Source organism: Modicisalibacter ilicicola DSM 19980 (assembly GCF_900128925.1).
In the GTDB taxonomy this organism is placed as follows: domain Bacteria; phylum Pseudomonadota; class Gammaproteobacteria; order Pseudomonadales; family Halomonadaceae; genus Modicisalibacter; species Modicisalibacter ilicicola.
Map to the genome: position 1 here is coordinate 1 of NZ_FQUJ01000011.1, position 44024 is coordinate 44024.

Below are 44024 nucleotides of genomic sequence, written 5' to 3' on the forward strand. Positions count from 1 at the left end.
CGTGAATGAAGATCTTTCTCTCAATCGTTGCTTGTCTTTACCCATGCCATACCTGCCCAGGGCCCGGCATAGAGCGTTCCAAATGCCATCTCGAAAACGCTATCGCGAGTCGTGCCGGCCAGTTCCAGCGTCGAGGCGATTGAATCGCTCATCAACGTCTCCCATTGCCGATAGGGGCTGCTGCTATCGACCGGCGTCGGCATGGTCTCCGCCATCTCGGCCAGCCACTTCACGCCGTTCATCCAGGGAGCGAAGCGTTCCGAGAACATCAGCCGACTGGTCCGCGCAGGATGCAATTGACGCAGCATCTCGGCCGTCCAAGGGGTCGTGTACAGCCGCACCCAGGGGCCGACGAAGGTCTCGTAGAGGGCCACATTGTGCTCGGAAAGTGCGCGCACCTGCTCGAACGCCGGTGCCTGAGAGGGGTAATCTAGGTCCTCCACCCGGCGTTCCTCGAACCGCACCTGGAACTGGGGCTTGTGGCAATCGGGATCGCCGGTGGGGTTGTCGATCTTCATCTCGTAGAGCCCGGGGGCAAGATCGTTGAGATCGCCTACACTCTCGAGGATTGCTCGGTGCTCCAAGCGCGCGATCTTGGCGGAGACGAAGATCCCCAGGTGCCCGACGTGCGGGTTGAGCAGGTAGATAATGCGCTGGTCGGCGGCCTTGAGCGCCTCGGTGGTCGGATACACTGCCGGAATCCAGTTGAGCGCCTGATGGGGCGGGGTGATGTTGTCGCCACCTGAGGCGAAGATCACCAGCGGATTGCGGATTCGCTTGAGGTCGACGGTACAGCCGGGGCAGACCTGGAGCTCGCCGCGTTCCAGCTTGTTGCCGACGAACAGGTTCTCGACGATGGCGGTGATCTCTTCCTTGCTCAGGCTATAGAAGCCCGTCCACCAGCGCTCGAATTCCAGGAACCGCTCGCGCTGACCGTCGATGTCGGCGAACAGCTGGTAGTCCTTCTGCCAGAGGGTGTTCGCCGGCTTGAGGGATTCGAAGTTGGCGGCGAGGTTTGCGCCGTCGAAGCGCCCGTCACCCAGGTCGGCCATCAGGTGTGTCAACCAGGCGCCGCCCAGCAGTCCGCCGGCAAGGCGCATGGGGTTGACCCCGGACTCGCCGGACCAGTAGGAGAGCGGCGAGCCGTTGAGCACCGCCGGTCCGACCAGGCCCTCACAATCGGCGGAAAGCAGCGCGATGGCCCAGCCCGCCTGGCAGTTGCCGTAGAGCACTGGTGGCTGGCCGGGATGGCGCTCGGCCAGCGTCTCGACGAAGTGCCGCAGAACGTGCAGCACGTCCTCGAGTGTCTGCCCAGGCATGGGTTCAGGGAAGAAGATCACGAAGTAGACCGGGTGCCCTTCGTGGAGCGCCATGCCGACCTCGGAGTCGCGCTTGAAGCCGCCGATGCCCGGGCCATGACCGGCACGCGGGTCGACGACCATCACCGGAGGCTTGGTCTCGTCGAGGCAGTCCTCCAGACACTCCTCGCCGACCCGGGTGATGCGCAGCAGGGCGTAGTTGGCGGGACGCGCCAGCCGCCGGCCATCCAGGATCGTCTCGTAGTCGAAGTCGAGCAGCGGCGGCTTACCCATCCGTTCATGCTCGAGCATGTTATCGGCACGCCGGCACAGGGTATCCAGGTAGCGCAGGCCGCGCCGCCAAAGCTCGGTTTGGTAGGCAAGCAGTTCCGTGGCCGGATGGTTCGGGATGGTGACGTGTTCAGGTTCGGGGGCGGACCATTGATCGGTCACCTCTTGTGAGGCGGCCGGTTGACGCTTGCGCGGGGCTTTGCGAACCGTGGGTGCCTTGGCCGTCATGAATGATTACCTCTCGGTGTCAGGATGCAGTTTGGTTAAGTCAGCTCTGTGGGATAGCGTCGCCGCCAGTACCGCAGCCCCGACCAGCGCTGCGATGGCCGAGGCGAGCAACACGCCTTGACGAGCTGCGGTCAAGGCCGCCGGATCGTCGAAGGCGAGCCCGGCGATGAACAGGCTCATGGTGAAACCGATGCCGGCCAGCACGGCCACGGCGTAGAGGTGCCACCAGCGAACCCCGATGGGCAGCGGCGCGAGGCGCAGCCGGATCGCCAGCCAGGCGAAAGAGAACACTCCCAACTGCTTGCCCAGCAAGAGACCGAGGGCGACGCCAAGGAAGACGTTGCCGAAGCCCTCGCCTCCTGCTCCCACCGCGATCCCCGCGTTGAAGAAGGCGAACACGGGCACGACACCGAAGGTGACCCAGCGCCGTAGGTCATGGTAGGTGCGATCGAGTGGAGAGCCTTCCTGGTGACCGTCCCGTGTCTTCGCGGGAATGGCCAGGGCGATCACGACCCCGGCCAGGGTGGCGTGAACTCCGGACTTGAGTACCGCGACCCATAGCACTAGCCCCAACAGCACGTAAGGCATGGCACGCGTGACCCGAAAACGGTTGAGGAGCACGAGCCCCATGAGCGCGGTACCTGCGAGTACGAGCGCCTCGCCGGCGAGGCGCTCAGTATAGAACAGCGCGATGATCACGATGGCGCCAAGATCGTCGAATACCGCCAGGGCCATCAGGAACACCCGCAAGGCCGGGGGCACGCGCTTGCCGAACAGCGACACTACCGCAAGGGCCAGCACGATATCGGTAGCGGTGGGCACGGCCCAACCATGGGCGGCGATACCTTCGGTGCCATTGACCAGCAGGTAGATCAGTGTCGGCAACAGCATGCCGCCGATCGCGGCGATACCGGGTAGTGCCACCTGTTGGACCGAGCTCAACAAGCCGCCGAGCATCTCGCGCTTGAGCTCGACCCCCATCAGCAGGAAGAAGAACACCATCAACCCGTCGTTGATCCACAGGATCAGCGGCTTGTCGATGCCTAGGGCGCCCACCTGCACCGACACGGGGGTATGATGCACCAGCCGGTACAGCTCACGGGCGGGGGTATTGGCAAATATGAGTGCCACTACCATGGCGCCCACCGTCACGACAGCCGCCGCTCGCTCCTCGCTGCCCTGCTGCGCCGCCGTCGTCATGCCCGCCTCCGTCGTGGATCAAGGCGGCGGCCAAGCAACAACACTGTGGAGCACGCGGTAGTCATCGGGCGCCCCATCCTGAACGTTGCCCCTCACCGAGATCGGGCAGGAACCGGGGCGTGGTGGCCTGCCAGGCATCACCGAACCGGGCCGCCACCTCCGTTTCCTCGCGCTGGACCGGCCGCGCGACGTCGGTCTCCCGTGATGCCCCGCCCTGTTTGTTCGCTACCTCTGCATATATCATGGTTGACCTCCCGGAGGGCTACCTGGAACACGTCGCCCGGTGCCTAGGTGGCGAGGTGCTCCGTCGTCCGGCTGTGCACCACCCTGACTCTCCATATCCGCGTGCCATCGGAAGTCGCACCTCGACGCACCCGAGGCAATGGTCCCGGTGCGCTCTAGATGCCCACCCCACTTCTCGGCCAGCGGAAAATCTAGATTGCACCAGGTGTTGACGCACAGCTCCGGCTCGTTGTTTTGGATGAAGAAGCGCGCCACCGGGCACTCAAGGCAGTCGAAAGCGACTACCCCGGGCGCGGCTGTGACGTCCTGCCAGCGGTAACCGGGCTCGCCGAATGGAAAGAGCCGGAACAGTTCTGTTGCGATCTTCAACCGCTTGTACGGATCCCGGGTATACGCGCTTGCCAGGAGCAGCGGCGACTCGCCCATCTGCCGATAGAGCCGCCAGCCGGTGTCATAAATGAGTCCGTATGCTCGCCGCTTGTCTACGTCGCGCTCACGCAAAGCCCGATAGAGCCCCAGCGTCGCCCCGGCGAGGTGTGTGGTCAGGATGGCACCGAAGGTGGGAGCGACCGGAATATCGGGCTCAATTCGATAGTAGTGTTCCCACGTGGCGTCGAGTATTTCGTCGCTCGCATCGCGAAGGCCGGCTTCGGCCAATACCTGGCGCACATGCCGCTCCAGGAGTTCCTTCCAGAGTCCGCCATGCTCGAGCTGGTCGCGCAGGCTTTCGGTGACAGACTTCGCCATTTCGGTGAGGAGCTCATCGGTCGCGGACTGATCCCAGGTCTCGTCCACGGCTTCCACCGGCATCACCTCTCCGAGAAGGAGCAGCTCGGGCAGGAACTGCGAGAGCCGGTTCCGGATGGACTCGAGCGCCCCGGCGCGCCGGGTGAGCTCTCGGGCTATCACTGGCCGGGATATCGCCTCGAAGCGAGCATCCGGATCCAGCGTAAAGATCAGCGCCTCGGCGGTGGTCAGGGCTTTGGCATGGAGTATGAGCTCAGGTGGAAACACGAACCCGTAGCGATACCCGGCGCGCATCATTTCCAGATAAACCTGGGTGAAGCTGAGCTCGCTGAGCCGCGAGGCGTACCAGCGCCGGGCGAGCTCGGAGAAGCGCGCAAAGAAGGCCGCCTCGTCCGCTCCGGGGAGGCGACGCGTCTGGGCGGTGAAGTGATGGAATGCCCGTTGCGGCTGCTCCTGCACGACCGCAACCCAATAAAGGATGAACCGGTCGCGTTGCACCGGCGTGAGCTCACCGTACATTCCGAAGTCCAGCAGCGTGAACGAGCCGTCGTCGTGAAACCGGATATTCCCGGGATGCAGATCGGCGTGGAACAGGCCATCGCTGACGAACATCGCGAGTAGTGTCTCAATGAGCCGGTGGACCAGGCCGCGTCGGGCGTTCTGGTCGAACGTGGCACAGACTTCGCGGAGGCTGAGGCCGTCAATCCAGTCCATGGTCAGCACCGTCGGTGCCGAGTGCTCCCAGTGAACCCGCGGCAGGTGAACGAATGCACTGTCACGAAGATTGCCGCGGAAGCGCTCCATGGTCCGCGCCTCATTGCTGAAATCCAGCTCCTGCAGCGTGTAGCGCCGGAACTCGGCGAAAAATGCCGGAATGTTGCTGCGGCGCATCCTGCGGGGCATGAGCCGTCGCGCCCACCACAGCCCCAGGTCCACGGCATCGAGATCGCGGAGCACGCGGCGGCGGATATCCGGCCGCTGGATCTTCACGGCCACCACGGCGCCCGTATCGCCCACCCGGGCCCGATGGACTTGGGCGAGTGAGGCCGCGGCCACCGGTTCCGCGTCGAACGCCTGAAACCTCTGCCGCCAGTCCACGCCCAGCGCATCCGCCAACATCGGCTCCAGCGCCGCGAATTCGACCGGCGGCTGATCCGCCTGGAGCCTCACCAGAGCGTCAATGTAGGGTTCGGGCAACAGGTCCGGGCGTGTGCTCAGGATTTGCCCCAGCTTTACGAAGGCGGGGCCGAGCGCCAGCAAGCAGTGGACGAGCCGTTTCGGTGCCATGTCGTCCCGGCCCTTCCGGAAATGCGCGTACGCCCGCAGTTGCACGAGTAATCGCCACACGATGACCGAAAGCCGCCGCAGCGAGCTCAAATTCCGGCGACGCGGCACGGCGGCCCGCGCCTCCGCCGTGGGAGACGCCGCCCCGCCGGCGCCTCGCCCACCGGGGTTCACGTGGCCCCCATCCCGGGACGGTTTCTCGACAGTAGCCTGGGCAGAAAGCGTGGCGTCTTTGACGCATACCTACGCCACTCCTCGCCGAACCTGGCTGCCACTTCGGTTTCCTCGCGTAGCGCCAGACGGCGGTACATCCAGACCAGTACGGGGAACATAACCAACGTGAGCAGGGTCGGCCACTGCAGTAGAAATCCGACCATCACGAGGACGAAGCCCACGTACTGCGGATGCCGCACATGGGCATACGGCCCGTCCGTGGCAAGACGTCCCTCGCGCTGGGTGGCATACAACGCGCGCCAGGCGACCGCAATGATGACGAAGCCGGCACCGATGAACACCATGCTCAGCAGATGAAACGGGCCAAAATGCGGGTTTGCCTGCCAGCCGAATACCATCTCCAGCAAATGGCCCGCGTCATGGGAGAACCAGTCCACCTCGGGAAACCGTGACTGAAGCCAGCCGGAGAGAAAGTAGATCGTCAACGGGAATCCGTACATCTCCGTGAACAGCGCCACCAGGAATGCGCTGAAGGCCCCGAAGGAGCGCCAGTCCCGCTTGCTCTGAGGCCTGAAGAAGCTGAACGCGAAGAAAATGAAGATCGCCGAGTTCAGGATCACCAGGCCCCACAAGCCATAGGATGGTACCTCGCTACTCATCGCGATCCTCCTTGTGCGTTGCCTTGTGATCGTCATCCGATCCGTGGCTGCCATGACCGCCATGCATGAAGACATGCATCAGCAGGCAACCAGCGAGCAGAACCACCCAAGGCAGGGCACCGAGCAGATGCACCCGATGCTCCTCCCAGAGCAGGAAGACCACGGCCGCCAGGGCGATCCCCACGATAAGCCAGAAGCGCCCTTTGCTCGGCCGCTGGTCTAGCCAGCGTTTGTCGTTGGTCATGGTCAGATCCTCACTCGGCGCAGACGCAACGCATTCAAGACCACCGATAGCGAGGAGGCACTCATCGCGAAGGCGGCGAAGATCGGCCCGATCAAGATGCCAAGGAACGGATAGAGGATACCGGCAGCGATGGGCACACCCGTGGCGTTATAAACCAGCGCGAAGAAAAGGTTCTGCTTGATGTTGCGCATCGTGGCCTGGGACAGCTTGCGGGCGCGCACGATGCCGTCGAGGTTACCCTTGACTAGCGTGAAGCCCGCGCTCTCGATCGCCACGTCAGCGCCGGTGCCCATGGCGATGCCGACATCGGCCTGGGCCAGCGCGGGGGCATCGTTCACCCCATCGCCCGCCATGGCGACCTTGCGGCCTTCGGCCTGCAGCTCCTGGATGATGCGGGCCTTGTCCTCCGGCAGAACATCGGCGCGGATCTCGTCGATGCCCAGTCGGCTAGCAACCGCCTTGGCGGTGCGCTCGTTGTCGCCGGTCGCCATGATGATGCGAAAGCCCAACTGGTGCAGCGCCTTGAGTGCCTCGGGCGTGGTCTCCTTCACCGGGTCGGCGACGCTGACCAGGCCCGCGATGGCACCGTCGAGCACGACGAACATCACCGTCTCGCCCTCGTCCCGGCGGGCATTGGCGGTGTCCGCCAGCTTGCCGCCGTCGAGGCCCAGTTCGGCCATCAGCTTGGCATTGCCCAGCGCCACCGGCTTGCCGTCGACCACGCCCTTGACGCCCATGCCGGTCACGGCTTCGAAGTCGTCAGCCTTGCCCAGCTTGACCCCACGCTCCTCCGCGCCCGCCACGATGGCCTCGGCCAGCGGGTGTTCGGAGCCTTTTTCGAGCGTCGCGGCCAGGCGCAGCACCTCGGCTTCGTCATGGCCCTCTTCGGGGAGCACGGCGACGAGCTTGGGCTTGCCTTCGGTCAAGGTGCCGGTCTTGTCGACCATCAACGTGTCGACCTTGGCGAAACGTTCCAGCGCCTCGGCGTTCTTGATCAGCACGCCAGCCTGCGCGCCGCGCCCGGTGGCCGTCATGATCGACATCGGCGTGGCCAGTCCCAGCGCGCAGGGACAGGCGATGATCAGCACCGCCACCGCCGAGACCAGCGCGTAGGACAGCGCCGGTGCCGGCCCCCAGATCGCCCAGGCGATGAAGGAAATGATCGCGATGAGGATCACCGCGGGAACGAACTTGCCCGCCACCCGATCGGCGAATTTCTGGATCGGCGCGCGGCTGCGCTGGGCATTCGCCACCATCTCGACGATCTGGCTGAGCATGGTATCGGCGCCGACGCGCGTGGCTTCCATGACCAGGCTGCCGGTGCCGTTGATCGTGGCCCCGGTGACCGTGTCACCCTCGACCTTCTCCACTGGCACCGGCTCGCCCGAGATCATCGACTCATCGATCGAGGAGCGGCCTTCGACCACCACGCCGTCCACCGGGACCTTGTCACCCGGCCGCACCCGCAGGTGATCGCCCACCTGTACGTCTTCCAGCGCGACCTCCTCCTCGCTGCCGTCGGGTCGGATCACCCGGGCGGTCTTGGCGGCCATGTCCAGCAGCGCGCGGATCGCCTTGCCGGTGCCTTCCCGGGCACGCAACTCCATGACCTGACCCAGCAGGACCAAGGTCACGATCACCGCCGCCGCCTCGAAATAGACGCCGACGCTACCGTCTTCCCGGCGAAATCCCTCGGGGAAGATACCCGGGGTCAGCACCGCGACGATGCTGAACAGATAGGCCGCGCCGACCCCCATGCCGATCAGGCTGAACATGTTGAGGTTCAGGGTGCGGAACGAATTCCAGCCACGCACGAAGAACGGCCAGCCCGACCAGAGGATCACCGGCGTGCTGAGCGCCAGTTCGAGCCACATCGAAGTTCGTTCACCGAAGACGTCGCGGATCGCCGTGAGGCCCAGATAGGGCGACATTGCCAGCACCAGCACCGGGATCGTGAGGACGGCCGCGACCCAGAAACGGCGGGTGAAATCCACCAGTTCGGGATTCGGCCCCTCGTCGCCGACCGCCGCCGATTCCAGCTCCAGCCCCATGCCGCACAGCGGGCAGGCACCAGGCTTGGTCTGGCGCACCTCGGGGTGCATCGGGCAGGTGTAGACGGCACCGGCATGCCCGGCCGGCACCTTGTCGTACTTGCCGCCGCGGACCGGCGTAGCGGTCCCATGCTCATGACCATGCCCGCCATGACAGGAATGCGCCTGTGAGTCGGCGTGGGATGAGGTAGTGGTGTGCTCATGCGAATGCTGGGCCATGGAATGGGCTCCTCGGTGTTTTAGTTTTTGATTGCATCAAGCAATCAATGCATAAGCTCGCGCTCGAGTTTCTCGAACTGCTGTTTGTCGAGCTCTCCCCGGGCATAGCGCTCGCGCAGGATTTCAAGCTGAGAGGAACGTTGAAGAACGTCGGCATCCTCGGCGATGTCGCGGCTCCGTCTCAGCACCAACAGGATGACCAAGGCGATGAACCCCGCCAAGAAGAGAAACATCATGAGCCCACCGAAGAGCATATGACCCCAGTCGTACACTCTCATATACGACCTCATGCTTTCCCACATGGCGTGAACTCCTTGGTATTGAGCTTGATTGATGGCGATAACGTGGTATATCGACATCACCTCAAGGCTAAAACCTATGGGTAACCCAAGGGGCAAGGCCAAAAAGAGACAATGTCCGCTTTTCTTGATCCTTGTCGGCTTCAGGGTATGCAAGAAAGCTGAATCAATGCTGAATACCGTTCACGAAGAGCGAACCGCGGGGGCTTGCCCTCTTTGCAAGGGCTGATGCGATACCGGGCTATCGATCAACTTTATCCTCGATCCCGGCAGTGGTATTTTCACTTCCGCTGTACCAAGATGCCTGTCGATTGATAAGCGAGAGGGACGCAATACGATGCGAACCAAAAGGGTGTTAGCCTTTTCCCTTCTACTTCTTGTGGTGAGTGGTTGTGGCGAGGAAACCGTCGAGGGAAGGTGGTATACCCAGTCTCAGGTCGACCGGGGCAAGACGGTTTTCTTGGAAAACTGTGCTGAATGCCATGGTAGGAGTGCGCAAGGAAGAACCTCGAATTGGCGAGAGCCCCAGGCCGATGGTGCCTACCCGCCCCCGCCCCTCAACGGTTCCGCTCATGCCTGGCATCATTCCTTCGACATGCTGATGCGTACCATCAATCAGGGCGGTGCTGCCATTGGTGGGCAAATGCCGGGGTTCGAAGATCAACTCTCCGAGGACGATAAAGAGGCCTCTATCGCTTACTTCCAGAGCCAGTGGGACCAGCGAATCTACGAAGCCTGGCTAGACCGGGGCGGGCTTTAGCCTTTCTAGGCAATTTACTCTCGATCCCAATGATGTTAGATAACGATATCGACATGAGCTTGATCAAAATCAATGTTCAGCGAACTCTTTTCAGCTTCTATTCAGAATAGTGGAATAAATTAAGATCGTTTAGCTATAAAGGCATTCGTGTCCGATAGTGTTTGCACCGTATTCAAGCAAGTGCGCGGCACGGAAGCCTTGGAAGTTCGGCGCTTCTCGTTACTGCCGAACGCTACCGGGGCGTGCCGGAAATATGTTCGTCACGCTCCAATCCAATGCAAAGGAGAGTGTCATGAAAAAGCTCGTATTCACTGGTGTTATGGCAACCCTGCTTGCTCTTCCACTGGCTCATGCCGAACAAGGCAATCACTCTGGCCAGAACGTCTCAGGCTCAGGAATGGGTCAAGGCATGGGAATGATGAACCAGGGTGACATGCAGCAGCGTATGCAGTCGATGCAAGGCACGATGCAGAAATTCCGCAACACCCAGGATCCGCAGCAACGCCGGCAACTGATGCAAGAGCACATGGAGCAAATGCAGCAGATGCATCAGTCCATGGGCGGCATGATGAATGGCGGCATGGGCCAGAAAATGCAGAATATGGACCCCGAGCAGCGTCAGGAGATGATGCAGCAGCGCATGGACATGATGCAGGGCATGCAGCAGCAGATGATGGAGCACATGCAGGCCCAGCAGGACATGCAGGATGATAGCGAATAACCCTAACCCACTTGGATGACGCCTCGGTGACAACACCGGGGTGTTTCTTCGTTGGTCATCTCAACCCCAGCCATTGCTTCATAGCCCTTCGATAGCGGGAAGGTGCCATCTTCCAGGCCACGGGTAGCAGGGTGATCCCGCCGAGAGCAAGCACCGTCAGACCTACGCGTTGCAAATCGCCAGAAGCAAGTTCGTCACCGAAGTGAGCCAGCAGAAAGCTCGCCGGCAGGATGCCCAACAAGGTCGCGATGGCAAAACGCCACAGCTTGAGCGGTGTGAGACCGACGGCATAGCTGACGAGATCGAAGGAGAGAAAGGGCATCAGGCGAGTGGCAAAGACGACCATCATCAAGGCATTTTGCGAGGTCACGAAGCGGTGCAGGAAGCCGGTGGACAGGCGTGTACCTAGCCACGCCTTGAGCGCATCGTGGCCGATGAGGCGGGCGATGGTGAAGGCGATCAGTGCACCGGCCTCGGAGCCGATGGCCACATAAAGCGTGCCCCAGGTGTGGCCATAGACTGCGCCGGAGGCCAGGGCGATCGGTGCGCTGGGGATCGGGCTCATGACGATGGCCAGTGTCATGAGCCCGATGACCAAGGCCGGGCCGTAGGGCCCCAGCCGCTTCACTGCCTCTTCGAGGCCCTTGCCATCTCGCAATACTTCCAACACGCCCATGTACCATAATACAAGCGCCGTCACGAGAAAGATGGCCAGTATCGCCATTCCCAGTAGCACTCGCTGCCTGTGCGAACGGGAAGAGGGCTCTCTGCTACCGAGAGGCATCGACGCTACTCATTGCAATCCCATATGACGGTAGCAGAAGGAAGCGGGTATTCAAGCGCTCAGTACCAGGCCCGCAACCCCACCACGAAAGCCGTCGAGGAGGTGGGCTTGCCCATTTCCTCGGCGATGTCCTTGGTTTCGCCATACTTCTGGTTCCAGCGAACGCCGATGTAGGGTGCGAACTCCCGGCGAATCTCGTAGCGCAATCGCAGGCCCATTTCCGTGCTGGTGATACCACTGCCAAGGTCGTAGTCGGGCTCGTCCTGGGCCGAGGCCTTGACCGACACCCGTGGCATCAAAACCAGACGCTGGGTGAGCAGCAGGTTGTACTCGAACTCGGCACTGGCGCTGACGTCACCATCCTCACTGACGTAGGCTTCCATATCTGTTGCGAACCAGTAGGGCGCCAGCCCTTGGAGCGCCACCATCAGAAACCCACGATCAGGGTTGGGGTTGGTGTCGTAACGTATCCCGCCCTGTAGGTGGAAGTACGGCCATATCTTGTGCGCGTAGGTCGCATCGAACTGGCTGGCGCTGATGGCGCCATCACCCACCGGCCCCTCTCCCTCGGTTTCCCACCAGAACTTGTTGTAGTCGCCGCCGATCCAGCCCTGGGCATCCCACAGGTAGGTTTGCCCTTCCTCGCTGTCACCGTATTCCAGGCGGTCGATCATCGAGAACGCATAGATTGCGTCGTCCTTGGTCGGCTTTGCCTTCCAACCCAACGGTGCACCGCTCGAGGGCTCGATCGGCCCTTCCGGCACCACGCTGTCCAGGCTCGCTTTGCCATGGGAATCGGCCTGTACAGTGCTAACCAGGCCCAAGCCGGCGAAGAGTAGTAGAGGGGTCATCCATGATTGCTTAGGCATTGTCGGCTCCCGGCAAGTTGCTGACGCGCACTACACGGAACATGCCGCGTTCGAAGTGGTAAAGGAAATGGCAATGAAAGGCCCAGCGCCCCGGTTCGACGGCGCTGATCAGCAAGGAGACACGCGACCCCGCCCTGACGCTGATGGTATGTTTCTTGGGCAGGTATTCGCCCTGGCCGTTCTCGAGCTCCATGAACATCCCGTGCAGGTGAATGGGGTGCTCCATCATGGTGTCGTTGACCATGATCAGGCGTACCCGCTCACCATAGGGAAAGTCGATCACCTCGGAATCCGAGTATTCCACGCCATCGAAGGACCACATGTAGCTGCTCATGTTGCCGGTGAGATGCACCTCTACGGTGTGCGTCGGCTCGCGCTTGTCGGTCATCGCTTCGATGTTGCGCAATTGGCTGTAGGTCAATACCCGATGCTCGACATCCTCGAGCCCGGTGCCCCGCTCGCCGAGACGATTGCGTTGCACCTTGGCAATGGTGGCATTGCCCGCGCCATGGCGATCCGGGCCGTGCTGGGCAACCACTGGTCCGGCGGCTTCCTTGATGGCGACGCTATCACCTTCCAGGCGGGTATTGGGCTTTTTACCCGGCCCCATGGTCAGCATGTCGCGCTTCATGCCCATGTCGACCAGGGTTCGCTGGGGCTGGGCGCGCAGTTCGGGCACGGCGGCGGCCATGCCCATGCGTGGGGCCAAGGTGCCGCGCGCATAGCCGCTGCGGTCCATGGATTCCGCCATCAGGGTGTAGGCGGTATCCGCCCGAGGTTCGACGACAACGTCGTAGGTCTCGGCCACGCCGATCTGGAACTCGTCGGTCTCCACCGGTTCGACAGCCTGGCCATCGGTGGATACCACGGTCAACGGCAAGCCCGGAATGCGGAAGTTGAAATAGCTCATCGATGAGCCATTGATTACCCGCAGGCGCACCCGTTCCCCGGGCCGAAACAATGCGGTCCAGTTGGCCTCCGGATGCAACCCGTTCATCAGATAGGTATAGGTGTGACTGGTGACATCGGCGATGCCCCGTGGGTTCATGCGCATGCCGCCCCAGGCCTCCCGGTCCTTCAGGGTCTTCGCCCACCCCGAGCGCGCCACGTCCTCCACGAGATCTTCCATGGTGCGCTTGCTGAAGTTGTAATAGCCGTTCATCTTCTTGAGCTGGGCCAGCACGCGCCCCGGTTCCTCGAAGGTCCAGTCGTTGAGCATGACGACATAGTCACGATCGAACTTGATAGGGTCAGGCTCGGCGGGATGAATGACCATAGGACCGGTCTGGCCGATCTGCTCCTGGAACCCGGTATGACTGTGGTACCAGTAGGTGCCATGCTGGCGCACGGGGAAACGGGCCTCGAAACTGTCCCCCGGTGCGATCCCGGGAAACGCCACACCCGGCACCCCATCCATCTGGAAAGGCAGCAGGATGCCGTGCCAGTGAATCGAGGTGGATTCGTCCATCAGGTTGTGCACCCGCAGCCGGGCTTCATGCCCTTCCCAGAGCTCGAGCAAGGGTCCGGGAATCGAGTGATTGACGGTAATGGCGGAGGGTGCATGACCACCCGCGATACCGATGCCTTCGCGGCGTATGTAGAAGTCTTGAGTGACCGAGCGTGGCTTGCCACCGGCCACCTGGGCGGCACCGGCAAGATGCCGTTCGGCCCCTGAGCCTGCCCGGGCATAGGCGGGCAACAACCCTTCCAAACCGGCCAGCAGACCCGTAGCCGCCATGGCCTTCAGCAGCCGTCGGCGTTCTGCATCATGGTACGTATCGGACATATCACAACCTCCCTCCCTGGATTCGTTGGAATGGTGAAATCATTCTGTCAAATAGACTTCTAGACTTCTATCGTGGTGAAGAACTTCCCTCCTGAAGGCTATACAAGTCTTGCCACACACCTGGCAGGGCGATTCTTTATACGCTGAACCACCCTGGCATTGGCCTGTGATCTCGACGCGTTACTGCCGAGAAATCTCGGTAATGGTGATGTCATTGCCGGACTTCTTGACCTCGAAGCGGACCTCGTCACCTACGGAAAGCTCCTTCATCGAGGCACTGTCGGCCAGCTTGAACGGCATGGTCATCCCCGGCCAGCCTAACGATTCGATCGGGCCATGGGTCAGGGTAATCTGCTGCTTCTCCGTATCCAGGGCCTTGACGGTACCCTGCCCTTGCGCCGTTTGTGCGTTCGCCGACTGGTGCATTTCCGAGCCGTGCTTCTGATCGTCATGGTTGGTCTCGGCGCTGGCAGGCAGTGTCATGAAAGCAACCGACAACGCGGCAGTAGTCAACATATAGCGAATAGCGTTGGTCATCTCGATTTCCTCGTTTCGGTAGTGGTGTCGTACAACGGGTTCAACATTTATTCGATGTTTCTCTAACAGGGTGTTTACAAAACAGTCGAACGAAGGCAAGACAAGGCGAAATTGAACGAGAAAGCGCAGTTTACGTGGTGTAAATGAGCATTTTGAGGTCAATTTCAACGCTGTATTGCCAAGTGCAGGCCTTTTGTAAACACCCTCTAACAGGGCAGTGCGATACGCACACACAACCCCCCTTCGTTTGAAGCAGAAAAAGCCACCTCGCCACGGTACTGCGCGACGATCTGCTTCAGAATCGCCAACCCGAGCCCGTGGCCGGGGGTACTCTCATCCAGCCGCTTGCCGCGCTCGCCAAGCTGCGATAGCGCGGATGCCTGCACCCCCGGCCCATCGTCCGTGACCTCGAGCGTCAGGCCCTGGCCTGAATCCAGGGCTATGCGACAGCTCACATGTGCTCGAGCCCATTTGCCGGCATTATCCAGCACGATACCGAGCATCTCGTTGAGATCCTGGCGCTCCACCGCGACGCTGTGCTCCGGCGGTAGCTTCAGATCGAGAGCGAAGCACTTGTCAGGATAGAGCGTGCGCATCATCTCGATCAGGGTGCCCGCTTCCCGGGCGACCACGGCGTGCTGAGCGCTGCCCGGTCCCGCGAAGCGAGCCCGGCGCAATTCCGAGCTCAGCTGTGCCTGCATGTCTTCCAGGCGCTCTAACATGCGCTGACGGCGCTGGTCGTCGATCGGACGCCGACCTCTCAGCACCTGGGTGACGGCTGCCAGTGGGGTCTGCAGCATATGCGAGAGGTTGGCCACCGCCTCACGGGAGCGCTGCAAGCGGCGTTGAAGCTCATCCATGAAATGATTCAGCTGAATGAGCAAATCATCCAGTTCGGACGGGCTGTCGAGGTCGAGTCGCTCGCGCTGTCCCGCCTGAAACTCCGCCAATTGGCTCTGGAGTCGCAACAATGGGCGAAGGCTGCGATTGACCGCCACAAGGTTCATCAAAATCAGCAACATGAGAACGAGGCCGGCGATTCCCCCGACCCACCAGTGCAGGGTATCGAGCCCCTCCGCGACCTGGGCAAAATCCTCCCCCACCAACAGTACGCCGGGCTCGCCATCCAGCTCGAAGGTATCTCGATAGACGAGCAACTGACGCCCCTGCCATTGCACCTCGAACAGCCGAGCGTCGGGGCCATCGAGATGTGGCTCCAAGGGGAGGAGCCAATTCGGGTGCGACGAAGATATTCGACCACCGACCCGTAACACATAAAGATGATGGAAGACCTCGCTGGCCAGGGAGTCCGATTCGAGCCATTGACCGGGTGGCCCCCCCAGGCGTTCTAGACGCTCAAGGGTGTAACGAGCCTCCTGTCGCAACCGGTCGCCCAGAAACTCCCGAGCCAGGTCGCCCAGCAGGATGCCATGCAGCAGCCAGGTCACGCCGACCACGAGCAAAGCGACCAGCCCCAATCGGCTCAACAGGCTGAAGCGCAGGCTTCGGCGATCAACGGGCAGGAAAGACATAACCTTGCCCACGTCGTGTCTGGATGAAACGCTTGCCCAGCAGCCGGCGTAACCGACCTATATAGACCTCGACCAGATTGGGCGCGGGGGCATCCTGTTCCAGGGTGTACAGCTGTTCCAGCAGCTGCCCCTTGGAGTGCACGCGATCGGGGTGACGCATCATGTAGCGTAGCAGGCAGAACTCGGTCGCGGTCAGGGCATGCCAGACGCCATCGCTATCACACACCTGCTTGGTCGATTCATCCAGGGCGATGCCGTTCACGTTCAGGGTGGTATCCACGGTGTTGCTGCCCCGACGCAGCAGGGCATGCAGCCTGGCCAGCAGCTCGGCCTCGTGATAGGGCTTGGTCAGGTAGTCATCCGCACCACCGTGCAGGCCTGCCACCTTGTCCTCCCAGCTGTCCCGGGCAGTCAAGGCAAGGATGGGCAGATGGCGGCCACTGCGCCGCCAACGTTTCAACAGCTCGAGGCCCGAGCCATCCGGTAGTCCCAGGTCGAGTATCGCGAGGGTGTAGTCCTCGCTGTTCATCAAGGCATCCGCCTCGCGCACCAGACCGGCAACGTCCACCCGATAGCCCTCGTCTTCCAGGGCTTCCGACAGGCTATCGGCCAGTAGATCATCGTCCTCGACGAGCAGCAGCCTCATCTCAATCCTTCACGTTCAGTTCGCCGTGCATGCCGCCTTCGAAATGACCCGGGATATTACAGGCATAGATGAGATCATGGTTTGCCGTATCAGGCGCTGTCCAGACAAGTGTTTTGGTTTCACCACTCGCCACCGTAACGGCGGGCATGACGTTATCCCCCGTGCTGTGATGGTCTGCTGACATGTCATGATGCCCACCGTCACTGGATGCCATATCCTGCATCATCTCGCGATGCTCTTGCTGCTCATCGGCAGCCCCGATGACGAATTCGTGCTCAATTTGGCCGATGTTCTCGATAACGAACTTCACCGTTTCACCTGGCGCGATGGAAAGGTCATCGGGTTTGAACCACAGATCGCCCGCTTTCACCTCGATGGTCCGGTCGATTTCTGATTCCGGTATATCCTGTTCACCCCCATCATGGCCGGGACCGGCCAAGGCGGCGGTAGCAGTCAATCCCAGTGTGATCGCTAACAACAGTTGACGCATGGTATTACCTCAAAATATTCATGGATTGGAGGGTCATTTGCATAGCTGTCTCTAGAACCACATTCTCACGCCGGCGACGACACCCGTACCCTCCGGTTCGTTACCCAATTCTCGAGACATGTCGGCAGTATCACCGTATTGCTTCTGCCAGTAGCCGCCGATGTAAGGGGCGAATTTACGGGAAATTTCGTAGCGAAGCCGCAGGCCTAAGCGCGCGGAATTGAGTCCTTCACCGACTCCGAATTCGGGCACCTCTTGGGCGGCGGCGGTGATCTCGGTGCGTGGCTGAAGGTAGATTCGTTGTGTCAATCGCAGGTCATACTCGGCTTCCAGGTCGGCGGACACATCGCCCTCGTCGCTGACCCTTAGAGAAGCATCGACTTCAAAGCGGTAGGGCAACTGACCGAACAGGCTCAGCACGGCAAAACCGCGCTCGGGATGATCATTCGAGGCAATGCCACCTTGATAACCGACACCCCCCTGCAACTCCCAGAAATCGGCGATCAAGTGACTATAGAGCAGATCGAGGGACTCGAACTCGGCATCTTCGTCGTCTCCCTGGACATTCGCCCCCTCGCCCTTGATATAGACACGCTGAATATCGCCGCCGTACCAGCCCTGAAAATCCCAGACCACCGCCTCTTCATTCTCGTCGGTCCAGTCGTATTCCAGCCGATCGACGAGGAAGGTGCCAAAATAGTGCTCGGTCATCGGCGCGCCCCAGCCGGGAGGGGCGTCGTAGTCATCGGCCTGGGCTGGCACTGTCAGTATCATCGCCAGCACACTCGCACCGGCTAATTCTTTTGCAATAAACCGCATCGACTAAAACTCCTCAAGCAACCCTGACGACCCGGAACATGCCGGCATCCATGTGATAAAGAAGATGACAATGAAACGCCCAGCTTCCCGGTGCATCCGCACTGACCAGGGCGGATACGCGCTCGCCAGGCTTGACGTTCAGGGTATGCTTGCGCGGAATCAGCTCACCGGCGCCGTTTTCCAGCTCCATCCACATGCCGTGCAGGTGAATGGGATGCTCCATCATGGTGGTATTGAAGAAGATCAGCCGCAGCCGCTCGCCATGCTTGAAGAGAATGGGGCCATCGACCTCGCTGAACTTCTTGCCATCAAACGACCACATGTAACGCTCCATGTTGCCGGTCAACTGCAGTTCCAGCTCGCGTCCCGGCGGGCGCCGGTCAGGCCAGGGGGAGTAGGCCTTGAGGTCGCGGTAGGTGAGCACATGACGTTCCTGCGGATCGATACCGATGCCCGGCTGGTCGTAGCGCGAGCCAGGCTGCGCCGTACCGGCGGGCAACAAGCCACCTGCCGTCGTGGTGTTCTGCATGCTCGAGTGATCCATGCCTTGCATGCTCGAGTGATCCATGCCCTGCATGCTCGAGTGATCCATGCCCTGCATGCTCGAGTGATCCATGCCCTGCATGCTGGAGTGGTCCATCCCCGACATGCTCGAGTGCTCCATACCGCCATGTCCGGCCATGGCTTCCATGCCGCGGTCGGCGATCCGGCGCCGCTCGGGAATGGGCGCCACCATACCCAATCGCGGCGCCAGAGTAGCTCGGGCGTACCCGCTACGATCCATGGCTTCCGCAAAGATCGTATAGGCACGGCTCACCTCGGGCTCGACGAGCACGTCATAGGTTTCCGCCACGGCAATACGCAGCTCATCCACCGGCACCGGCTGCACCGGCTGACCGTCGGCGGCCACCACGGTCATCTTCAGGCCGGGGATGCGCACATCGAAATAGCTCATCGCCGAGCCATTGATTATCCGCAGGCGCAGTTTTTCGCCGGGGTTGAACAGGGCTGTCCAGTTGTCTCGTGGGGCGTGACCGTTCATCAGATAGGTGTAGGTGCTGCCGGTAACATCGGCGATGTCTCGGGAACTCATGCGCATCTGCTCCCACATCGAGCGCTGCGCCAAGGTATCGGCAAGGCCGTTCTTCGCCACGTCATTAAAGAAGTCGGCGATGGTACGCTCCTGGTAGTTGTAGTAGCCCTCTGCCACCTTCAGATGGCGGAAAACGTCTGTGGGCTCTTCGAAGGTCCAGTCGGTCAACAGCAGCACATGCTCGCGATCGTAGGAAAAGGGCTCAGGCTCCGCGGCGTCAATGATCATCGGCCCCGCGTGGCCAAGTTGCTCCTGCAGCCCCGAGTGGCTGTGATACCAGTAGGTGCCGTTCTGATTGACCGGAAAGCGCGCGGTGAAGGCCTGTCCCGGCGCGATGCCGGCGAAGCTGATACCCGGCACGCCATCCATTTCCGGCGGCAGGATCAGGCCGTGCCAGTGCACGGAGGTATCCTCGTCGAGCAGATTAACGACCTTGAGGGAGGCATCATCGCCTTCGCGCAGGCGAATCAATGGCCCGGGGCTTGTGCCGTTGAGCGTGATAGGGCGCCCTTGGCGACCGGCGATGGGCAGCGACTCGCGGCGCACCGCAAGCGAGATGTCACGGCCCTGCACGGCGCCGTGGGGATAGACGTTACTGATGCCGTCGGGATTGGCCCAGGCAGGGCGCAGTCCCAAGGCCGCGGTCGATAGCCCCAGGGCGGTGGCGACCTTGAGCAACTGACGTCGGGACAGCGTCGCATCGGCCGAAGAAGAAGTCATGGCACAGGTTCCTGACGATGAAATGATCGCCAGTGTGCTATCACTGCCTGAAAATAAGCTGAAATCCTCTGCCTACAGCAGATGCTCGACCCCCAGCAGACGGAGCATCCAGGCCTTGAAGTGGCGCCAGACGCTACCAGGCTCTTCCTCCAGCGTCACCAGGCGCCCGTCCACTTCGGTGCGCCAGCTCAGATCACCATCGCCCGTCAAAACGACTTCGTAGCTACGCGTCGGGGCCGTTCCCTGTTTTGCGATCGCCCATAACCGCTCACCCAACACCGGACTATCGATCAGCAGGCCGACCTCGCTGTTCCACCATACCGATCGAGGATCGGCATTCATGGAGCCGATGAAGATGCGCTCGGCGTCAAAGGCGATGGCCTTGGTATGCAAGCTCGTTATCTCGCCTTTGGCACGCTGAATGGTCGGCCCTGAAGGCTTCGCCCGCAGTTCGAACAGCCGTACCCCGCTGTCCAACAACGTCGGGCGCTCGGAGGCATAGGGGCCGTGCAATACAGGCAGGTCCGTGGCTTCCAGGGCGTTGGTCAGTATGGTCGGCGTGACGCCCCGCCCGCGTAGCGAGCGCAGATACTCGAGGCTGGCCTGGGTCGGCACGATATAGGGTGAGATGATCAGCAAGCGGTGCTCCACTTGATGGAAGGCATCGCGTAACCGATCAAACAGCGTCATCTCGAGCGCCGGATATCCCTCGGCTTCGAGTTTCTCGGGGGAATCCCACAGGGCAACGGTCGGCGCCCAGGTCAAAGACTCCAGCAATACCTCACCAGGCTCTCCGGTCAAACGCCACGCCGTCGGTTGTGACAAGAGCGCATCACCCTGCCTGGCAGCGTGACCAAGCTCGACAAGAAGCTCGCGCCAGGCGTTTGTGCCGGCTTGCTCGAAATAGTGCAGCGGCACCGCCATGGGATGATTCCAGAAACGGTCGAAGCTACCCGAGAGCGCATTCACCACCGGGCCGATCGCCAGCACATCCAGATCGTTGAAGTTGAGCTCCTCGGCGACCTCGAAGTAGCGATTGGCCAGGTTGCGCCCCCCGGTGATGGCGACCGACCCGTCGGTAACCCACAGCTTGTTGTGCATACGCCGATGCTTGCGATCGAAATCCGTGGCGAGTGCCAGATAATAAAGCGGCGCACTATGGCGCCCTGCGGTGACCGGGTTGAAAACCCGCACCTGGATATTGGGATGAGAATTGAACGCAGCCAACAGGTGCTGTTTACCCAGGCTCGCGGTATCGTCCAACAGCAGTCGCAAGCGAACACCGCGCTCGGCAGCATGCAGCATGCGCTTGAGCAATGCGCGTCCGGCTTGGTCATTCTCGAGGATGTAAGTCTGGACATCGAGGGTCCGCTGGGCGTGCTCCGCCAGTGCGGCGCGCAGGGCGAAGGCCCGCGGGCCATCACTGAGCAGTTGCACACCGCTCACCCCTTGATGCCTCTTGGTCGACTGGCTGGCCCAGGTGCCTAGATAGGTTGTCTCGGCTGCGTTGGGGGTTAGTGCCATGGAAGGCGCCCGAGCCACCTCGACCGTGCTACAGCCCCCTAGCCAGGTTCCGACCAGGAATAGCAGAAGTAATAGTCTGCCTGTTTTCACGGTCATGTCACGTTACAGTTTTTGACATATTACGCCAAAGCCGGACATCCCGGCGGTGACACATCCGGCACACGCTCAACGCTCGACAAAGGCCGAAAGCGCTACGTCTACAGCGCTATCACCTTTTTGACTCGTTCAGCAGCGAGCTGACGACACGACCGATGGTCAGCCCCTGCACCAGGATCGAGAACAGCACGATCAGATAGGTCACCGTGAGTAGCACGTCCCGAGTCTCGCCACTGGGAATGGCCAGGGCCAGAGCCACGGAGATGCCACCGCGCAGGCCGCCCCAGGTCAGGATGCGCACCGAACCGCGACGGAAACCCAGCTGTTCGCGCAGGAGCATCACCGGCACGCCGATGGTCGCGAAACGTACCACCAACAGCACCACGATCAGCCCCGCGCCAACCCACAGGTGACCCGTCTCGAAGGGGATCAGCAATACTTCCAGACCGATGAGCACGAACAGCAAGGTGTTGAGGATCTCGTCGATGAGTTCCCAGAAGGCATCGAGCTGTTCTCGGGTGGTCGCCGACATGGCACTTTGACGGGCCTTGTTGCCGATCAGGAGACCCGCCACGACCATGGCAATGGGCCCCGAGACATGCAACTGCAGCGCCAGGGCATAGCCGCCCAGCACCACGGCCAGGGAGATGAGCACTTCGATACGGTACTCGTCGATGCTGCGCATCAGCACATAGGCCAAGCCGCCCACGATCAACCCCAGCGCGACACCGCCACCGGCCTCGAGCAGGAACAGCTTGCCGACGTGGGCGACAGTCAGGGCCTCGCTACCGGTGGCGGCCCCGAGCAGGACGGTGAAGACCACCACGGCCACGCCGTCGTTGAACAGGGATTCGCCGACGATGCGCAGTTCGAGATCCACCGGGGCATTGGCCTTGCGCAGGATGCCCAGCACGGCGATGGGGTCGGTGGGCGAGATCAGCGCCCCGAACACCAGGCAGTACATCCAGGGCACCGAAAAGCCGAAGAAACCGAGCAGGAAATAGGCGGCGGAACCGATGGCCAGGGTCGAGATCACCACCCCCAGGGTGGCCAGGAAACCGATCGACCAGCGGTAGCGCCTGAGCCGGTCCAGGTCGATATGCAGGGCACCGGCGAACAGCAGCAGGGAGAGCATGCCCTCCATCAGCAGCTCGTTGAAATCGATGCGCGCCAGCCAGCTCTCGGCGCGATCCTCGATGCCCGAGAAACCCAGCCAGGCCAGGCCATGCATGCCCCAGGAGAGCGCCAGGGCAATGGCCATGACCCCGATGGTGGTAGGCAAGCGGATGAACTGCTGGTTGAACCAGGCAAGAATCGCCGTCAGCGTGACGATGATCGCGATGAGGTCGAGCATGGCAGGCCTTCCTTGTGCCGTGGTTGTTCTTGAACCGGTCGTGACCCTGCAAGACCCTAGGGTAGCACGCAAGAACGCCGCCCGAAGGCGGCGTTGCAGCGCTGAATCAGCGATTGACTCAATAGCGGTATTCGTCGGGCTTGAACGGCCCTTCCACCGCCATGCCGGTATACCTGGCCTGCTCCTCGGTCAAGCGGGTGATCACCCCGCCGAAGCCTTCGACCATGTAGCGCGCCACCTCCTCGTCGAGGTGCTTGGGCAACACGGTCACGGAGAGCCCGCCGGCCTTGTCGCCGTCGGCAAGATCCGCGAAGCGCCGCTCGTAGAGATGGATCTGCGCCAGCACCTGATTGGCGAAGGAGCCGTCCATGATCCGGGACGGATGCCCCGTGGCATTGCCCAGATTTACCAGACGCCCCTCGGAGAGCAGGATCAGGTAGTCGTCGCTGGCCGGGTCGAAGTCGCCGGGATCGCTGTCGCGGTAGATCTTGTGGACCTGGGGCTTGACCTCCTCCCAGTGCCACTGGCGGCGCATGTAGGCGGTATCGATCTCGCTGTCGAAGTGGCCGATGTTGCACACCACCGCGCCCTTCTTGAGCGCCCTGAGCATGGGGGCGTCGCAGGCATTGACGTTGCCGGTGCAGGTCACGACCAGGTCGATCCTGCCCAGCAGGTCGTGGTCGATGCTGTCGACGCCCTGGTTGCTGCCGCCGAGGTAAGGCGAGACCACTTCGAAACCGTCCATGCAGGCCTGCATGGCACAGATCGGGTCGATTTCGGTGACCTTGACGATCATGCCTTCCTGGCGCAAGGACGCCGCAGAGCCCTTGCCCACGTCGCCATAGCCGACCACCAGGGCCTGCTTGCCGGCGAGCAGGTGGTCGAGACCGCGCTTGATGGCATCGTTCAAGCTGTGACGGCAGCCGTACTTGTTGTCGTTCTTGGACTTGGTGACCGCGTCGTTGACATTGATCGCCGGCACCCTGAGTGTGCTGTCGCGCAGCATCTCCTGCAGGCGGTGGACGCCGGTGGTGGTCTCCTCGGAGATGCCATGGATGTTCTCCAGAAGCTCCGGGCGCTTGTCATGCAACAGTGCAGTCAGGTCGCCACCGTCGTCGAGCACCATGTTGGGTGTCCAGCCGTCGGGGCCCTCGACGGTCTGCTCGATGCACCACCAGAACTCCTCCTCGGTCTCGCCCTTCCAGGCGAATACCGGAATGTCGGCAGCGGCGATCGCCGCGGCGGCCTGATCCTGGGTCGAGAAGATATTGCAGGAGGACCAGCGTACCGAGGCCCCCAGCTCGATCAAGGTCTCGATCAATACCGCGGTCTGGATGGTCATGTGAATGCAACCGGCGATGCGCGCACCGGCGAGCGGTTGCTGGTCACGGTACTTGGCGCGAATCTTCATCAGCGCCGGCATCTCGGTCTCGGCGATGCGAATCTCGCGGCGGCCCCAATCGGCCAGGGAAATATCGGCGACCTTGTAGTCTTGCGTGGCAGCGCCGGGGTTGGCCATGGCTGTCATCGTCTTACTCCATTCCGGGGAATGGGCGCCGTTGCGTTTGCGACACCCTGCCCGAGCCTCGCGCATGAATTTCGTCATGCACTGCAGCGCCCCTCGGACAGCAGCAACAGGACGCCAATCTGGTATTGGCGCCGGGCAAGTTCACTATACTACGTCTTCTTTTTCAATCTCGGCTTGCCGAACATCGAGGTCTCGATGAGAAAGTCGACGAGAAAAAAGGGGCGGCTTTCGATAGCCACCCCTTTTTCTGGACATCGGCATTTTTGAACATCGGCATTCGTCGGAACAGCTGAAGCGCCCCGGGCTTCCTAGTTCGTGCTTTCCTCCGGGGTATCCTCGGCACTGGCCTCGGGCTGGCTCTGGTTGTCCTGGCCAGAGGGCTGGGACTGGTCGTTCTGCTGCGTCGTCATGTCCTCGTCCTCGGACATGGAGCCATCCTGGGACGGATCGTCGTCCGGTGAGCCGCTGCCCGACCCGGACATGTCGTCCGACCCCGACATGTCATCCGATTCGCCGCTGCCTGAGGACATGCCGTTGCCTCCCGTGGAGTCCGCGGAGGCACCGTTCGACGACCCCGCATCGGAAGAGCCGCCGTTGGAGGCGGGCTCGGACTGGTTGGTGGCGGATTCGGTGGTGGATTCGTTCTCGGCCTCATCATCGCCGCAACCGACGAGCATCGCGCCGGAAAGGGTGAGCGCGGCGAGCAGCATGATCTTGCGTTTTTCCATGATTCGCATCCTCATATCCATTGATGGAACGCCTCCGCCAGTGACTATGGACCCAAAGGCGCGGGGGTGTCCAGAAAGCCACCCCAAAGTGCATTTTTTTGCCACAAAGGGCCCGGGACGGGCGACTGGACAGTCGCGGTGCAAGCGCACAAACGCCGGAAGCCGCGTCGAGGCGGCTTCCGGCGGGCGATCGTGGCGAAGCGTTCAGCTCATGAATCGACGGCGGTGCGCAGGGCCTCGACCTTGTCGAGCTTTTCCCAGGGAAAGGCCGTGAAGGTCTCGGTCTGGGTTTCGCCATGCACGTCCTGCCAGCTGTAGCTGTGCTCGAAGGGCTCGCGGCCGAAATGGCCATAGGCCGCGGTAAGGCGATACATGGGATGCTGCAGGTCCAGCATGCGGGAGATGGCATAGGGGCGCAGATCGAAATGCTCGCGAACCAGTTCGGCGATCTTGGTGTCGCTGATCTTGCCGGTACCGAAGGTATTGATCGCCACCGAGGTCGGCTCGGACACACCGATGGCGTAGGAGACCTGAATCTCGCAGCGCTCGGCCAGCCCGGCGGCGACCAGGTTCTTGGCCACATAGCGCCCCGCATAGGCGGCGCTGCGGTCGACCTTGGAGGGGTCCTTGCCGGAAAACGCGCCGCCTCCATGGCGCGCCATGCCGCCATAGGTATCGACGATGATCTTGCGGCCGGTCAGCCCGCAGTCGCCCACCGGGCCGCCGATCACGAACTTGCCGGTGGGGTTGATGTGAAACTGGGTCTTGTCGGTCAGCCACTCGGCCGGCAGCACCTGCTCGATGATCTCGCGCTTGACCATCTTGCGCAGGTCCTCCTGGGCGATCTCCGGATCGTGCTGGGTGGAGAGCACCACGGCTTCCACCGCCTGGGGCTTGCCGTCGTCGCCATAACGAAAGGTCACCTGGCTCTTGGCGTCGGGGCGCAACCACGGCAGCATGCCGCTCTTGCGCAGCTCCGCCTGGCGCTCGACCAGCCGGTGGGCATAGTGGATCGGGGCGGGCATGTAGGAGTCGGTCTCGTTGGTCGCATAACCGAACATCAGCCCCTGATCGCCGGCCCCCTGATCCTCGGGCTTGCTGCGATCGACGCCCTGCGCGATATCCACGCTCTGCTTGCCGATCAGGTTGAGCACGCCGCAGGTTTCGCCATCGAAACCGACATCCGAGGAGTCGTAGCCGATGTTGAGGATCACCTCGCGTACCAGTTCCTCGAGGTCGACCCAGGCACTGGTGCTGATTTCGCCGGCCACGATCGCCACCCCGGTCTTGACCAGGGTCTCGCAGGCCACGCGTGCCTGCTTGTCCCGGGCGATGATCGCATCGAGTACCGCGTCGGAGATCTGGTCGGCGATCTTGTCGGGATGTCCCTCGGATACGGATTCAGAAGTAAACAGGGAATATTCGCTCATGGCCTCTTCGACCCTCCTTGGCGCCCCCTTTGCAGGGCGGGGTAGAAATGAACCGCGATGGGCCCGGGTGTCAAAAGTCTACACGCTCGCCCTGCGACTGCCTAGCGACAGCCCCTTCCGGGCTCCAGGCCAGACAGGGGGCGTCTTGCATTTGATGGATGTGGGCAACTCGGCGACAATAAACGCCGGATTCTTCCTGCCGGCCACGCGTCGGCAACACACCGCATGGCGGCGGTGACGACCGCACGAGGCGCTCGATCACCGCCCTCTCATCCGCCGCAGGCGAGGAGCTCTACGATGCCGTCCCGTTTCGAGTTGGCCAATGCCATCCGTGCCTTGTCCATGGATGCCGTTCAGAAGGCCAAGTCCGGCCACCCCGGCGCCCCCATGGGCATGGCCGACATCGCCGAGGTACTGTGGAACGACTACCTCAAGCACAACCCGGCCAACCCGCACTGGGCCGATCGCGACCGTTTCGTGCTCTCCAATGGCCACGGGTCCATGCTGCTCTATTCGCTGCTGCACCTGACCGGTTACGAACTGACCCTCGAGGATCTGCAGAATTTCCGCCAGCTGCATTCCAAGACCCCCGGACACCCGGAACTGGGCTACACCCCCGGGGTCGAGACCACCACCGGCCCGCTGGGCCAGGGGCTGGCCAACGCCGTGGGCATGGCCATCGCCGAACGCACCCTGGCAGCCCAGTTCAACCAGCCCGGCCATGACATCATCGATCATCACACCTACGTCTTCCTGGGCGATGGTTGCCTGATGGAAGGCATCTCCCACGAGGCCTGTTCCCTGGCCGGCACCCAGGGCCTGGGCAAGCTCACCGCCTTCTACGACGACAACGGCATCTCCATCGATGGCGAGGTGGAGGGCTGGTTCACCGACGACACCGCCAAGCGCTTCGAGGCCTACGGCTGGCACGTGGTACCCAACGTGGATGGCCACAACCCCGAGGAGATCAGGGCCGCCATCGAACTGGCCCGCAACCACGGCGAGCGCCCCAGCCTGATCATCTGCAAGACTGTCATCGGCTTCGGCGCCCCCAACAAGCAGGGCACCGAGGAGTGCCACGGCTCGCCCCTCGGCGAACACGAGATCGAGGCGGCACGCGAACAACTGGGCTGGAAGCACGCCCCCTTCCATGTTCCCGAAGAGATCTACAAGGGCTGGGACGCCACCGCCCGAGGCCAGCAAGCGGAGCAGGACTGGAACGAGCGCCTCGAACGCTACGAACAGGCGCACCCGGAACTCGCCAAGGAACTCAAGCGGCGACTCAAGGGCGATCTGCCCACGACCCTGAACAGCGAGAAGCTGATCGAGGACGCCCAGGAGCGCGGCGAAAGCATCGCCAGCCGCAAGGCTTCCCTGGCATGCCTGAACGCCCTCGGCCCGCAATTGCCCGAGCTGTTCGGCGGCAGCGCCGACCTGGCCCCCTCCAACCTGACCTTCTGGAAGGATGCCCGGGCCATCAACCGTGACCACCACGGCGGCAACTACCTGCATTACGGTGTCCGCGAATTCGCCATGGGGGCGATCATGAACGGCATCGGCGCCCACGGCGGCTTCATTCCCTACGGCGCCACCTTCCTGACCTTCATGGAATACATGCACAACGCCGTGCGCCTGGCGGCGCTAATGAACCAGCAGGCCATCTACGTGTTCACCCACGACTCCATCGGCCTCGGCGAGGATGGCCCGACCCACCAGCCGATCGAGCAGATGGGCGCCCTGCGCTCGACCCCCAACCTGTCGACCTGGCGCCCGGCGGATGCCGTGGAGACCGCCGTGGCCTGGCGCAGCGCGATCAAGCGCCGCGGCGCGCCCACCGCCCTGGTGCTGTCTCGCCAGAACCTGCCTCACCAGCAGCGCGACCAGCAGCAGCTGGCCGAAATCCGCCGGGGCGGCTACGTGCTCAAGGACAGCGACGACCCCGCCGAGGTGATCCTGATCGCCACCGGCTCCGAGGTCGGCCTGGCCATGGAGGCCGCCGGCGCCCTGGAGGCCAAGGGCAAGGCGGTGCGTGTGGTCTCGCTGCCCTCGACCGACACCTTCGACGCCCAGCCTGCCAGCTACCGCGAGTCGGTGCTGCCGCCCTCGAACACCCCGCGGGTGGCCATCGAGGCGAGCCATTATGCCTACTGGTACAAGTACGTGGGCCTCAACGGGCGCATCATCGCCATGCACAGCTTCGGCGAATCCGCGCCGGCGGCGGACCTGTTCAAGTACTACGGCTTCACCGTGGAGAACGTCGTCGAGCAGGTCGAGCAGCTGCTGGAGGAAACCGCAACCGCCTGATGACTTGAGTGACAGCAAAAAAAGGGTTATTCGACGCTTGGCATGGAACTCGACGCGCCTATCGCTCGCTGAAGCGAGCTCCTACAGGGGGTTGGTATAAAAGGGTTTTGTAGGAGCCCGATTTATCGGGCGAGGGATCAGACCCAATCCACATGAAACGTCGAAGAGCCCAAAAAGAACGGGCCCGGTCGCAACCGGGCCCGTTTCGTTTATCAGCCCAATCAGGAGTTGTTACGCTATCGTCACGTCCTTGGACAGGTATACATCCTGAATGGCGTTGAGCAGTTCGACGCCCTCCTTCATCGGCTTCTGGAACGCCTTGCGCCCGGAGATCAGGCCCATGCCGCCGGCACGCTTGTTGATCACCGCGGTGCGCACCGCCTCGCCGAGATCGGAATGGCCCTTGGAGCCGCCGCCGGAGTTGATCAGCCCGGCACGCCCCATGTAGCAGTTGGCCACCTGATAGCGGGCCAGGTCGATGGGATGATCCGAGGTCAGCTCATCGTAGACCTTGTCGTGGGTGTGGCCGAAGCCGACCGCCTTGTAGCCGCCGTTGTTCTCCGGCAACTTCTGCTTGACGATGTCCGCCTTGATGGTCGCCGCCAGGTGAATGGCCTGGCCGGTGAGATCCGAGGCGACGTGGTAGTCGGTGCCGTCCTTCTTGAACTCGGGATTGCGCAGGTAGGACCACAGCACCGTCACCATGCCCAGCTCGTGGGCGCGTTCGAAGGCCTCGCTGATCTCCATGATCTGGCGGCGGCTCTCCGGCGAACCGTAGTAGATGGTCGCGCCGACCGCGATACAGCCCATGTTGTGGGCCTGCTCGACCTGGGCGAACAGGGTCTGGTCGTAGATCGCCGGATAGGTCAGGGTCTCGTTGTGGTTGAGCTTGAGCATCATCGGGATCTTGTGGGCATAACGCCGCGCCACGGAGGAGAGCACCCCGAGGGTCGAGGCGACGGCGTTACATCCCCCTTCGATGGCCAGCTCGACGATGTTCTTGGGGTCGAAGTACATCGGATTGGGGGCGAAGGAGGCGCCGGCGGAGTGTTCGATGCCCTGGTCCACCGGCAGCAGCCCCAGATAGCCGGTGCCCGCCAGCCGTCCATGGTTGAACAGGGTCTGCATGTTGCGCAGCACGTGCGGATTGCGATCGCTGTCCGCCATCACCCGGTCGACGAAATCGGGGCCGGGCAGGTAGAGGTCCTCTTTCGCAAACCCGCGGCAGGTATGGTTGAGCAGGCCGTCGGCTTCGTCGCCCAGCAACTTGGCAATATCGGTCATCGTTCGTGACTCCTCCTTAATGGCGTGAACTTTGCTTCCCGCAATCGTCTGACAATACGCCACCATCTTGAAGATAAGTGACGGGGCTTTCCACCCTAGGTGCGTTGACTAAAAAGAACGATGGTCGTCAACCTGCGATGGTCGCAAAAAAAAGCCTCCCGAACCGGGAGGCTGCGCACTTGCGGACGCATCAAGCTGCCTTGACCTCGATACGCCGGCGACGATGGGTCTCGCGCTTGGGCAGGGTCAGCGTCAGGACGCCATCGGTGAGTTGCGCCCGTATCGCATCGGTGTCGATCTCCTGGCTCAGCGTGAAGCGACGCGCGAAGCGATCTCCCTGAATCTCCGCATAGGAGGCGGAGATGCCTTCCGGCATGGCGAGCTGAATGTCGCCTTCGATGCTAAGTACGTTCTGATCCACTTCGATATGCAGCGTTTCGCGCGTGACCCCCGGCATGTCGGCGATCACATGCAGGGCCTCATCCTCTTCGAAGATATCGACCGGCGGAAGCAAGGCACGCTTCTGCTTCTGCTCCTGGGATGTGGACACGTCGCGAGTGTCCTGCTGCTTGGCAATATCGTTCATAACGCAACACCCCCTCTGGATCTCAAGTCAGTCTCGCCTGTTCCCAGGCACTCAGGCAGCCTTGATCTCGACCCGCCTCGGTTTCATTTCCTCCCGCTTGGGCAGGCGGATCTCCACGACGCCATGGGCGGCCCGTGCCTCGGCACGTTCGGTATCCACGCCGTCTGGCAGCGCGATGGTCCGCGAGAACTCGCCGCCGAAACGCTCCCGGCGGTAATAGGCGCGCTGCGGTCGCCCGTTCTCGGCAGCTGCCGGCTCGCGGGTACCGGACAAGGTCAGCACGTTGTCCTGGACACTCAGCTCGAGCTGCTCCGCCTTGAGGCCCGGAGCGAACACGTAGACCAGTATCGCGTCGTCCGTGCGTCCCATGTTGATCATCGGGAAGGCCCCACGGGGGACCGAGCGAATATCCGATGCCGCGCTGGGGAACATCTCATCCAGCACTTGCTGGAACCAATCGAAATCCGACGACTTGGGTACGTTGGTACGCCAGAAATCCCCGAACATGATCGATCACCTCCTAAGCATGTCATCATTGACCAGACGCCATTCGGCGATCCCTGAAACCACTTTGCGGGGTCGCCCTATCTGGGAAATAGGTACACCGGCACCGATTTCAAGGCCCGTAGGCACACAAACTTCGGCCTTGCGGTCGGCGCGCCCGGCCTACTCCTCCGCCAGTTCCGGAAGCAGCACTTTCAGCTTGCGCGTCAATGTATTGCGCCCCCAGCCCAGCAGTTCGGCGGCGTCCCCCTTGCGTCCTCCCGTATGCTTCAATGCGGTTTCGATGAGAATACGCTCGAACTCCGGCACGGCCTCCTCGAGCAGGTGGGTATGCCCGGCGCTCAAGGCACGATCGGCCCAGTCGCGGAAGGCGCGGTGCCAATCGCCGACGGGGTTGTCCTGGGTCTCGACATCGCGCAGCTCCGGCGGCAGATCGTCGACGAGGATTTCCCGCCCCGAGGCCATCACCGTCAGCCAGCGGCAGGTATTTTCCAGTTGGCGCACGTTCCCCGGCCAGGGCAGTCGCGTCAGGTGCTGCTGTGCCGCCGGCGTCAGCACCTTGGCCTCGGTGGCGAGTTCCCGGGCGGCCTCGGCGAGGAAATGCTGGGCCAGACGGGGGATATCCTCGCTGCGCTCGGCCAGGCGGGGCAGGTGGATGCGGATCACGTTGAGACGATGGAACAGGTCTTCGCGAAAGCGCCCCTCGGCCACCAGTCGCTCGAGGTCCTGATGGGTGGCGGCGATGATGCGCACATCGACCCTGACCGGGCTATGCCCGCCGACGCGATAGAACTCGCCATCGGCCAGCACCCGCAGCAGGCGCGTCTGGGTGTCCGGCGGCATGTCACCGATCTCGTCGAGAAACAGCGTACCGCCGTCGGCCTGCTCGAAGCGCCCGCGACGCTGGGCATTGGCCCCGGTGAAGGCCCCCTTCTCGTGGCCGAAGAGTTCGGATTCCATCAGGTCCTTGGGAATCGCCGCCATGTTCAGCGCCACGAAGGGCTGCGCCTTGCGTGGACTGTGCTGATGCAGCGCCTGGGCCACCCGCTCCTTGCCGGTGCCCGACTCGCCATTGATGAGCACGGTGATATGCGAATGGGACAGGCGCCCGATGGCCCGAAACACCTCCTGCATGGCCGGCGCCTCGCCGATGATGTCTGCCGCCAGCCGGTCGGGCATGGCGGCCGGGGCCCGGCGCTCCCGCGCGTGGGCGATGGCCCGTCGCACCAGGGCCAGCGCCTCGTCGACATCGAAGGGCTTGGGCAGGTACTCGAAGGCGCCGCCCTGATAGGAGGCCACCGCACTGTCCAGGTCGGAATGCGCGGTCATCACGATCACCGGCAGGTCGGGATGGGCTTCCCGAATCCGGGCCATCAGGTCGAGGCCATCGAGCCCCGGCATGCGAATGTCGGTCAACAGCACATCCGGGGGATGGTTCAATAGCGTCTCCAGCGCGTGATCGGCACGCTCGAAGCTCTGGATCTCGATATCCGGCTGGACGAGGGCACGCTCCAGCACCCAGCGAATGGCGTGGTCGTCGTCGACGATGACGACACGGGCAGTTTCGGTCATGAGGCCTCCGAGGGCGGGAGGGCGGTAGCCTCCGATGAAGGGGGAGAACAGGACTCCAGGGGAATCAGCAGGCGGAACTCGGTATGACCGGGTTCGGATTCGCTCTCTATCAGTCCCTGATGCTGTTGCAGGATGGATTGGGCAATGGCCAGCCCCAGTCCGCTGCCCTCGGCACGCCCCGAGACCATGGGGTAGAACAGGGTCTCGCGAAGCCGCTCGGGAATGCCGGGGCCGTTGTCGGCGACGATGATTTCGCAGACCAGGCGATGCCGCTCGCTGCCCAGGGTGAACTGACGACGTGCCCGGGTGCGCAGCACCAGTCGCGGCGACGGGGTATCGCTGCCTTCCATCGCCTGCACGGCGTTACGCGCCACATTGAGCACGGCCTGGATCAGCTGGGGTTCATCCCCGACCAGTTCCGGCAGGCTGGGATCATAGTCGCGGACATAATCGATGCGCGGATGCTCGGCGAGCAGCAGCGTGCGTACCCGCTCCAGCACCTTGTGAATGTTCAGCGGCTCGTGCCGACAGGGCTGGTTGGGGCCGAGCATGCGATCGACCAGATCGCACAGGCGATCCACTTCCTCGACGATCACCCGGGTGTACTCGGCAAGTGCCGGGTCGGGCAGGTCGCGTTCGAGCAGTTGCGCCGCCCCGCGGATGCCCCCGAGGGGGTTCTTGATCTCGTGGGCCAACCCCCGGGACAGCACCTTGATGGTCTTCTGGCGGGCAATCAGCGACTCCTCCCGGGAGATGCGCAACAGCCGGTCGCGCGGCTCGATCTCCAGCAGCAATTCATCATCACTCAGGGGAGTGGCAGTGAAGTCGACGGTGATGGCCTCGCCATGGGCCAATGGCAGCTTTGCTTCACGCTGGGTAAAGGGGTGAAAGGTACCGAGCGCCTTGGCCAGCACCTCGGCCACTTCGCCGTTCTCGCCCTCGAGGCTCTCGAGGCGCGTGCCCCGCACACGGCCTAGGCTCACCTCGAGCAGCGCCTCGGCGGCAGGGTTCATCCAGCCGACCTGCAGCGCGCCATCCAGCGTCATGACGGCAGTCGTCAAATGCTCCAAGAGCCGTTGGTACATGGTTCGTTCTCATCGGCAGAGGTTCTTGCCTATTGATGATGCAAGAAGCGCACCAGCCTGGTTCGCACCGGGAATGGCCTCGCGGCAACCACCCACGAGGATCATCGTGCACCATTATGGCGCATCGAGGAGAATGTCGACATGGTCATCACCCGCGCAACGGCGACCCACACTTCGCGTGATGATGAATTCAATTCCCGGTCTTGCCGGGTGGGCGCCCGGCCGGGTTGTTGGGATTGGAGGGCAGATTGACGCTGGCGCGGTGCACGTACAGTGTCACCGGCTCGCTGCGATGACGAACGCGCCCCTGGGCATCGAGCAGCTCGGCGCGAAGGGTGTGCTCGCCCCGGTTCAGGCCATTGAGCAGGAAGGCCTGGGTGTGCATCGCCGACTGGCTGACCTCGCCATCCACCAGCAGTCGAATACGGTGATCCTTGCGCAGGGCCGGTTCGACGCCGATATCGACGGCGATGTCGCCAGCGTACCCGGTCTGCAGCGTGTAACCGTCCTCAGGCGAGGCGATCCTGAAGGTGGAATAGGGCATGAACGGCCCCCCGACACGCCTCGAGGAAGAAGAGGACGAGGTCGATGAAGCCTTCTTGCGTGGCTCGGCGGCGTCGGAGGACGATGCCGGTTCCGCCGAGGGAATTACCGTGAGGGACTGCAACTCGATCCGCTGGCCGCCCTCGATGGGCTTGTCGGTGAAGACGACGTTGCCCTGGGCATCGGTGGTGCGATAGACGGTGGCCGCCTCGATGCTGGCCAGAGGCAGGCCGATGCCCAGCAGCATCACTAACAGACAACGCATCATGATCGTTTCCTCAGCGGCATTGGCGGTAACTATCGCCAACAATGTATCTCAATGTAACGCAAAAGGGACCCCTGAGGAGTCCCTTCTCTTGCCTTATATCGGCCGCCGGACTAGCAGCTGTAGTACATGTCGAACTCGATGGGGTGCGTGGCCATGCGCAGACGCTCCACATCCTCGCCGATCAGCTCGATGTAGGCATCGATCATGTCATCGGTGAACACCCCGCCTTCGGTCAAGAAGGCCCGGTCCTGATCCAGTGCCTCCAGGGCCTGCTCCAGGCTGTTGGCCACGGTGGGCACCGCCTTGCCCTCTTCCGGCGGCAGATCGTAGAGGTTCTTGTCCATCGCATCCCCGGGGTGGAGCTTGTTCTTGATGCCGTCGATGCCCGCCATCAAGAGCGCCGCGAAAGCCAGGTAAGGGTTGGCCGTCGGGTCCGGGAAACGGGTTTCCACGCGCTTTCCCTTGGGGCTGGCAGTATAGGGAATGCGAATCGAGGCACTGCGATTGCGGGCCGAATAGGCAAGCATCACGGGGGCCTCGAAGCCGGGCACCAGTCGCTTGTAGGAATTGGTCGCCGGGTTGGTGAAGGCGTTCAGGGCCCGGGCGTGCTTGATGATGCCGCCGATATAGTACAGCGCGGTCTCCGACAGCCCGGAGTACTCGTCACCGGCGAACATGTTCTCGCCATCCTTCCAGAAGGACTGGTGGACATGCATGCCGGAGCCGTTGTCGCCCACCAGGGGCTTGGGCATGAAGGTCGCGGTCTTGCCGTAGGCATGGGCCACGTTGTGAATGACGTACTTCATCTCCTGGACTTCGTCGGCCTTCTTGACCAGCGTGTTGAACTTCACGCCGATCTCGTTCTGGCCCGCGTTGGCCACCTCGTGGTGATGCACCTCGACGGCCTGGCCGATCGCCTCCAGGGTGTTGCACATGGCACTGCGGATATCGTGGAAGGAGTCCACCGGCGGCACCGGGAAGTAGCCTCCCTTGACGCGCGGCCGATGCCCCAGGTTGCCGCCTTCGACATTGACGGCGTCGGTGGACCAGGCCCCTTCCTCGGAGGAGATGCGGTACATGGCGCCCTGGATATCGCTCTTCCAATGCACCTCGTCGAAGATGAAGAACTCCGGTTCCGGCCCGAAGAAGGCGGTGTCGCCGAGCCCCGTGCTGGCCAGGTAAGCCTCGGCGCGCTTGGCGATGGAACGCGGGTCGCGCTCGTAGCCCTGCATGGTGGCCGGCTCGATGATGTCGCAGCGCAGTACCAGGGTCGGATCCTCGGTGAACGGATCAAGGAATCCCGTGCCGTCTTCCGGACGCAGGATCATGTCGGACTCGTTGATGCCCTTCCAGCCGGAGATGGAGGAGCCATCGAACATCTGACCGTTCTCGAAGAATTCCTCGTCGACGGCGCTGGCGGGAATCGTGACGTGCTGCTCTTTACCCCGGGTATCGGTGAAGCGCAGATCGATCCAGCGGACGTCGTGCTCTTCCATCAGGGCGAGAGTCTTCTCTGACATGGTTTTCTCCACTAGCTGAGCGTTTAGGCCCGAATCAAAAAAGTTGGCGTGCGGGCATCGTTGTAGCATGCCGGGCCATCATTGCCCATGGCCTGCCTTCCTACATGAATTGTTAGCAAAAGGTGCGCCAGATTCGTGCAAAAGAATTTCGAGGACAATATAAGAATCTGATTAAAAAAATAAAAAATCTCTCCGACGGAAAAAAGACGAGGCAAGATACGCCTCGAGAGGGCACTGGCCCAGGGCCGGACCGGGCAATACGCACCAGCATGGATCGCCCTGCAGCCGTCTTGCACCAATAGCGTGCATGTCGACTGGCCTCCCACCGGCTCCGCTCCGTGAATGCTGCTTATTTAGCAATGATGAATCGGCTCAACCGCCGACAGCTGGAAAAACCATGCGCCGGCCCCACGGAAAATCAGCCGCCCCATGCATTGATACGCTTTGAAACTAACAGCTACTCTTTATTTACAATACAATGGCACTGTCCGAGACTAAGAGCACATGTGATCGCATGAAAGCTTCGCTGGATTTCATGACTCATGCTGGCCCCAGGCTGGTGTCACGACAGCCAGCCATTCAAAAGAGTTGGGTCGCCCTGACAATGAACCATTTCTGCATCATCATCGATTCCCAGCGTGGCTACTCGCGACTCGACAGATGCCTGGAAGCCGTCGCTCATGCTGGCAACACTATCAGTGGTCCGGTCGATATCGTGGTGATCGTCGACAAGGCCCGAGCGCGCATCGTCACCCTGGCCGAGCGGCATAATGCCCAGCTGCTGGAACGTTCCGGCGGCACCCGAGGGCAACGCTACAACGCCTGCGCCAATCGTACCCAGGCCAACACGCTGGTGTTCATCGACTCCTTCGTGGAACTCCCGGCGGGCTGGCTCGCCTGGGCGGAACGAGCCATGTACGAACGGCGCTGGGATGCCGTCGCCCTGACCATGCTCAGTGCCCTGAAACCCGGGTGGCTGGCACGCATCTTCCATTCCAGTACCGACACCATGGCGCTGAGCATCAAGCGCAACTGGTTCGAACGCGTCGGCGGCTTCGATGCCGACCGCGAATATGGCAGCGAAAGCGATCTTTTGGCACGTCTCAGCGCCTGCCATGCCCGGGTCCTGAATCAGGCCCCCGAAGGAAACAGAGCGGCGGGGTGACGCCATGAGTGCCCTGGACCTCGCTCAGGAACTGGTACAACGCCTGCGTGGCCATTGGCGACGCAGCCTGGTGGACCCTCTGCCGGGGCGCACTGCGATCCTGGTATTGCATCGTGTGCTGCCCAGCGAGGCCGAGGCGCGACTCCCTCATCGCGCCCCCTGGTGCCTGGGGCCCGAGAGCTTCGAACGCCTGCTGATCAGCCTGAACGACATGGCCGGCCTGGTCTGCCTGCCCACGGCCATTGCGCCCCATCTTGCTCCCCAGGCCAGGGTCGCCCTCACCTTCGATGACGGCTGGCGGGACAACGCCGACATCGCGGCACCGCTGCTCGAACACTACGCCATCCCGGCAAGCATCTTCGTCACTACCGGATGGCTGGGCCGGCCCAGCGGCGCCTGGCGGGAGGTCATCGGCGAAGGGCTCTGGCAGCGCCAATCGGTGGCAACCATCCGCGACACCCTCGGCGATGCCGGCCTGCCCTTGCCGCCGATGCCTCCGACCCATCCCGGGCACGCCTACAGTCGAGCCCTGCTCACCTATTTCGGCCGACTGGCCGATACCGACCCACGACAGCTCAACGAGATCGCCGATCACCTGCATCGCCTGCTCGACCAGCCACCTCAGGGAATCGACCCCTTCAGCGTACGGCGCCTGGAAAACGGCGGGTTGATCCGCTTTGGCGCCCGAGGCGTGACCTTCGGGGCCTTCGAGACACAAAGCGACGAGCGCATCCGCTGGCAGGTACGTCGCTCCCTGCAGGAACTGCGGTGCCTGTGCCGCGACCCCCTGCCGCTCTTCGCCTATCCCGATGAACACCCCTCGCCCAGGGTCCGGCATATCGTCAAGCAGTGCGGCGTGCCCTCCGCCCTGGCGGGCGGCGGAGGCTGGCTGCCTCATCACCACGACCCACTCGCCTTGCCGCGCATTCCCATCAGCCAGCCCATTGCCCAGAGCCCCGGACGACTGTTCGATTACCTGCTCGGCAAACTGACTCTGCGGGATTGAGGTGGCAGCCATGGGGGCGTAGCCACTATAATGCGCCACCTATTTCCCTGCAGGATCCCGTCGTGATCGAGAAACTTCGCAACATAGCCATCATCGCTCACGTCGACCACGGCAAGACCACCCTGGTCGACAAACTTCTGAGTCAGTCCGGCACCCTGGACCGCAAGGCCGAGGGGCAGGAGCGCATCATGGACTCCAACGACCAGGAGAAGGAACGTGGCATCACCATTCTGGCGAAGAACACGGCGATCCGCTGGCAGGCACCAGATGGCGATGTCTATCACATCAACATCGTCGACACCCCCGGGCACGCCGACTTCGGCGGCGAGGTCGAGCGCGTGATGTCGATGGTCGATTCCGTGCTGCTGCTGGTGGATGCCGTCGACGGCCCCATGCCGCAGACCCGCTTCGTCACCCAGAAGGCCTTCGACCAGGGCTTGAAGCCGATCGTGGTGGTCAACAAGATCGACCGCCCCGGCGCTCGTCCGGACTGGGTCATCGACCAGATCTTCGACCTGTTCGACAACCTCGGCGCCAGCGACGAGCAGCTCGACTTCCCGATCATCTACTGCTCGGCCTTGAACGGCATTGCCGGTCCCGAGCCCGATGAACTGGCCGACGACATGACGCCCATGTTCCAGTCCATCGTCGACATCGTCGAGCCGCCCAACGTCGAACGCGATGGCACCTTCCAGATGCAGATCTCGGCGCTGGACTACTCAAGCTACGTCGGCGTCATCGGTCTGGGCCGCATCAAGCGCGGCAGCGTGCGCCCCGGCCAGCAGATCAGCGTGGTCTCGCGGCATGGCGAGACCCGCAAGGGCAAGATCGGCCAGGTGATGACCCACCTGGGGCTCGAGCGGGTGCAGACCGACGAGGCCACCGCGGGCGACATCATCTGCATCACCGGCATCGACGATCTGGCGATCTCCGACACGCTGTGCGATCCCAACGCCGTCGAGGCGCTGCCGGCCCTGACCGTCGACGAACCCACCGTTTCCATGACTTTCCAGGTCAACGACTCGCCCTTCGCGGGTCGCGACGGCAAGTACGTCACCAGCCGCAACATCAAGGATCGTCTCGACCAGGAACTGATCCACAACGTTGCGCTGCGCGTCGAGCAAGGCGAGTCACCCGAGAAGTTCAAGGTCTCCGGCCGCGGTGAGCTTCACCTCTCGGTGCTGATCGAGACCATGCGTCGCGAAGGCTTCGAGCTGGCGGTGGGCCGCCCCGAGGTGATCATCCGCGAGATCGACGGTGAGAAGCAGGAGCCCTACGAAGAGGTCATCATCGACTGCGAGGAGCAGCACCAGGGCGCCATCATGGAAGAGCTGGGCTACCGCAAGGGCGAGATGACCAACATGAACCCGGACGGCAAGGGCCGGGTGCGGCTCGACTTCATCATCCCGGCGCGCGGGCTGATCGGCTTCCGGGGCCAGTTCCTGACCCTGACCTCGGGCACCGGCATCCTCACCAGCCGTTTCGACCACTACGGCCCGCTCAAGCCGGACGCCTCCATCGAACGGCGCAACGGCGTGCTGGTGTCGATGGTCGACGGCAAGGCGCTGGCCTACGCCCTCTATGCGCTGCAGGAGCGCGGCAAGCTGATCATCGACCACGGCACCGAGGTCTACGAGGGCATGCTGGTGGGCATCAACAACCGCGCCAGCGACATGGTGGTCAACCCCACCAAGGGCAAGAAGCTCGACAACATGCGCGCCTCGGGCAACGACGAGAACATCGTGCTGACCCCGCCGGTGCGCTTCTCGCTGGAGCAGGCCATCGAGTTCCTCGATGACGACGAACTGGTCGAGATCACGCCACACCATATCCGCCTGCGCAAGAAGCACCTCAAGGAGAACGAGCGCAAGCGCGCCAACAAGGGCTGAAACGCTTCCCTCCCTGGTTCCGCGACCCGCCATCATTGGCGGGTTTTTTGATTTCGGTCAATATTCGGCGCGACCTCGGCATCTCGCCGCCCTCAAACATGACATCGATCAATATATACCGGCCTGGCCCGGTTAACCTGGGCATCGATACGTAGCGGCACTGGACGCTATGTTCATGCCCTGACACCGGATGTGCCACGTGCCGCCAGGGGTCATCATCAGGATCCAACAAGGAGTCTTTCCATGCGTATTACGCCCCTTCTGACCGGTGCCGTCTTCCTCGCCTCCATGACCGCCGCCTCCTCGGTCATGGCCTATGGCCAGGGCGACTTCTACACCCGCTTCGGTGTCGCCAAGGTCGAGCCGAAAAGCGACAACGGCGATTTCGATGACCTCGGCCTGGACGTGGATGTCGACGACGACAGCGCCTTCGCCTTTACCCTGGGCTATCGCTTTACCGACGTCCTCGGTGTCGAGCTGCTGGCCGCCGAACGCTTCGAGCACGACATCAACCTCGGCGACACCGGCATCGATGCCTCGACCAAGCATCTGCCGCCGACCCTGACCCTGCAGTACTACCCGTTCGGCGGTACCGACGCCCGGGTGCAACCCTACGTGGGCGCCGGCATCAACTACACCCGCTTCTCCGACGAAGAGCTTGAAGTGGGCGATCTCGAACTCGACAACTCCTGGGGCTACGCCGCCCAGCTGGGAGTCGACCTGTTGATCAGCGAGCACTGGGCGCTCAACGCCGCGGCCTGGTACCTGGATATCGACAGCGATGCCACCGCGACCATCGGCGGGGTCGATTACGACGCCGACGTGGAGATCGACCCCGTCGTGGTGATGGGCGGGCTGAGCTTCCGCTTCTAGAAGCGCTCTGCGCGTCGATGCTCGTCATGCAAGGCGGCCTCCGGGCCGTCTTTTGCGTTGCCGCTCGATTTCCGGCGGGGCGAGCGGCTAAGCTGGGCAGGTACGCGAACCCACAAGGAGAGTACACATGCACAAGCATATCGACTGGGACGATCCCGGCGCCGATGCCGTCACGGCCCACTACGCCAAGGACCCCAACGATGATGGCAAGCCGCATCCCGGCACCATCGTATCGGCGCGTCACGAGGGCATGAACGTGCGCGTCAAGGTCGAAGCCTACAAGGATGGCGTGAGCATCGGCGAGGTCGCCGCCCTGATCGATGCCAAGGGCGAGCGGGTCAAGCAGCATGGCAAGCTCAGCCTGGGCGATACCGTTCGGCTGCCGGACGACAAGCGCGCCTTCGAATCGGCGCCGGCCTTTCCCAAGGATGACGACGACTGACCCGTCGTGACCCTGCCGATACGCGCTCGGACGCCATCATTCGCCACGAGTGATGGCGTCTTTTACGAGTGGCTTCCCACGTTTGTGCCCCACCTCTATCCGAAGGATGCGCTGGCCGATCACTTGCCCACCCACTCCTTGTTGAGGGTGCGCGCCTGCGGATCGTAGCGGTAGACGGTGATGCCGCCGTCATGCCGATGGCCGGTGACCAGCACCTGGGCCTTGGGTGCGGTAGCAATGCTCAGGCTGCGCAGGTAGGAGGCGGTGGAGGGATACGGGTCGTCGCCGAGGTCGAAATACTTCTGCGGCCAGGGGTTGCCGGCTTCGAAGAGGGCAACCCAGTGGGAGCGGTAGCCGAAGCGCAGAAATTCCTCGCTGTCGTTGATAAAGGTGAGGGCGACGGTAATCGTGCTGGCTAACTCATCGTCTCCCCAGCGGTCGGGTTTTTCCGCCTTTGGAGTAGGTATCAATCCGCTTTTGTCCCACTGGCGGCTATCGCCGTCTTCATAAGGGGTGTTATCAAGGAAAATGCCGCTATAGTAGCTCGCCATCCGATGGCGTTTTTCAGGTTGGTCGGTATTCCAATAGAGTCCTATGGTATTTTCATCGCCGGTAACGACCCATTGACCATCGGGGCTGATGGCGGCATCGACCTTGACGCTATTGCCCGGTAATTGTGCGATAGGCTTGAGAGTCTTGATATCCCAGAGAAAGACTCCGCCATAGTTGCCGAATGATTGGCCCTCCACAATGGGTGGATGCTCTTCGAGGTCGAAGCGCTCGCGATTGTCGTAGCCGGCCGTGGTGAATAGACCGCGTTCCTCCGACAAGCTGATATGCAGTAACTTCCCTGCGCTCACGACGCCAGGAACATCCCCATCGCTAAGAATGGTCTGCATATCGCCGCCATGTCCATGGAAGAGGTTCCACTCCTCGTCCGAGGCAATATAGTGCTCGAGAGAGGTATCCATCACATGGCCATAGGTGGGGAAGTGCGCGAATTGTTGGAACACTTCACCATCGACCGTCTGTACCCGCACTTGATCATTCAAGTCCTGCCAAAGGAAAGCATCGCGATCATGAATAAAATAGGCGCTGTAGATATTGGCGTTTGTCGAGAGAATCTCGCGGCTTTGCTGTTCCAGGTCCCAAAGCACCAGATGCTTGGAGAGATGGGTGCTGATGGCGTAACGACCATCACTGGAAACACCGAGCACCATGACAGGGCCTAGTTTTTCACCAGGCTGCGACCCATCAAAAGCACATGCTGTTAGCATCACACTAACGATTAGTGTGAATACCAGCTGGATGCAGTGGGATACCTTCTTGCGCTTAGTATTGCCCAAAGCCCGAGCCCCCCTTGATTCTATCCATGATGCCGAGCTTATAGCTCTTAGTAAAAATCTCTTCGGTCGGATATTTCATCGCCGAATGCTCGAACAACCAAGTGGATTGGTCTATTTCTTTAAAGATTTCCGAGCCCAGTTTTGGCTCAAAGAAAGGGTCTTTTTTCAGCGAAACAAACCCCACCAACCCCAGCGCCGGGCGCACCTCGACATCCCTTGGCTGCCAGCCGTCACGCTGGCCGAGTTGGCGCAACTGCCGGGCGAAGATCCGGGCTAGCGTTTCGCTGATGGTGCCCCGATGGGCCAGGGGCTTGAGCAGGTCGTACTCGGGCAGGGGTGTCTCTGAATCCAGCGGTCCCGGCGGGAGCGCCGCCATGATGCGCCGCGCTTCATCGACGATGGCCCGGGTCAGCGCCTCCCAGGCGCGATCGATGCGATAGCGAACGCTGGCGTCGTCTGCGGCGCATGCAGGTCGATCAGGAGCGGCGGCGGCAGATAGGTCGCGACCACCGTGGTCGCGTTCATGATGGCCAGGGCTTCCGGGGCGACCAGCCCCGCCGCCACCGGATGCACCGGCCTGTCGTCGATGGCGACCAGATGGCGTCCCGGGGCGTCGCGCAACTGCCAGGCGAAGGGCCCGGCCTGCACCCCAGGATGCGTGCTGACGCCGTGTTCATCGGTCACCCCGGGATAGGGGCGCTGGCGACTGTCGCGCACGTCGACGACGATGCCGGCGGGCAGCGGTCGGCCCAGGGTGTCCTGGTGTTTCAGGGTGACGAGCACCTTGGTGACGCATTCGGCGTGGCCGATCGCCCCGCTGCCGTTCTGGCAGCTGGGCTGGAAGGGAAGGTCGAGAGTATTCATGACGATATTTCTTCTTCTGGATGGGCACGAGTGTCGCTAATACGAGCTTCATGTGCCTTACGCCGGCAATATTCGAGACACGCTTGTTCATTGTCGACGCCCGTTGCGTGATGCTCTTGGTACCAGTCGATCAAGCGCTCGAGGGAGATGGCGTATTGCGCGGCCAAGGGTTGCAGCATCAATTGCCTGCGCCATGCCTCGATGCCTTGCAGATGCTGCCGGGTCAGTCGGAAGGGAGCCTCGCTTGACGCGTAACGTGCCGCCGCCTCGGCGTCCTGTTGCAGTTGCCAGGCCTGGCCTGCCACCACGCCCCGCATGCGCTCGTTCGGCCCCAGTAGCCGCGCCCGTTCAGGCGCGTTCAACGAGGCTTCGAGCCCGGCAAGGACGCGGGGATCGGCGTAACGAAACAGGGAGGGGGG

The 44024-nt window shown here is 62.3% G+C and carries 41 protein-coding genes and 1 riboswitch; of the genes, 8 read left to right on the forward strand and 33 right to left on the reverse strand.

Annotation, left to right across the window (positions count from 1 at the left end):
* Nucleotides 1-20: 20 nt before the first annotated feature.
* From BUA41_RS12515 to BUA41_RS12550, 8 genes are all read right to left on the reverse strand, one after another.
* The gene (locus tag BUA41_RS12515) at nt 21-1817 is read right to left on the reverse strand and encodes a DUF3141 domain-containing protein (protein ID WP_084671545.1); all 1797 of its coding nucleotides are present in this window, start codon (nt 1815-1817) and stop codon (nt 21-23) included.
* A gap of 6 nt (nt 1818-1823) precedes the next feature.
* Complete coding sequence (gene nhaA / locus BUA41_RS12520; protein WP_072823365.1) at nt 1824-3017, reverse strand: Na+/H+ antiporter NhaA; 1194 nt, start codon at nt 3015-3017, stop codon at nt 1824-1826.
* A gap of 61 nt (nt 3018-3078) precedes the next feature.
* Nucleotides 3079-3261, reverse strand: coding sequence for a hypothetical protein (locus tag BUA41_RS19290; RefSeq protein ID WP_072823367.1), 183 nt, complete (start codon nt 3259-3261; stop codon nt 3079-3081).
* Complete coding sequence (locus BUA41_RS12530; RefSeq protein ID WP_175546969.1) at nt 3258-5294, reverse strand: AarF/UbiB family protein; 2037 nt, start codon at nt 5292-5294, stop codon at nt 3258-3260. The genes BUA41_RS19290 and BUA41_RS12530 overlap by 4 nt, the downstream gene beginning before the upstream one ends.
* Before the next feature lie 167 nt (nt 5295-5461).
* The gene (locus BUA41_RS12535; RefSeq protein ID WP_072823371.1) at nt 5462-6124 is read right to left on the reverse strand and encodes a methyltransferase family protein; all 663 of its coding nucleotides are present in this window, start codon (nt 6122-6124) and stop codon (nt 5462-5464) included.
* Complete coding sequence (locus tag BUA41_RS12540) at nt 6117-6368, reverse strand: DUF2933 domain-containing protein (RefSeq protein ID WP_072823373.1); 252 nt, start codon at nt 6366-6368, stop codon at nt 6117-6119. The genes BUA41_RS12535 and BUA41_RS12540 overlap by 8 nt, the downstream gene beginning before the upstream one ends.
* Nucleotides 6369-6370: 2 nt before the next feature.
* A complete protein-coding gene (locus tag BUA41_RS12545; protein WP_072823375.1) occupies nt 6371-8638 on the reverse strand; it encodes a copper-transporting P-type ATPase in 2268 nt (755 codons plus the stop codon).
* A gap of 44 nt (nt 8639-8682) precedes the next feature.
* Nucleotides 8683-8940 carry an SHOCT domain-containing protein gene (locus BUA41_RS12550; protein ID WP_217652820.1) on the reverse strand — a complete coding sequence of 86 codons (258 nt, stop codon included), beginning with the start codon at nt 8938-8940 and terminating at the stop codon, nt 8683-8685.
* Nucleotides 8941-9274: 334 nt separating this feature from the next.
* On the opposite strand from BUA41_RS12550, the gene BUA41_RS12555 reads away from it, so the two are divergent.
* Both BUA41_RS12555 and BUA41_RS12560 read left to right on the forward strand, forming a co-directional pair.
* Nucleotides 9275-9697, forward strand: a complete 423-nt coding sequence (locus BUA41_RS12555) for a c-type cytochrome (RefSeq protein WP_072823378.1) — start codon at nt 9275-9277, stop codon at nt 9695-9697.
* Nucleotides 9698-9989: 292 nt separating this feature from the next.
* Entirely contained in the window at nt 9990-10418 is a 429-nt protein-coding gene (locus tag BUA41_RS12560; RefSeq protein ID WP_072823380.1) for a hypothetical protein, read from the forward strand.
* A gap of 55 nt (nt 10419-10473) precedes the next feature.
* Here BUA41_RS12560 and BUA41_RS12565 read toward each other — a convergent pair whose 3' ends face one another.
* The 14 genes from BUA41_RS12565 to metK form a co-directional block, all read right to left on the reverse strand.
* Entirely contained in the window at nt 10474-11142 is a 669-nt protein-coding gene (locus tag BUA41_RS12565; protein ID WP_217652821.1) for a TVP38/TMEM64 family protein, read from the reverse strand.
* Between the two features lie 119 nt (nt 11143-11261).
* Complete coding sequence (locus tag BUA41_RS12570) at nt 11262-12053, reverse strand: copper resistance protein B (RefSeq protein WP_217652822.1); 792 nt, start codon at nt 12051-12053, stop codon at nt 11262-11264.
* Between the two features lie 10 nt (nt 12054-12063).
* Nucleotides 12064-13857, reverse strand: coding sequence for a copper resistance system multicopper oxidase (locus BUA41_RS12575; RefSeq protein WP_072823388.1), 1794 nt, complete (start codon nt 13855-13857; stop codon nt 12064-12066).
* Nucleotides 13858-14037: 180 nt separating this feature from the next.
* Nucleotides 14038-14394 (reverse strand): copper-binding protein, encoded by a 357-nt coding sequence (locus tag BUA41_RS12580; RefSeq protein WP_072823391.1) that lies wholly within the window; start codon nt 14392-14394, stop codon nt 14038-14040.
* A 206-nt stretch (nt 14395-14600) separates the two neighbouring features.
* A complete protein-coding gene (locus BUA41_RS12585) occupies nt 14601-15926 on the reverse strand; it encodes an ATP-binding protein (RefSeq protein ID WP_072823393.1) in 1326 nt (441 codons plus the stop codon).
* Nucleotides 15907-16572, reverse strand: coding sequence for a response regulator (locus BUA41_RS12590; RefSeq protein ID WP_072823395.1), 666 nt, complete (start codon nt 16570-16572; stop codon nt 15907-15909). The genes BUA41_RS12585 and BUA41_RS12590 overlap by 20 nt, the downstream gene beginning before the upstream one ends.
* 1 nt (nt 16573) lies before the next feature.
* Nucleotides 16574-17062, reverse strand: a complete 489-nt coding sequence (locus BUA41_RS12595; protein ID WP_072823398.1) for a cupredoxin domain-containing protein — start codon at nt 17060-17062, stop codon at nt 16574-16576.
* 51 nt (nt 17063-17113) lie between these two features.
* Nucleotides 17114-17881, reverse strand: a complete 768-nt coding sequence (locus tag BUA41_RS12600) for a copper resistance protein B (RefSeq protein WP_072823400.1) — start codon at nt 17879-17881, stop codon at nt 17114-17116.
* Nucleotides 17882-17894: 13 nt separating this feature from the next.
* Entirely contained in the window at nt 17895-19694 is a 1800-nt protein-coding gene (locus tag BUA41_RS12605) for a copper resistance system multicopper oxidase (RefSeq protein ID WP_072823402.1), read from the reverse strand.
* Between the two features lie 72 nt (nt 19695-19766).
* Nucleotides 19767-21218 (reverse strand): phospholipase D family protein, encoded by a 1452-nt coding sequence (locus BUA41_RS12610; RefSeq protein WP_175546970.1) that lies wholly within the window; start codon nt 21216-21218, stop codon nt 19767-19769.
* A 208-nt stretch (nt 21219-21426) separates the two neighbouring features.
* The gene (locus BUA41_RS12615) at nt 21427-22668 is read right to left on the reverse strand and encodes a cation:proton antiporter (protein ID WP_072823406.1); all 1242 of its coding nucleotides are present in this window, start codon (nt 22666-22668) and stop codon (nt 21427-21429) included.
* Between the two features lie 118 nt (nt 22669-22786).
* Nucleotides 22787-24196 carry an adenosylhomocysteinase gene (ahcY, locus tag BUA41_RS12620; protein WP_072823408.1) on the reverse strand — a complete coding sequence of 470 codons (1410 nt, stop codon included), beginning with the start codon at nt 24194-24196 and terminating at the stop codon, nt 22787-22789.
* A gap of 16 nt (nt 24197-24212) precedes the next feature.
* Nucleotides 24213-24297: riboswitch (S-adenosyl-L-homocysteine riboswitch) on the reverse strand.
* 207 nt (nt 24298-24504) lie between these two features.
* On the reverse strand, nt 24505-24924 hold the full coding sequence (locus BUA41_RS12625; protein ID WP_139249124.1) for a hypothetical protein: 420 nt from the start codon (nt 24922-24924) through the stop codon (nt 24505-24507).
* A gap of 209 nt (nt 24925-25133) precedes the next feature.
* A complete protein-coding gene (gene metK / locus BUA41_RS12630; protein WP_072823413.1) occupies nt 25134-26354 on the reverse strand; it encodes a methionine adenosyltransferase in 1221 nt (406 codons plus the stop codon).
* 297 nt (nt 26355-26651) lie between these two features.
* Here metK and tkt point away from each other — a divergent pair, with 297 nt between their 5' ends.
* Nucleotides 26652-28658: a transketolase gene (gene tkt / locus BUA41_RS12635; protein ID WP_072823415.1), complete on the forward strand. Its 2007-nt coding sequence runs from the start codon at nt 26652-26654 to the stop codon at nt 28656-28658.
* Nucleotides 28659-28889: 231 nt separating this feature from the next.
* Here the strand turns inward: tkt and BUA41_RS12640 are convergent, their stop codons facing one another.
* The 7 genes from BUA41_RS12640 to glnA form a co-directional block, all read right to left on the reverse strand.
* A complete protein-coding gene (locus BUA41_RS12640) occupies nt 28890-29942 on the reverse strand; it encodes a class I fructose-bisphosphate aldolase (RefSeq protein WP_072823417.1) in 1053 nt (350 codons plus the stop codon).
* 190 nt (nt 29943-30132) lie between these two features.
* Nucleotides 30133-30528 carry an Hsp20/alpha crystallin family protein gene (locus BUA41_RS12645; protein WP_072823419.1) on the reverse strand — a complete coding sequence of 132 codons (396 nt, stop codon included), beginning with the start codon at nt 30526-30528 and terminating at the stop codon, nt 30133-30135.
* A 51-nt stretch (nt 30529-30579) separates the two neighbouring features.
* Nucleotides 30580-31035 carry an Hsp20/alpha crystallin family protein gene (locus BUA41_RS12650; protein WP_072823421.1) on the reverse strand — a complete coding sequence of 152 codons (456 nt, stop codon included), beginning with the start codon at nt 31033-31035 and terminating at the stop codon, nt 30580-30582.
* 159 nt (nt 31036-31194) lie between these two features.
* The gene (glnG, locus tag BUA41_RS12655; RefSeq protein WP_072823423.1) at nt 31195-32604 is read right to left on the reverse strand and encodes a nitrogen regulation protein NR(I); all 1410 of its coding nucleotides are present in this window, start codon (nt 32602-32604) and stop codon (nt 31195-31197) included.
* Nucleotides 32601-33689 carry a nitrogen regulation protein NR(II) gene (gene glnL / locus BUA41_RS12660; protein WP_072823425.1) on the reverse strand — a complete coding sequence of 363 codons (1089 nt, stop codon included), beginning with the start codon at nt 33687-33689 and terminating at the stop codon, nt 32601-32603. Before glnL ends, glnG begins: the two co-directional genes overlap by 4 nt.
* A 190-nt stretch (nt 33690-33879) precedes the next feature.
* Nucleotides 33880-34500 carry a DUF4124 domain-containing protein gene (locus tag BUA41_RS12665; RefSeq protein WP_072823427.1) on the reverse strand — a complete coding sequence of 207 codons (621 nt, stop codon included), beginning with the start codon at nt 34498-34500 and terminating at the stop codon, nt 33880-33882.
* A 110-nt stretch (nt 34501-34610) separates the two neighbouring features.
* Nucleotides 34611-36020 (reverse strand): glutamate--ammonia ligase, encoded by a 1410-nt coding sequence (gene glnA / locus BUA41_RS12670; RefSeq protein WP_072823429.1) that lies wholly within the window; start codon nt 36018-36020, stop codon nt 34611-34613.
* A 514-nt stretch (nt 36021-36534) separates the two neighbouring features.
* Between glnA and BUA41_RS12675 the strand changes: the two genes are divergently transcribed.
* From BUA41_RS12675 to BUA41_RS12695, 5 genes are all read left to right on the forward strand, one after another.
* On the forward strand, nt 36535-37185 hold the full coding sequence (locus tag BUA41_RS12675; RefSeq protein ID WP_139249125.1) for a glycosyltransferase family 2 protein: 651 nt from the start codon (nt 36535-36537) through the stop codon (nt 37183-37185).
* 4 nt (nt 37186-37189) lie between these two features.
* Nucleotides 37190-38191 carry a polysaccharide deacetylase family protein gene (locus tag BUA41_RS12680; RefSeq protein WP_072823433.1) on the forward strand — a complete coding sequence of 334 codons (1002 nt, stop codon included), beginning with the start codon at nt 37190-37192 and terminating at the stop codon, nt 38189-38191.
* Nucleotides 38192-38253: 62 nt separating this feature from the next.
* Complete coding sequence (gene typA / locus BUA41_RS12685) at nt 38254-40080, forward strand: translational GTPase TypA (protein WP_072823438.1); 1827 nt, start codon at nt 38254-38256, stop codon at nt 40078-40080.
* Between the two features lie 243 nt (nt 40081-40323).
* A complete protein-coding gene (locus BUA41_RS12690) occupies nt 40324-40953 on the forward strand; it encodes an OmpW/AlkL family protein (RefSeq protein ID WP_072823440.1) in 630 nt (209 codons plus the stop codon).
* 127 nt (nt 40954-41080) lie between these two features.
* Complete coding sequence (locus tag BUA41_RS12695; protein WP_072823442.1) at nt 41081-41395, forward strand: hypothetical protein; 315 nt, start codon at nt 41081-41083, stop codon at nt 41393-41395.
* A 119-nt stretch (nt 41396-41514) separates the two neighbouring features.
* Here the strand turns inward: BUA41_RS12695 and BUA41_RS12700 are convergent, their stop codons facing one another.
* From BUA41_RS12700 to BUA41_RS12715, 4 genes are all read right to left on the reverse strand, one after another.
* The gene (locus BUA41_RS12700) at nt 41515-42615 is read right to left on the reverse strand and encodes a WD40 repeat domain-containing protein (RefSeq protein ID WP_139249126.1); all 1101 of its coding nucleotides are present in this window, start codon (nt 42613-42615) and stop codon (nt 41515-41517) included.
* A 112-nt stretch (nt 42616-42727) separates the two neighbouring features.
* On the reverse strand, nt 42728-43117 hold the full coding sequence (locus tag BUA41_RS12705) for a hypothetical protein (protein WP_072823446.1): 390 nt from the start codon (nt 43115-43117) through the stop codon (nt 42728-42730).
* Nucleotides 43118-43149: 32 nt separating this feature from the next.
* Nucleotides 43150-43605 (reverse strand): hypothetical protein, encoded by a 456-nt coding sequence (locus BUA41_RS12710; RefSeq protein WP_072823448.1) that lies wholly within the window; start codon nt 43603-43605, stop codon nt 43150-43152.
* A partial coding sequence (locus tag BUA41_RS12715) for a hypothetical protein (protein ID WP_175546971.1) occupies nt 43602-44024 on the reverse strand: 423 nt, incomplete at its 5' end. The genes BUA41_RS12715 and BUA41_RS12710, both read right to left, overlap by 4 nt.

Coding starts and splice junctions, on each gene's coding strand:
- BUA41_RS12690 (WP_072823440.1), top strand. CDS start 40,324: ATGCGTATTACGCCCCTTCTGACCGGTGCCGTCTTCCTCGCCTCCATG.
- BUA41_RS12570 (WP_217652822.1), bottom strand. CDS start 12,053: ATGACCCCTCTACTACTCTTCGCCGGCTTGGGCCTGGTTAGCACTGTA.
- BUA41_RS12545 (WP_072823375.1), bottom strand. CDS start 8,638: ATGGCCCAGCATTCGCATGAGCACACCACTACCTCATCCCACGCCGAC.
- BUA41_RS12565 (WP_217652821.1), bottom strand. CDS start 11,142: ATGGCGATACTGGCCATCTTTCTCGTGACGGCGCTTGTATTATGGTAC.
- BUA41_RS12600 (WP_072823400.1), bottom strand. CDS start 17,881: ATGCGGTTTATTGCAAAAGAATTAGCCGGTGCGAGTGTGCTGGCGATG.
- BUA41_RS12665 (WP_072823427.1), bottom strand. CDS start 34,500: ATGATGCGTTGTCTGTTAGTGATGCTGCTGGGCATCGGCCTGCCTCTG.
- BUA41_RS12575 (WP_072823388.1), bottom strand. CDS start 13,857: ATGTCCGATACGTACCATGATGCAGAACGCCGACGGCTGCTGAAGGCC.
- BUA41_RS12530 (WP_175546969.1), bottom strand. CDS start 5,294: ATGGCACCGAAACGGCTCGTCCACTGCTTGCTGGCGCTCGGCCCCGCC.
- BUA41_RS12625 (WP_139249124.1), bottom strand. CDS start 24,924: ATGGAAAAACGCAAGATCATGCTGCTCGCCGCGCTCACCCTTTCCGGC.
- BUA41_RS12695 (WP_072823442.1), top strand. CDS start 41,081: ATGCACAAGCATATCGACTGGGACGATCCCGGCGCCGATGCCGTCACG.
- ahcY (WP_072823408.1), bottom strand. CDS start 24,196: ATGACAGCCATGGCCAACCCCGGCGCTGCCACGCAAGACTACAAGGTC.
- BUA41_RS19290 (WP_072823367.1), bottom strand. CDS start 3,261: ATGATATATGCAGAGGTAGCGAACAAACAGGGCGGGGCATCACGGGAG.
- BUA41_RS12595 (WP_072823398.1), bottom strand. CDS start 17,062: ATGCGTCAACTGTTGTTAGCGATCACACTGGGATTGACTGCTACCGCC.
- BUA41_RS12560 (WP_072823380.1), top strand. CDS start 9,990: ATGAAAAAGCTCGTATTCACTGGTGTTATGGCAACCCTGCTTGCTCTT.
- BUA41_RS12680 (WP_072823433.1), top strand. CDS start 37,190: ATGAGTGCCCTGGACCTCGCTCAGGAACTGGTACAACGCCTGCGTGGC.
- metK (WP_072823413.1), bottom strand. CDS start 26,354: ATGAGCGAATATTCCCTGTTTACTTCTGAATCCGTATCCGAGGGACAT.
- BUA41_RS12590 (WP_072823395.1), bottom strand. CDS start 16,572: ATGAGGCTGCTGCTCGTCGAGGACGATGATCTACTGGCCGATAGCCTG.
- BUA41_RS12555 (WP_072823378.1), top strand. CDS start 9,275: ATGCGAACCAAAAGGGTGTTAGCCTTTTCCCTTCTACTTCTTGTGGTG.
- BUA41_RS12550 (WP_217652820.1), bottom strand. CDS start 8,940: ATGTGGGAAAGCATGAGGTCGTATATGAGAGTGTACGACTGGGGTCAT.
- BUA41_RS12540 (WP_072823373.1), bottom strand. CDS start 6,368: ATGACCAACGACAAACGCTGGCTAGACCAGCGGCCGAGCAAAGGGCGC.
- BUA41_RS12580 (WP_072823391.1), bottom strand. CDS start 14,394: ATGACCAACGCTATTCGCTATATGTTGACTACTGCCGCGTTGTCGGTT.
- glnG (WP_072823423.1), bottom strand. CDS start 32,604: ATGACCGAAACTGCCCGTGTCGTCATCGTCGACGACGACCACGCCATT.
- BUA41_RS12645 (WP_072823419.1), bottom strand. CDS start 30,528: ATGAACGATATTGCCAAGCAGCAGGACACTCGCGACGTGTCCACATCC.
- BUA41_RS12700 (WP_139249126.1), bottom strand. CDS start 42,615: ATGGTGCTCGGTGTTTCCAGTGATGGTCGTTACGCCATCAGCACCCAT.
- BUA41_RS12675 (WP_139249125.1), top strand. CDS start 36,535: ATGAAAGCTTCGCTGGATTTCATGACTCATGCTGGCCCCAGGCTGGTG.
- BUA41_RS12650 (WP_072823421.1), bottom strand. CDS start 31,035: ATGTTCGGGGATTTCTGGCGTACCAACGTACCCAAGTCGTCGGATTTC.
- glnA (WP_072823429.1), bottom strand. CDS start 36,020: ATGTCAGAGAAGACTCTCGCCCTGATGGAAGAGCACGACGTCCGCTGG.
- nhaA (WP_072823365.1), bottom strand. CDS start 3,017: ATGACGACGGCGGCGCAGCAGGGCAGCGAGGAGCGAGCGGCGGCTGTC.
- BUA41_RS12535 (WP_072823371.1), bottom strand. CDS start 6,124: ATGAGTAGCGAGGTACCATCCTATGGCTTGTGGGGCCTGGTGATCCTG.
- BUA41_RS12615 (WP_072823406.1), bottom strand. CDS start 22,668: ATGCTCGACCTCATCGCGATCATCGTCACGCTGACGGCGATTCTTGCC.
- BUA41_RS12710 (WP_072823448.1), bottom strand. CDS start 43,605: ATGAATACTCTCGACCTTCCCTTCCAGCCCAGCTGCCAGAACGGCAGC.
- BUA41_RS12705 (WP_072823446.1), bottom strand. CDS start 43,117: ATGGCGGCGCTCCCGCCGGGACCGCTGGATTCAGAGACACCCCTGCCC.
- BUA41_RS12515 (WP_084671545.1), bottom strand. CDS start 1,817: ATGACGGCCAAGGCACCCACGGTTCGCAAAGCCCCGCGCAAGCGTCAA.
- BUA41_RS12640 (WP_072823417.1), bottom strand. CDS start 29,942: ATGACCGATATTGCCAAGTTGCTGGGCGACGAAGCCGACGGCCTGCTC.
- BUA41_RS12585 (WP_072823393.1), bottom strand. CDS start 15,926: ATGTCTTTCCTGCCCGTTGATCGCCGAAGCCTGCGCTTCAGCCTGTTG.
- tkt (WP_072823415.1), top strand. CDS start 26,652: ATGCCGTCCCGTTTCGAGTTGGCCAATGCCATCCGTGCCTTGTCCATG.
- glnL (WP_072823425.1), bottom strand. CDS start 33,689: ATGTACCAACGGCTCTTGGAGCATTTGACGACTGCCGTCATGACGCTG.
- BUA41_RS12605 (WP_072823402.1), bottom strand. CDS start 19,694: ATGACTTCTTCTTCGGCCGATGCGACGCTGTCCCGACGTCAGTTGCTC.
- BUA41_RS12610 (WP_175546970.1), bottom strand. CDS start 21,218: ATGGCACTAACCCCCAACGCAGCCGAGACAACCTATCTAGGCACCTGG.